General features: G+C 56.9%; 53 protein-coding genes (1 of these 53 only partly in view). 26 read left to right on the top strand and 27 right to left on the bottom strand.

Annotation, left to right across the window (positions count from 1 at the left end; genetic code table 11):
• The 4 genes from cysK to crr all read left to right on the top strand — a co-directional run.
• Window positions 1–214, top strand: partial view of a cysteine synthase A gene (cysK, locus tag I6L58_RS19435; RefSeq protein ID WP_006176601.1) — the 3' portion only. Its footprint begins 758 nt before the window's first position; the window shows 214 of its 972 coding nt (coding positions 759–972); the start codon falls outside the window, past its left edge; it ends in the stop codon at window positions 212–214.
• A 317-nt stretch (window positions 215–531) separates the two neighbouring features.
• A complete protein-coding gene (gene ptsH, locus I6L58_RS19430) occupies window positions 532–789 on the top strand; it encodes a phosphocarrier protein Hpr (RefSeq protein WP_000487600.1) in 258 nt (85 codons plus the stop codon).
• A gap of 44 nt (window positions 790–833) precedes the next feature.
• Window positions 834–2,561, top strand: a complete 1,728-nt coding sequence (gene ptsI, locus I6L58_RS19425; protein WP_006176603.1) for a phosphoenolpyruvate-protein phosphotransferase PtsI — start codon at window positions 834–836, stop codon at window positions 2,559–2,561.
• 39 nt (window positions 2,562–2,600) lie between these two features.
• Window positions 2,601–3,110 (top strand): PTS glucose transporter subunit IIA, encoded by a 510-nt coding sequence (gene crr / locus I6L58_RS19420; RefSeq protein ID WP_003861316.1) that lies wholly within the window; start codon window positions 2,601–2,603, stop codon window positions 3,108–3,110.
• A 44-nt stretch (window positions 3,111–3,154) separates the two neighbouring features.
• Here the strand turns inward: crr and pdxK are convergent, their stop codons facing one another.
• From pdxK to I6L58_RS19370, 10 genes are all read right to left on the bottom strand, one after another.
• Window positions 3,155–3,991: a pyridoxine/pyridoxal/pyridoxamine kinase gene (gene pdxK / locus I6L58_RS19415; RefSeq protein ID WP_088207974.1), complete on the bottom strand. Its 837-nt coding sequence runs from the start codon at window positions 3,989–3,991 to the stop codon at window positions 3,155–3,157.
• Window positions 3,992–3,996: 5 nt separating this feature from the next.
• Window positions 3,997–4,908: a cysteine synthase CysM gene (cysM, locus tag I6L58_RS19410; protein WP_006176605.1), complete on the bottom strand. Its 912-nt coding sequence runs from the start codon at window positions 4,906–4,908 to the stop codon at window positions 3,997–3,999.
• 113 nt (window positions 4,909–5,021) lie between these two features.
• Window positions 5,022–6,116, bottom strand: a complete 1,095-nt coding sequence (gene cysA, locus I6L58_RS19405; protein WP_088207973.1) for a sulfate/thiosulfate ABC transporter ATP-binding protein CysA — start codon at window positions 6,114–6,116, stop codon at window positions 5,022–5,024.
• The gene (gene cysW / locus I6L58_RS19400; protein ID WP_006176607.1) at window positions 6,106–6,981 is read right to left on the bottom strand and encodes a sulfate/thiosulfate ABC transporter permease CysW; all 876 of its coding nucleotides are present in this window, start codon (window positions 6,979–6,981) and stop codon (window positions 6,106–6,108) included. The genes cysA and cysW overlap by 11 nt, the downstream gene beginning before the upstream one ends.
• Complete coding sequence (gene cysT, locus I6L58_RS19395; RefSeq protein ID WP_088207972.1) at window positions 6,981–7,814, bottom strand: sulfate/thiosulfate ABC transporter permease CysT; 834 nt, start codon at window positions 7,812–7,814, stop codon at window positions 6,981–6,983. The genes cysW and cysT overlap by 1 nt, the downstream gene beginning before the upstream one ends.
• Window positions 7,814–8,827, bottom strand: coding sequence for a sulfate ABC transporter substrate-binding protein (locus tag I6L58_RS19390; protein ID WP_088207971.1), 1,014 nt, complete (start codon window positions 8,825–8,827; stop codon window positions 7,814–7,816). The genes cysT and I6L58_RS19390 overlap by 1 nt, the downstream gene beginning before the upstream one ends.
• 175 nt (window positions 8,828–9,002) lie before the next feature.
• Window positions 9,003–9,902, bottom strand: coding sequence for a Dyp-type peroxidase (locus I6L58_RS19385; RefSeq protein ID WP_006176610.1), 900 nt, complete (start codon window positions 9,900–9,902; stop codon window positions 9,003–9,005).
• Window positions 9,903–9,994: 92 nt separating this feature from the next.
• Window positions 9,995–10,570, bottom strand: a complete 576-nt coding sequence (locus tag I6L58_RS19380; protein WP_088207970.1) for an RpoE-regulated lipoprotein — start codon at window positions 10,568–10,570, stop codon at window positions 9,995–9,997.
• 62 nt (window positions 10,571–10,632) lie between these two features.
• On the bottom strand, window positions 10,633–11,082 hold the full coding sequence (locus I6L58_RS19375; RefSeq protein WP_006176612.1) for a DUF2919 domain-containing protein: 450 nt from the start codon (window positions 11,080–11,082) through the stop codon (window positions 10,633–10,635).
• Window positions 11,069–11,494, bottom strand: coding sequence for a GNAT family acetyltransferase (locus I6L58_RS19370; RefSeq protein ID WP_006176613.1), 426 nt, complete (start codon window positions 11,492–11,494; stop codon window positions 11,069–11,071). Before I6L58_RS19370 ends, I6L58_RS19375 begins: the two co-directional genes overlap by 14 nt.
• 212 nt (window positions 11,495–11,706) lie before the next feature.
• Here I6L58_RS19370 and amiA point away from each other — a divergent pair, with 212 nt between their 5' ends.
• Complete coding sequence (gene amiA, locus I6L58_RS19365) at window positions 11,707–12,582, top strand: N-acetylmuramoyl-L-alanine amidase AmiA (RefSeq protein ID WP_006176614.1); 876 nt, start codon at window positions 11,707–11,709, stop codon at window positions 12,580–12,582.
• Complete coding sequence (gene hemF / locus I6L58_RS19360; protein ID WP_006176615.1) at window positions 12,582–13,481, top strand: oxygen-dependent coproporphyrinogen oxidase; 900 nt, start codon at window positions 12,582–12,584, stop codon at window positions 13,479–13,481. The genes amiA and hemF overlap by 1 nt, the downstream gene beginning before the upstream one ends.
• 69 nt (window positions 13,482–13,550) lie before the next feature.
• Here the strand turns inward: hemF and maeB are convergent, their stop codons facing one another.
• Window positions 13,551–15,830, bottom strand: a complete 2,280-nt coding sequence (gene maeB / locus I6L58_RS19355; protein WP_006176616.1) for an NADP-dependent oxaloacetate-decarboxylating malate dehydrogenase — start codon at window positions 15,828–15,830, stop codon at window positions 13,551–13,553.
• A gap of 290 nt (window positions 15,831–16,120) precedes the next feature.
• Between maeB and tal the strand changes: the two genes are divergently transcribed.
• Together tal and tkt are read left to right on the top strand one after the other, a co-directional pair.
• Window positions 16,121–17,071, top strand: a complete 951-nt coding sequence (gene tal, locus I6L58_RS19350; protein WP_006176617.1) for a transaldolase — start codon at window positions 16,121–16,123, stop codon at window positions 17,069–17,071.
• Between the two features lie 19 nt (window positions 17,072–17,090).
• The gene (tkt, locus tag I6L58_RS19345) at window positions 17,091–19,079 is read left to right on the top strand and encodes a transketolase (RefSeq protein WP_088207969.1); all 1,989 of its coding nucleotides are present in this window, start codon (window positions 17,091–17,093) and stop codon (window positions 19,077–19,079) included.
• A gap of 97 nt (window positions 19,080–19,176) precedes the next feature.
• Here tkt and I6L58_RS19340 read toward each other — a convergent pair whose 3' ends face one another.
• The gene (locus I6L58_RS19340) at window positions 19,177–20,214 is read right to left on the bottom strand and encodes a DUF1176 domain-containing protein (RefSeq protein WP_088207968.1); all 1,038 of its coding nucleotides are present in this window, start codon (window positions 20,212–20,214) and stop codon (window positions 19,177–19,179) included.
• 103 nt (window positions 20,215–20,317) lie between these two features.
• The gene (nudK, locus tag I6L58_RS19335) at window positions 20,318–20,914 is read right to left on the bottom strand and encodes a GDP-mannose pyrophosphatase NudK (protein ID WP_088207967.1); all 597 of its coding nucleotides are present in this window, start codon (window positions 20,912–20,914) and stop codon (window positions 20,318–20,320) included.
• A 280-nt stretch (window positions 20,915–21,194) separates the two neighbouring features.
• Between nudK and narQ the strand changes: the two genes are divergently transcribed.
• Window positions 21,195–22,880: a nitrate/nitrite two-component system sensor histidine kinase NarQ gene (gene narQ / locus I6L58_RS19330; protein WP_088207966.1), complete on the top strand. Its 1,686-nt coding sequence runs from the start codon at window positions 21,195–21,197 to the stop codon at window positions 22,878–22,880.
• Between the two features lie 201 nt (window positions 22,881–23,081).
• On the top strand, window positions 23,082–26,195 hold the full coding sequence (gene acrD / locus I6L58_RS19325; protein ID WP_088207965.1) for a multidrug efflux RND transporter permease AcrD: 3,114 nt from the start codon (window positions 23,082–23,084) through the stop codon (window positions 26,193–26,195).
• 119 nt (window positions 26,196–26,314) lie between these two features.
• Here acrD and ypfM read toward each other — a convergent pair whose 3' ends face one another.
• Window positions 26,315–26,374, bottom strand: coding sequence for a protein YpfM (gene ypfM / locus I6L58_RS19320; protein WP_100780840.1), 60 nt, complete (start codon window positions 26,372–26,374; stop codon window positions 26,315–26,317).
• Between the two features lie 387 nt (window positions 26,375–26,761).
• On the opposite strand from ypfM, the gene I6L58_RS19315 reads away from it, so the two are divergent.
• From I6L58_RS19315 to I6L58_RS19305, 3 genes are read left to right on the top strand one after another with little or no spacing between them, the layout of a single operon-like run.
• The gene (locus tag I6L58_RS19315) at window positions 26,762–27,118 is read left to right on the top strand and encodes an ArsC family reductase (RefSeq protein WP_058610280.1); all 357 of its coding nucleotides are present in this window, start codon (window positions 26,762–26,764) and stop codon (window positions 27,116–27,118) included.
• A 3-nt stretch (window positions 27,119–27,121) separates the two neighbouring features.
• Entirely contained in the window at window positions 27,122–28,249 is a 1,128-nt protein-coding gene (gene dapE, locus I6L58_RS19310; RefSeq protein WP_042320379.1) for a succinyl-diaminopimelate desuccinylase, read from the top strand.
• A 25-nt stretch (window positions 28,250–28,274) separates the two neighbouring features.
• Entirely contained in the window at window positions 28,275–28,472 is a 198-nt protein-coding gene (locus tag I6L58_RS19305; protein ID WP_000383991.1) for a YpfN family protein, read from the top strand.
• A 39-nt stretch (window positions 28,473–28,511) separates the two neighbouring features.
• Here the strand turns inward: I6L58_RS19305 and ypfH are convergent, their stop codons facing one another.
• The 6 genes from ypfH to dapA all read right to left on the bottom strand — a co-directional run bounded on the left by ypfH (window position 28,512) and on the right by dapA (window position 35,000).
• Complete coding sequence (gene ypfH, locus I6L58_RS19300; RefSeq protein WP_006176626.1) at window positions 28,512–29,207, bottom strand: esterase; 696 nt, start codon at window positions 29,205–29,207, stop codon at window positions 28,512–28,514.
• Window positions 29,208–29,280: 73 nt separating this feature from the next.
• Window positions 29,281–31,254 carry a tRNA(Met) cytidine acetyltransferase TmcA gene (locus I6L58_RS19295; RefSeq protein ID WP_088207964.1) on the bottom strand — a complete coding sequence of 658 codons (1,974 nt, stop codon included), beginning with the start codon at window positions 31,252–31,254 and terminating at the stop codon, window positions 29,281–29,283.
• A complete protein-coding gene (ypfJ, locus tag I6L58_RS19290; RefSeq protein ID WP_088207963.1) occupies window positions 31,254–32,126 on the bottom strand; it encodes a KPN_02809 family neutral zinc metallopeptidase in 873 nt (290 codons plus the stop codon). Before ypfJ ends, I6L58_RS19295 begins: the two co-directional genes overlap by 1 nt.
• Before the next feature lie 121 nt (window positions 32,127–32,247).
• Entirely contained in the window at window positions 32,248–32,961 is a 714-nt protein-coding gene (gene purC, locus I6L58_RS19285; protein WP_042320387.1) for a phosphoribosylaminoimidazolesuccinocarboxamide synthase, read from the bottom strand.
• Between the two features lie 109 nt (window positions 32,962–33,070).
• Window positions 33,071–34,105 (bottom strand): outer membrane protein assembly factor BamC, encoded by a 1,035-nt coding sequence (gene bamC, locus I6L58_RS19280; RefSeq protein ID WP_006176630.1) that lies wholly within the window; start codon window positions 34,103–34,105, stop codon window positions 33,071–33,073.
• 16 nt (window positions 34,106–34,121) lie between these two features.
• Window positions 34,122–35,000: a 4-hydroxy-tetrahydrodipicolinate synthase gene (dapA, locus tag I6L58_RS19275; RefSeq protein WP_058610283.1), complete on the bottom strand. Its 879-nt coding sequence runs from the start codon at window positions 34,998–35,000 to the stop codon at window positions 34,122–34,124.
• Between the two features lie 145 nt (window positions 35,001–35,145).
• Here dapA and I6L58_RS19270 point away from each other — a divergent pair, with 145 nt between their 5' ends.
• Complete coding sequence (locus tag I6L58_RS19270) at window positions 35,146–35,715, top strand: glycine cleavage system transcriptional repressor (protein ID WP_042320389.1); 570 nt, start codon at window positions 35,146–35,148, stop codon at window positions 35,713–35,715.
• Complete coding sequence (gene bcp / locus I6L58_RS19265) at window positions 35,715–36,185, top strand: thioredoxin-dependent thiol peroxidase (protein WP_088207962.1); 471 nt, start codon at window positions 35,715–35,717, stop codon at window positions 36,183–36,185. Before I6L58_RS19270 ends, bcp begins: the two co-directional genes overlap by 1 nt.
• 84 nt (window positions 36,186–36,269) lie before the next feature.
• On the opposite strand, the gene I6L58_RS19260 is transcribed toward bcp, so the two are convergent.
• A complete protein-coding gene (locus I6L58_RS19260; RefSeq protein WP_006176634.1) occupies window positions 36,270–37,334 on the bottom strand; it encodes an AI-2E family transporter in 1,065 nt (354 codons plus the stop codon).
• 220 nt (window positions 37,335–37,554) lie between these two features.
• Here I6L58_RS19260 and bepA point away from each other — a divergent pair, with 220 nt between their 5' ends.
• A complete protein-coding gene (gene bepA, locus I6L58_RS19255; protein WP_006176635.1) occupies window positions 37,555–39,018 on the top strand; it encodes a beta-barrel assembly-enhancing protease in 1,464 nt (487 codons plus the stop codon).
• A gap of 18 nt (window positions 39,019–39,036) precedes the next feature.
• Window positions 39,037–39,393, top strand: coding sequence for an arsenate reductase (glutaredoxin) (gene arsC / locus I6L58_RS19250; protein ID WP_058610285.1), 357 nt, complete (start codon window positions 39,037–39,039; stop codon window positions 39,391–39,393).
• Here arsC and I6L58_RS19245 read toward each other — a convergent pair.
• Complete coding sequence (locus I6L58_RS19245) at window positions 39,390–40,208, bottom strand: helix-turn-helix domain-containing protein (protein WP_058610286.1); 819 nt, start codon at window positions 40,206–40,208, stop codon at window positions 39,390–39,392. The two genes, arsC and I6L58_RS19245, sit on opposite strands and share 4 nt — an antisense overlap.
• Window positions 40,209–40,355: 147 nt before the next feature.
• Here I6L58_RS19245 and celB point away from each other — a divergent pair, with 147 nt between their 5' ends.
• From celB to I6L58_RS19230, 3 genes are read left to right on the top strand one after another with little or no spacing between them, the layout of a single operon-like run.
• Entirely contained in the window at window positions 40,356–41,675 is a 1,320-nt protein-coding gene (gene celB, locus I6L58_RS19240; RefSeq protein ID WP_058610287.1) for a PTS cellobiose transporter subunit IIC, read from the top strand.
• 3 nt (window positions 41,676–41,678) lie between these two features.
• Entirely contained in the window at window positions 41,679–42,632 is a 954-nt protein-coding gene (locus I6L58_RS19235; protein ID WP_088207961.1) for a N(4)-(beta-N-acetylglucosaminyl)-L-asparaginase, read from the top strand.
• Window positions 42,633–42,634: 2 nt separating this feature from the next.
• Complete coding sequence (locus I6L58_RS19230) at window positions 42,635–44,056, top strand: leucyl aminopeptidase family protein (RefSeq protein WP_088207960.1); 1,422 nt, start codon at window positions 42,635–42,637, stop codon at window positions 44,054–44,056.
• A 37-nt stretch (window positions 44,057–44,093) separates the two neighbouring features.
• On the opposite strand, the gene I6L58_RS19225 is transcribed toward I6L58_RS19230, so the two are convergent.
• The 4 genes from I6L58_RS19225 to I6L58_RS19210 form a co-directional block, all read right to left on the bottom strand.
• Window positions 44,094–44,795, bottom strand: a complete 702-nt coding sequence (locus I6L58_RS19225) for a DnaA inactivator Hda (protein WP_212743972.1) — start codon at window positions 44,793–44,795, stop codon at window positions 44,094–44,096.
• 95 nt (window positions 44,796–44,890) lie between these two features.
• A complete protein-coding gene (uraA, locus tag I6L58_RS19220; protein WP_006176642.1) occupies window positions 44,891–46,180 on the bottom strand; it encodes a uracil permease in 1,290 nt (429 codons plus the stop codon).
• An 84-nt stretch (window positions 46,181–46,264) separates the two neighbouring features.
• A complete protein-coding gene (gene upp, locus I6L58_RS19215) occupies window positions 46,265–46,891 on the bottom strand; it encodes a uracil phosphoribosyltransferase (protein ID WP_006176643.1) in 627 nt (208 codons plus the stop codon).
• Window positions 46,892–47,107: 216 nt separating this feature from the next.
• Entirely contained in the window at window positions 47,108–48,538 is a 1,431-nt protein-coding gene (locus I6L58_RS19210) for a 6-phospho-beta-glucosidase (protein WP_042320399.1), read from the bottom strand.
• Window positions 48,539–48,804: 266 nt separating this feature from the next.
• Between I6L58_RS19210 and purM the strand changes: the two genes are divergently transcribed.
• The 4 genes from purM (at window position 48,805) to ppx (ending at window position 54,287) form a co-directional block, all read left to right on the top strand.
• Window positions 48,805–49,842, top strand: a complete 1,038-nt coding sequence (purM, locus tag I6L58_RS19205) for a phosphoribosylformylglycinamidine cyclo-ligase (protein ID WP_088207958.1) — start codon at window positions 48,805–48,807, stop codon at window positions 49,840–49,842.
• Window positions 49,839–50,480, top strand: a complete 642-nt coding sequence (purN, locus tag I6L58_RS19200; RefSeq protein WP_088207957.1) for a phosphoribosylglycinamide formyltransferase — start codon at window positions 49,839–49,841, stop codon at window positions 50,478–50,480. The genes purM and purN overlap by 4 nt, the downstream gene beginning before the upstream one ends.
• Window positions 50,481–50,684: 204 nt before the next feature.
• Window positions 50,685–52,745 carry a polyphosphate kinase 1 gene (gene ppk1 / locus I6L58_RS19195; RefSeq protein WP_006176648.1) on the top strand — a complete coding sequence of 687 codons (2,061 nt, stop codon included), beginning with the start codon at window positions 50,685–50,687 and terminating at the stop codon, window positions 52,743–52,745.
• A gap of 3 nt (window positions 52,746–52,748) precedes the next feature.
• Window positions 52,749–54,287 carry an exopolyphosphatase gene (ppx, locus tag I6L58_RS19190; RefSeq protein ID WP_088207956.1) on the top strand — a complete coding sequence of 513 codons (1,539 nt, stop codon included), beginning with the start codon at window positions 52,749–52,751 and terminating at the stop codon, window positions 54,285–54,287.
• 4 nt (window positions 54,288–54,291) lie between these two features.
• Here ppx and I6L58_RS19185 read toward each other — a convergent pair whose 3' ends face one another.
• Complete coding sequence (locus I6L58_RS19185) at window positions 54,292–56,535, bottom strand: bifunctional diguanylate cyclase/phosphodiesterase (protein ID WP_088207955.1); 2,244 nt, start codon at window positions 56,533–56,535, stop codon at window positions 54,292–54,294.
• A gap of 326 nt (window positions 56,536–56,861) precedes the next feature.
• Between I6L58_RS19185 and I6L58_RS19180 the strand changes: the two genes are divergently transcribed.
• Together I6L58_RS19180 and I6L58_RS19175 are read left to right on the top strand one after the other, a co-directional pair.
• Window positions 56,862–57,050: a YfgG family protein gene (locus I6L58_RS19180; protein WP_042320405.1), complete on the top strand. Its 189-nt coding sequence runs from the start codon at window positions 56,862–56,864 to the stop codon at window positions 57,048–57,050.
• Window positions 57,051–57,196: 146 nt separating this feature from the next.
• A complete protein-coding gene (locus I6L58_RS19175; RefSeq protein ID WP_006176653.1) occupies window positions 57,197–57,661 on the top strand; it encodes a DUF6130 family protein in 465 nt (154 codons plus the stop codon).
• Window positions 57,662–57,671: the final 10 nt, after the last annotated feature.

The following is a 57,671-nucleotide window of genomic DNA, read 5'->3' as shown; positions in this document are numbered from 1 at the left end:
AGAGGCGATCTCCACCGCACGTCGTCTGATGGACGAAGAAGGCATTCTGGCCGGTATCTCTTCAGGTGCAGCCGTCGCGGCGGCGCTCAAGCTTCAGGAAGATGAAACCTTTACCAATAAGAATATTGTGGTTATCCTGCCTTCCTCGGGTGAGCGTTACTTAAGTACTGCCCTGTTCGCCGATCTCTTTACTGAAAAAGAGCTGCAACAGTAATGCCAGCATGTTAAAAACGCGTAAAAAAGCACCTTTTCGGGTGCTTTTTTGTGGTCTGCTTCAAAGTTTTACCCCTCCTGGCATTGATTCACCCCGTCTGGTCTGGTATTTAAACCAGCAATTATTTTGAAGCGCGAAATTAATCATTCAACGAAATCGCCTTGCTGAATCGATTTTATGATTTGGTTCAAGTCTTGCTTTCACTGCATAATGTTTAATGACGGTAGAAACGTCAGCGCTAACAATACAGGCTAAAGTTAAGTCGCCAGGCTAGACTTTAGTTCCACAACACTAAACCTATAAGTTGGGGAAATACAATGTTCCAGCAAGAAGTTACCATTACCGCTCCGAACGGTCTGCATACCCGCCCTGCTGCTCAGTTTGTTAAAGAAGCGAAAGGCTTCACTTCTGAAATCACTGTGACTTCCAACGGCAAAAGCGCCAGCGCAAAAAGCCTGTTCAAACTGCAAACTCTGGGCCTGACTCAGGGTACCGTTGTGACCATCTCCGCAGAAGGCGAAGATGAGCAGAAAGCAGTTGAGCATCTGGTAAAACTGATGGCTGAGCTCGAGTAAGTTTACGGGTTCTTTTATATATCAGTCACAAGTAAGGTAGGGTTATGATTTCAGGCATTTTAGCATCCCCGGGTATCGCTTTCGGCAAAGCACTGCTGCTGAAAGAAGACGAGATCGTCATCGACCGGAAAAAAATTTCTGCCGACAAGGTTGATCAGGAAGTTGAACGTTTTCTGAGCGGTCGTGCCAAGGCATCTGCGCAACTGGAAGCGATCAAAACTAAAGCTGGTGAAACTTTCGGTGAAGAAAAAGAAGCCATCTTCGAAGGGCACATCATGCTGCTCGAAGATGAGGAGCTGGAGCAGGAAATCATAGCCCTGATTAAAGATAAAGGCATGACGGCTGATGCAGCTGCGCATGAAGTTATCGAAGGTCAGGCAACTGCCCTGGAAGAACTGGATGATGAATACCTGAAAGAGCGTGCGGCGGACGTACGTGACATCGGTAAGCGCCTGCTGCGCAACATCCTGGGTCTGGCCATTATCGATCTGAGCGCGATTCAGGACGAAGTTATCCTGGTTGCCGCCGATCTGACCCCGTCTGAAACCGCACAGCTGAACCTGAACAAGGTGCTGGGTTTCATCACCGATGCGGGTGGACGTACCTCCCACACCTCTATCATGGCGCGTTCTCTGGAACTGCCTGCCATCGTGGGTACCGGTAGCGTCACCTCTCAGGTGAAAAACGACGACTATCTGATTCTGGATGCCGTAAACAATGTGGTTTACGTCAACCCAACCAACGACGTGATCGAGCAGCTGCGCACCGTTCAGGAGCAGGTTGCTACCGAGAAAGCGGAACTCGCTAAGCTGAAAGATCTGCCAGCCATTACGCTGGACGGTCATCAGGTTGAAGTGTGCGCTAACATCGGTACCGTCCGCGACGTCGACGGCGCTGAGCGCAACGGCGCGGAAGGTGTCGGTCTGTATCGTACTGAATTCCTGTTCATGGACCGCGACGCGCTGCCAACCGAAGAAGAGCAGTTCGCTGCTTACAAAGCGGTGGCTGAAGCCTGTGGCTCTCAGGCGGTTATCGTACGTACCATGGACATCGGTGGCGACAAAGAGCTGCCGTACATGAACTTCCCGAAAGAAGAGAACCCGTTCCTGGGCTGGCGTGCGGTTCGTATCGCCATGGATCGTAAAGAGATCCTGCGTGACCAGGTTCGCGCTATCCTGCGTGCCTCTGCGTTCGGTAAGCTGCGCATTATGTTCCCGATGATCATCTCTGTTGAAGAAGTGCGTGCACTGAAAAAAGAGATCGAAATCTACAAACAGGAGCTGCGCGACGAAGGCAAAGCCTTTGACGAGTCAATTGAGATCGGCGTAATGGTGGAAACACCTGCGGCGGCGACCATTGCGCGTCATTTAGCCAAAGAAGTTGATTTCTTTAGTATCGGTACCAATGATTTAACGCAGTACACCCTGGCAGTTGACCGTGGTAATGATATGATTTCACATCTCTACCAGCCAATGTCACCGTCCGTACTGACGCTTATTAAGCAAGTTATTGATGCTTCTCATGCAGAAGGTAAATGGACTGGCATGTGCGGTGAGCTTGCAGGCGACGAACGTGCTACACTTCTGTTGCTGGGTATGGGTCTGGACGAATTCTCTATGAGCGCCATTTCCATCCCTCGCATTAAGAAGATTATCCGTAACACGAACTTCGAAGATGCGAAGGTATTAGCAGAGCAGGCTCTTGCTCAACCGACAACGGACGAGTTAATGACGCTGGTTAACAAGTTCATTGAAGAAAAAACAATCTGCTAATCCACGAGATGCGGCCCAATTACTGCTTAGGAGAAGATCATGGGTTTGTTCGATAAACTGAAATCTCTGGTTTCTGATGACAAGAAAGACTCCGGAACTATTGAGATTGTTGCTCCGCTCTCCGGCGAGATCGTCAACATCGAAGACGTGCCGGATGTAGTGTTTGCTGAGAAAATCGTTGGTGATGGCATTGCTATCAAACCAACTGGCAACAAAATGGTTGCTCCAGTTGACGGCACCATCGGTAAAATTTTTGAAACCAACCATGCGTTCTCTATCGAATCTGATAGCGGTATCGAACTGTTCGTTCACTTCGGTATCGACACCGTTGAACTGAAAGGCGAAGGCTTCAAACGTATCGCAGAAGAAGGCCAGCGCGTTAAAGTTGGCGACCCGGTGATTGAATTCGATCTGCCACTGCTGGAAGAAAAAGCCAAGTCTACCCTGACGCCGGTTGTTATCTCCAACATGGATGAAATCAAAGAACTGATCAAACTGTCTGGCAGCGTGACCGTGGGTGAAACCCCGGTTATCCGCATCAAGAAGTAATTCTTGCCGCACAGAAAAATGGCGCCTTCGGGCGCCATTTTTGTTTATGCAGGAAGAATTAGCTCGTCATAGCCTTTTTCATGCGTGAACATCATCACCTCGGTGACGCGGTCCCCCGCCCTGCGAATCGCGTCTGCAACACTCTTTCCTTCAACGATACCGCTCACCAGTTCAGAGCAGAACAGATCGCCGGTGCCTTTCAGGTCCGTCTTCACGCGCGGGTGCGCGCTCACGGTAACGCCTTCCCGGGTGACCAGCACCACATGGATGTTTTCCGGGGCGTCAGCAACGGGCGCGCTGGTGATGGCTACCCATTTCAGCGTGTCTGAGAGCAAACCCTGAGCCGCCGCGATGGCGCTTTCAGGCGTGCGGCACGGTTTGCCGCTGAGCACCTCGAGTTCAAAGACGTTAGGCGTAATCCCCTGCGCCAGCGGCAGCAGATGCTGACGGTAGGCTTCCGGGATATCGGGCTTCACGTACATGCCGCTGTCGATGTCCCCGATAACCGGGTCAACCAGCACAAGCAGGTCGGGATGCTGAACTTTGATCACTTTCAGCCAGTGAGACAGCAGCGCAATCTGGCTGGCGCTACCCATATAGCCCGTGGTCACGGCTTTCAGCTCGCGCAAAATCTCACGCTCTTCCAGCGCCTTCAGATAGCCGCTAAACCACTCGTCCGGGATCACCCCGCCGTAAAACGTATCGTAATGGGGTGTGTTGCTGAACAGCACCGTTGGCACCGCCGTAACGTTCAGTTGATGGGTCCTGATATTCGGCACCGCAATGCTGTTACCCACGCTGCCGTAAACCACCTGCGACTGCACGGCAACAATGTCGGTTTGCTGCGCCCGGGTTTTATCCCGGAATAAAATCATCTCCATGACGCTTAAATTCCCGCCCCCTGCGAATAACTCTCTTCACCAAAGACGCCGGTAGAAAGATAACGATCCCCGCGATCGCAGATTATCGCCACCACCACCGCGCCCGGATTGTCCTGCGCTACCCGGATCGCACCGGCTACCGCGCCGCCTGAACTGACGCCGCAGAAGATACCTTCACGCACGGCCAGCTCACGCATGGTATTCTCCGCCTCGCGCTGGTGAATATCCAGCACCAGGTCCACCAGCTGCGCATTAAAAATGCCCGGCATGTACTCTGCCGGCCAGCGGCGAATGCCGGGGATGCTGCTTCCCTCTTCCGGCTGCAGGCCGACGATGGTGACCGCTTTTTCCTGCTCACGCAGAAAACGCGACACGCCGGTAATGGTGCCGGTTGTGCCCATGCTGGAGACAAAGTGGCTGATGCGCCCCCCGGTTTGCTGCCAGATTTCTGGCCCGGTGGTGGTGTAGTGAGCGTACGGGTTATCGGGATTGTTGAACTGGTCGAGCAGCTTGCCTTCGCCGCGCCCGGCCATCTCTAACGCCAGGTCGCGCGCCCCTTCCATTCCCTGCTCTTTGGTGACCAGAATCAGCTCTGCGCCGTAGGCACGCATTGCCGCACGGCGCTCCTGGCTCATGTTGTCCGGCATTAAAAGCTTCATCCGGTAGCCTTTGAGCGCGGCAATCATCGCCAGCGCAATGCCCGTGTTGCCGCTGGTTGCCTCAATCAATACGTCGCCGGGCTTAATTTCACCGCGTTTTTCGGCCTCGACTATCATCGACAGCGCTGCCCGATCTTTTACCGATCCAGCGGGGTTATTGCCTTCAAGTTTGACCCAGATTTCGCTGCCATTGTCAGGCCCCAGGCGCTGTAGTTTGACCAGAGGGGTATTGCCGATGGTGTGTTCTAATGTATTCATGATCGCTGTCCAATAAAAAGCCCGGTGGCGCGCAGCGATCCGGGCCTACAGACGTCATATTGTAGGCCGGGTAAGCGCAGCGCCACCCGGCAAAACTACGTAATCCTAACCTATCAGGCCGACTCCGCCAGAGCAATATCCTCGCGCGTCTCAATACGCTCGTTGCCATGATAAATACGGGCATGCTGCAGGCCCACAAACAGGCGTTCACCCCGGTGCGGCGGCACGTCATCACGCATCACCACGGTCAGCGGCTCGGTGTACCAGCCCAGCGGTTGTACCACCAGTTGGGTGTAGTGCCCTTTAGGGCTAGCCTCAAGAACCTGCACCGGCAGCGGTGAATCCAGGCTGGTACGACGGCTGACGTCCACTTCCCACGGACGCAGGAACAGATCCACCGGCCCCTGATGGGCGGAAGTGTAGCCCAGCGGCCAGCGGTGCGCGCCGACGTGGAACTGGCCGCCGCGAATGGTGCCCTGCAGGCGGTTCACTTCCCCCATGAATTCGAGCACGAAGCGGGTGGACGGCTCGCGCCAGAGTTGTTCCGGCTCGTCAACCTGCTCAATGTTCCCCTGACTCATCACCACCACGCGGTCCGCGACTTCCATCGCCTCTTCCTGATCGTGGGTCACGAAGACGCTGGTAAACTTCAGCTCTTCGTGCAGCTGACGCAGCCAGCGGCGTAGCTCTTTTCGCACCTGCGCGTCCAGCGCGCCGAACGGTTCGTCCAGCAGCAGGATCTGCGGCTCAACGGCCAGCGCGCGCGCCAGGGCGACACGCTGTTTCTGACCGCCGGAAAGCTGGGCGGGAAAACGATCCGCCAGATGGGCGAGCTGCACCATCTCCAGCAGTTTGGTCACTTTCGCTTTGATGGCTGCCGCACTGGGACGTTCGCGACGCGGCAGCACGGTCAGGCCAAAGGCGATGTTGTCGAATACGGTCATGTGGCGGAACAGCGCGTAGTGCTGGAACACAAAGCCCACCTTACGGTCGCGGGCATGCAGGCGGCTCACGTCGGTACCGTGGAAGCGGATGTGTCCGCTGGTCTGGTGCTCAAGCCCGGCGATGATGCGCAGCAGCGTGGTTTTACCGGAGCCAGACGGCCCCAGCAGCGCGACCATTTGTCCGGAAGGGATATCCAGCGAGATATCATTCAGCACCTGGGTGCGACCAAAAGACTTCTTAATATTGGCAATCTCAATGCTCATGATTTCCCTCCTGATGCTGACGTTTTTCCTGATTCTCTAAACGCCACTGCACCACACTCTTCAAAAACAGGGTCAAAATCGCCATCAGCGTCAGCAACGCTGCGGCAGTAAAGGAACCGACGGTGTTGTAGTCCTGTTCCAGTAATTCAATCTGTAACGGCAGCGACAGGGTTTCGCCGCGGATCGAGCCGGACACCACCGACACCGCACCAAATTCGCCAATCGCGCGGGCGTTGGTCAGCACCACGCCATAGAGCAGTGCCCAGCGGATATTCGGCAGCGTGACGCGACGAAACATCTGCCAGCCGGAGGCGCCCAGCAGTACCGCCGCTTCGTCTTCATGGCTGCCCTGGCTCAGCATCACCGGAACCAGCTCGCGCACCACAAACGGACAGGTGACAAAAACCGTCACCAGCACCATGCCCGGCCAGGCGAACATGATTTGCAGGTTATGCTCGTCCAGCCAGCCGCCCAGCGGGCCGTTGGAGCCGTAGAACAGCAGGTAAACCAGGCCCGCCACCACTGGCGAAACCGCAAAGGGGATATCCAGCAGGGTCAGCAAAAGCTGACGCCCTGGGAAGTTAAAGCGCGTCACCAGCCAGGCCAGCAGCGTACCGAACACCAGGTTCACCGGCACGGTGATCAGCGCAATCAGCACGGTCAGCCAGATGGCGTGGAGCATATCCGGGTTCGCCAGGTTTTCCAGCGCAGGCATCAGCCCTTTGCTGAACGCCTGTACAAAGATGTAGACCATCGGCACGACGAGAATAAACGCCGACACCAGCACGCCCGTGCCAATCAGAAACCATTTGCCCCAGTTGATACGGGGCGCATCATAGCGCTTCAATTGAGTAACTTCCGCCATCAGTGACCTACCACGCGTCGACCAAAGCGACTTTGCAGAGTGTTAATCGAGAACAGCAGCAGCAGCGACGCGGCGAGGATCACCGAGGCAATCGCACTGGCCGCCGGATAATCAAACTCCTGCAAACGCACAAAAATCATCAGCGAGGTCACTTCCGTTTTCCACGCGATATTCCCGGCGATGAAAATCACCGCGCCGAACTCACCGAGGCTGCGGGTAAACGACAGCGCCACGCCCGCCATCAGCGCCGGAGACAGCTCCGGCAGCACCACCTTGCGAAAGCTCTGCCAGCGCGTAGCGCCCAGCGTTTCTGCCGCCTCTTCATACTCCGGGCCTAACTCTTCCAGCACCGGCTGAACGGTACGCACCACGAACGGGATGCTGGTGAAAGCCATCGCCACTGCGATACCAAGCCAGGTATAGGTCACTTTGATATCAAACTTCGCCAGCCACTCGCCGTAAAACCCGTTGACGGAGAACAGCGACGCCAGCGTTAAGCCTGCAACTGCGGTCGGCAGCGCAAACGGCAGGTCCATCAGCGCATCCAGCAGCGTACGGCCCGGGAAACGGTAGCGGGTTAAAATCCACGCCATCAGCAGGCCGAACACGCCGTTAAAAATGGAGGCCACAAACGCCGACAGCAGCGTGACCTTATAGGCCGCCACCACCTGCGGGTTGGTAATGACCTCCCAGTACTGCGCCCAGCTCATCTGCGCGAGTTGCATGACCAGCGCGCTGAGCGGCAACAGCAAAATCAGGCAGACGAACAGCAGGCTGGTCCCGAGGCTCAGGGTAAAGCCCGGCAGCACGCGTCTTGTTGATCCTGCAAACATTACTTACGCCCCGCCGCCAGCAGTTTGTCTAACTCTCCGCCACTGACAAAGTGCGTCTTCATCACCTCAGGCCACGCGCCAAAATGATCTTCCACGCGGAACAACTCGGTCTGCGGGAATTTATCCTTCAGCGTGTTCATCACGTCCGGGTTATTCACGCGGTAGTAATAATCAGTAATGATGGTCTGCGCCTGCGGGCTGTACAGATAGTTCAGGTAAGCCTTCGCCGCCTTCTCGGTGCCGTTGGCCTTCACGTTTTTATCCACCCACGCCACCGGGAACTCGGCCAGGATGTTGGTTTTCGGGATGACCACCTCGAAGCCCTGCGCCTCGTACTGTTTGCGGATGTTGTTCACTTCCGATTCGAAGCTGATCAGCACGTCACCCAGGCCGCGCTCGGCAAAGGTGGTGGTGGCTCCGCGTCCGCCGGTATCAAACACTTCGACGTTTTTCAGGAACTGGGTCATGAACTGCTCGGTTTTGGCTTTGTCGTTGCCGTCCGCCTTGTCCGCCGCGCCCCACGCGGCCAGATAGGTGTAGCGCGCGTTACCGGAGGTTTTTGGGTTCGGGAAGACAAGCTTCACGTCGGAACGCACGAGATCGTTCCAGTTGTGGATATTTTTCGGGTTGCCCTTGCGCACCAGGAAGCCCATGGTGGAGTAGAACGGCGAACTGTTGTTCGGCAGGCGGCTCTGCCAGTCCGCCGGGATCAGCTTGCCCTTGTCGTGCAGGATCTGTACATCCGTTACCTGGTTATACGTCACCACGTCCGCTTTCAGCCCCTGCAGGATCGCCAGCGCCTGCTTGGACGAACCGGCATGAGACTGCTTAATGGTCAGCTTGTCGCCGTTGTTGTCTTTGGCCCACTGCTGTTCAAACGGCGGGTTAAGGGCGGCAAACAGCTCGCGGGAGACATCATACGAGCTGTTCAGCAGCTCGGTTGCCTGCGCCTGTGCCACCAGCAGTAAACCTGCCAGCGCCAGGGAACCTTTTTTCAGTACAGAAGCGGCCATTACGCACCCTTATAAATGAGATGACTATCTTATGGTCATAATATTTATAACGAGGACGAAAGGAGTAACGGTTTTATATACCGTTTGGTGATTTAGAAGCAGAAAAGAGAATAAGGCTGCGGGGAAAATTGCCGGGTAGCGCTAACGCTTACCCGGCCTGGGTATGGGGAGCAGTTTACAGCGCGAGCAGGCGCTCCACGGACGGCGCAAAGTAGTAGCCGCCGGTTACCGGTTTGGTGAAGCGCAGCATGGCGTCGCGCTTGCCGTCGGTGTCGCCGAACATGCTCAGCAGCTGCTGTTCAATGTTATACAGGCGCGCGCAGTAGGCGCAGAAGTAAAGGCCGTGCGTGCCGCTGGCGGTGCCGTACGGCAGGCTCTGGCGCACAATCTTCAGCCCTTTGCCGTCTTCCTTGAGGTCTACGCGGGTCAGGTGCGAGGTCACAGGCCGGACGTCGCCGTCGATCTCTTCGTTGGCGTCTTTGGTGCGGCCGATCATCATCTCCTGATCGTGCACGCTCATGCGGTTAAGCTGCTTGAGGTTGTGTTCCCAGCGCTGGACGAACACGTAGCTGCCGCCCGCGTCCACGCCGTCTTTGATCACCGCCACTTCGCGACGCGTCTCTTCACCCGCCGGGTTTTCGGTTCCGTCTACGAAGCCGCTCAAATCGCGCTCTTCCACCCAGCGGAAACCGTGCACCTCTTCCTGCACCTTGATGCTGTCGCCAAAGGCCTCCAGCGCCGCCTGGGCCACGGAAAAGTTCAGGTCATGACGCAGGGAAAGGATATGGATCAGCACGTCGTACTGGGTTGCCGGGGCCAGGCCTTTGCCGTAAGGGATGAAATCTTTCAGCTCTTGTGCCCCTTCGCCGCCGCTCAGCTGGCGCCAGACGTTATTGCCAAACGCGACAACCGCGCCAAGGTGGGCATCCGGGAATGTCGCCTGAAACGTCGCCAGTTTATCGATAAAAATTTTGCTGGCCGCACGCAGGGCATCCACGTCCCCGTTGACGTTGGCTTCAATCCAAATCGCCGCGCGGCAATGTTCTGGCAAAATGCCACTCTGAACCTGAGACATCGCTCCTCCTGAAAAAAAGATGCCACGGTAGCGTGGCATTGATGGCGGCTATTATACCTGGATTTCAGCGAGGCGGTTTGTTCAGGCGCAAATTACTGCTTCCAGATAATCTTGCTCACTTTCCAGGTTTTCAGCGTGTCGTCAGACGGCATTAACCCTTCCGGGCCGCTCCACTCGCCGGTGAAGAGATAGCTGATGTGCAGGCTGCCCTCCGCCTTACACTCTACCGCGACGCGGTCGTCCGACGGAACGCTGGCGCAGTGGCCAAAGGCTTTTTGATAAAGATCGCCAAACGGCGTGCCGACCTTGACGCCGCTCGCTGTCGGAATATCCTCGTCCATCACCGCCACGCGATTAACGGTGCCGTTATCGCCGTTGATCACCAGCGCCAGTTTGTCATCCTTCAGGGCTTCAAAATAACGCACGATGGTGCCGTTTTCGGTTTTCATACCGCTGCGCAGGCGGTAGTCGCTGCCCAGCGCGTCCTGAATGGCGTCCTGGTTCAGCGCGGTGGCGGCGGTGATGTTACCCACGCCCTGCTCGGTGACTTCCGTTGAAGAGCCAAACCAGTTCCACGGATAGGCTGCAGACCAGTTAACGGAGGAGAGCGTGGAGCAGCCGGTTAACACCAGCGGCAGAGCGCATAAAAGTAAACGCAGCGATTTCATTAAAACGTCCTTTCTTAGTCAATCAACGCTTGTTGGAGTGCGGCATCGGCAAAAAGTGCCGCTTAATCTTTCTCGGGGGTAAAACAGGCGCGCAGACGCGGGTTGGTCAGCAGCCACAGCAGCGCGACGATATCCGCCACCACCAGCGCAACCCCGATGCCCGACAGCGGCTCGCCGTTAAGCCAGAGCCACGGCTGCCAGCCCAGCAGCACAACCTGCGCAAGGATCAACAGCCCGCGCAGCGCGCTCCAGACGCGCGGGATAACCTGCCGCCGTCCGCTGCACAGAAACGCCAGCACCGCAGGCACGCCGGGCAGCAGTCCGAGCCAGAACGCGTCGTGGTCGGGGTAGAACAGATTCAGCAGCGTGTCGCCCTGCCCGCGCGACGCGCCGGCCATCACAAACAGTACCCAGGTGCGTGCCTGTAACAGCAGCACGCACCAGAACAGAAAGGGCAAACGAAGACGACCCTGGGTGTCGTAATCGGCAGGGTGAAACTCAATACTCTTCATCTTCGATCAAACGCTTACCTAAACTCAGCACGTCGGCATGCTCATAGCCCAGACGCTCATACATGCCCAGCACCACGTCGTTGTCTTCCCGCACCATGATCTGGATCTTTGGACAGCCGCGAGCAATCAGTTTCTTTTCCAGACGATTAAGCAGCGCGTTAGCTATGCCGCGCGCGCGGTATTCCGGATGAACGCCCAGATAATAGGCCGAGCCGCGATGTCCGTCGTAACCGCCCATCACCGTACCGACCACCTCGCCGTTCACTTCCGCAATCAGGAACAGACTGACGTCGTGATTGACCTTACGTTCGATATCCATTTCCGGATCGTTCCACGGACGCAGCAAATCGCAGCGCTCCCAAAGGGTAATCACCTCTTCGAAATCTTCCTGGCGAAAAACGCGTATCTCCATGGTATTAACCGCCTTTTTGGGTTTAAAAACAGTAATTATCGCCCGAACGCCCCGTTTAGCCAATATGCGGGGAAAATCTCGCCAAAATTTGGCATAATGTCACTTTGTCACGTATTGAAATGAAAAGTAAAACAATTCTCAATAAGGACTGTCGTAACGCCAAACGCGATACGATATAACACCAGGACCCCAATTTTTACTATTCAGGCCGCATGAGCACATTCAAACCATTAAAAGCACTCACATCGCGTCGTCAGGTTCTCAAAGCGGGGCTGGCGGCCTTAACGTTAACGGGCATCGCAAAGCAGGCTCAGGCAAAAGACGAGAGCACGCTAAAAACCCATAACGGGCACAGCAAGCCAAAAGCTAAAAAAGCGGGCGCACGACGCCTGGTTATGCTGGATCCGGGTCATGGGGGCATTGATACCGGCGCCATTGGAAGAAACGGTTCGAAAGAAAAACACGTCGTGCTGGCGATTGCAAAAAATGTGCGATCGATTTTACGCAGCAACGGCATTGACGCGCGTCTGACGCGCACCGGCGACACCTTTATTCCCCTGTACGACCGCGTTGAAATCGCCCATCAGCACGGCGCCGATCTGTTTATGTCGATTCACGCCGACGGCTTTACCAACCCATCCGCGGCGGGCGCATCGGTGTTTGCCCTCTCTAACCGTGGGGCCAGTAGCGCCATGGCTAAATACCTCTCCGACCGTGAAAACCGTGCGGACGAAGTGGCCGGGAAGAAAGCGACCGACAAGGATCACCTGCTCCAGCAGGTGCTGTTTGACCTGGTTCAGACGGACACCATTAAAAACAGCCTGACGCTCGGCTCGCATATCCTGAAAAAGATCAAGCCCGTGCATCGGTTGCACAGTAAAGGCACCGAGCAGGCGGCGTTTGTGGTGCTGAAATCGCCGTCGATCCCCTCGGTGCTGGTTGAAACCTCGTTTATCACCAACCCGGAAGAGGAGCGACTGCTCGGTACCACGGCGTTTCGCCAGAAGATCGCCAATGCCATTGCCTCCGGGATCATCAGTTATTTCAACTGGTTTGATAATCAAAAAGCGCACTCCAGGAAACGTTAATGAAACCCAATGCACAGCGGGTGAAATCCTTCCTGATGCAGCTGCAGGATGAGATTTGCCAGAAACTGGCCGCCGAAGACGGCGGTGAATTCCAGGAAGATAGCTGGCAGCGCGACGCGGGCGGCGGTGGCCGAAGCCGCGTGCTGCGTAACGGCGGCGTCTTTGAGCAGGCCGGCGTAAACTTTTCCCACGTTCATGGCGATGCCATGCCCGCCTCCGCAACCGCGCACCGCCCGGAGCTGGCGGGCCGTAGCTTCGAGGCGATGGGCGTATCGCTGGTGGTGCATCCGCATAATCCCTTTGTGCCGACCAGCCACGCCAACGTGCGTTTTTTCATTGCGGAAAAACCGGGGGCCGATCCGGTCTGGTGGTTTGGCGGCGGGTTCGATCTTACGCCCTACTACGGCTTTGAAGAGGACGCCGTGCACTGGCACACCACCGCGCGCGACCTGTGCCTGCCGTTTGGCGAAGACGTCTACCCGACCTACAAAAAGTGGTGCGACGACTATTTCTATCTCAAGCACCGCGATGAGCAGCGCGGCATTGGCGGGCTGTTCTTTGACGATCTCAACACGCCGGATTTTGACACCGCGTTTCGCTTTATGCAGGCGGTAGGCCAGGGCTTTACCGACGCCTACCTGCCCATCGTCGAGCGGCGCAAAAATACCGATTACGGCGTGCGCGAACGGGAGTTCCAGCTCTATCGACGCGGGCGCTACGTGGAGTTCAACCTGGTGTGGGATCGCGGTACGCTGTTTGGCCTGCAAACCGGCGGGCGCACGGAGTCGATCCTGATGTCGATGCCGCCGCTGGTGCGCTGGGAGTACAACTTTGATCCGAAAGAAGGCAGCCCTGAGGCTGCCCTGAAAGCGTTTATTCGGGTTCGGGACTGGGTTTAATGCCGGCGCTTGCCCGGCCTGCATAATCCGTAGGTCGGGTAAGCGAATGCACCACCCGACACCACGCCCTTACAGCGGCTGCGTCTGCGCCTCAACCACCGCCAGCGCCACCATGTTCACAATCCGCCGCACAGAGGCAATCGGTGTTAACACATGCACCGGCTTCGAGATGCCCATCAGCACCGGTCCTACGGTGACCCCTTCAGAGCTGGACACGCGCAGCAGGTTGTAGCTGATCCGCGCCGCTTCGACGTTCGGCATGATCAGCACGTTAGCCGAGCCTTTCAGCGGGCTGTCCGGCATCCGTTCGTTGCGAATGCTCTCCACCAGCGCGGCATCGCCGTGCATCTCACCGTCGATCATCAACTCCGGCGCACGCTCGCGTACCCGCTCCAGCGTCTCGCGCATTTTGCAGGCCGCCGCAGATTTCGAGGAACCAAAGTTCGAATGAGAGAGCAGCGCAACTTTCGGCTCGATACCAAACCGGCGCACGGTTTCCGCCGCCATCACGGTGATTTCCGCCAGCTGCTCCGGCGTCGGATCGTCGTTGACGTAGGTATCCGCAATAAAGGTGTTCCCGCTAGGCAGCAGCAGCGCGTTCATTGCCCCGGCGGTATGCACCCCGTCGCGATAGCCGAAGATCTCCTGCACCACGCTGAAATGCTCATGGTAATCACCGACAGTGCCGCAGATCAGCGCATCCGCTTCGCCACGCTGAACCATGATCGCGCCGATCACCGTGGTGTTGCTGATCACGGCTTTCTGCGCCTGCTCCTGGGTGATCCCGCGACGTTTCATGATCGCGTAGTATTCGTTCCAGTACTCTTTGAAACGCGGATCGGATTCGTTGTTAACGATCTCAAAGTCCACGCCCGGCTTAATCTGTAGCCCCAGCTTCTGGATACGCATCTCGATTACGCTCGGACGGCCAATCAGGATCGGTTTCGCCAGCCCTAAGGTGATCAGCTCCTGCGTCGCGTGCAGCACGCGCGCCTCCTCCCCTTCCGCCAGCACCACGCGCTTCGCGTCGGCGCGCGCCTGGGAGAAGATCGGCTTCATGAACAGGTTGGTTTTGTAAACAAACTCGGTGAGCTTATCGACGTAGGCGTCGAAATCCTGAATCGGACGCGTCGCCACGCCGGAGTCCATCGCCGCTTTGGCCACCGCTGGCGCGATTTTGACAATCAAACGCGGGTCGAACGGTTTAGGAATGATGTAGTCCGGGCCAAAACTCAGATCCTGATCGCCATAGGCTGAGGCAACCACTTCGCTCTGCTCGGCGTGGGCCAGCTCGGCGATGGCGTGAACAGCGGCCAGCTTCATCTCTTCGTTGATTGCCGTCGCACCCACGTCCAGCGCGCCGCGGAAGATGAACGGGAAGCACAGCACGTTGTTCACCTGGTTTGGGTAGTCCGAACGACCGGTACAGATAATAGCGTCTTCACGCACCGCTTTCGCCAGCGGCGGCAGGATTTCCGGCTCCGGGTTCGCCAGCGCCAGGATCATCGGCGCGCGCGCCATCTTCTGCACCATCTCCTGGGTCAGGACTTTCGGTCCGGAGCAGCCCAGGAAGATATCCGCGCCGTCGATCACGTCGTCCAGGGTCCGTTTTCCGTCATCGTCCACCGCATACGCCGCTTTGGTTTCCGCCATGTTTGGCTCGCGGTCTTTATAGATCACGCCTTTGGAGTCGCAGACCACAATGTTGTGTTTCTGCATCCCAAGCGCCACCAGCAGGTTCATACAGGCAATCGCCGCCGCGCCCGCCCCCGAGACCACCATGCGCACGTCAGACAGATTTTTTTCCACCACCCGCAGGCCGTTCAGAATGGCCGCGGTGCTGATAATTGCCGTGCCGTGCTGGTCATCGTGGAACACGGGAATGTTCATGCGCTCGCGCAGCTTTTGCTCGATATAGAAACATTCCGGCGCTTTGATATCTTCCAGGTTGATGCCGCCGAATGTGGGCTCCAGGGCTGCCACCACGTTGATGAATTTGTCCGGGTCCAGCTCGTCCACTTCGATATCAAACACGTCGATACCGGCAAATTTCTTGAACAGTACGCCCTTCCCTTCCATCACCGGCTTACCCGCCAGCGCACCGATATTGCCTAATCCCAGCACCGCCGTGCCGTTGGAGATTACCGCCACCAGATTTCCGCGCGCGGTGTATTTGTAGGCTGCCAGCGGGTCTTTTTCAATTTCAAGACACGGCGCGGCAACGCCCGGCGAGTAGGCCAGCGCCAGATCGCGCTGGGTCGCCAGCGGCTTGGTAGGGGAAACCTGGATTTTGCCCGGAACCGGGAATTCATGAAAATCGAGAGCACTTTGTTTTAACTGATCATCCATCTTGTTATTCCTTCACGTATCGATCAAAAAGGGTGATGTTTACGATCCTGATGCACACCCTGGAGTGCCGCATAGTATCGCCGCAGGTGGCCGACTAAACTTTGAAGGCTGCCAAACTCTCACCATTGCAGAGCAAAAATTGTTATCAATTTATAACAGTGATGTTACCCGTCTCAGAAAGCAATGCCTCCCCCGTCTGCTATGCTTTTTTGTTAAGTCGATCATGATTTTCGCAGAAGTGTGAACAAACACACTCGACTAACTCTTTTATTTCCAAGGAGTAATTATTTATGAACCAGCTAGACGGCATCAAACAATTCACCACCGTAGTCGCGGACAGCGGCGATATCGAGTCTATCCGCAGCTATCAGCCGGAAGATGCGACCACCAACCCCTCGCTGTTGCTCAAAGCGGCAGGGCTTGAACATTTCAGTCATCTGATTGATGACGCCATCGCCTATGGCAAACAGCGTGGGAAAACCCAGGAGCAGCAGGTCGCCGAAGCCAGCGACAAGCTGGCGGTCAATATCGGTGCGGAAATTCTGAAAAGCATACCGGGACGCGTGTCGACCGAAGTGGACGCCCGCCTTTCCTTCGACCAGGAAAAAAGCATCAACAAAGCCCGCCGCCTGGTAGAGCTTTATCAGGAGCAGGGAATTGATAAATCGCGCATTCTGATCAAGCTCGCTTCAACCTGGGAAGGCATTCGCGCCGCCGAGGTGCTGGAAAAAGAGGGGATCCACTGCAACCTGACGTTACTGTTCTCCTTTGCTCAGGCACGTGCCTGCGCCGAGGCGGGCGTGTTCCTTGTCTCACCGTTCGTCGGGCGTATCTACGACTGGTATCAGGCAAAACAGCCGATGGACCCGTACGTGGTGGAAGAAGACCCCGGCGTGAAGTCGGTCCGCAATATCTATGACTATTACAAACAGCACCGCTACGAGACCATCGTGATGGGGGCCAGCTTCCGCCGCACCGAGCAGATCCTCGCCCTGGCAGGCTGTGACCGCCTGACCATCTCTCCTGACCTGCTGAAAAAGCTGCAGCAGAGCGACGAGACGGTGATCCGTAAACTGGTGCCGACCTCAACCGTGCTGCCAAAACCGAAAGCGATGACGGAGGCGGAGTTCCGCTGGGAGCACAACCAGGACGCAATGGCCGTCGATAAACTGGCGGAAGGCATTCGCCTGTTCGCCGTCGACCAGCGCAAACTTGAAGATCTTCTTGCCGCCAAACTTTAACCTTGCCATGGAGTGAACTATGTCCCGTAAAGAGCTCGCTAATGCCATTCGCGCCCTCAGCATGGATGCCGTGCAGAAAGCCAATTCCGGCCACCCTGGCGCCCCGATGGGCATGGCAGATATTGCCGAAGTGCTGTGGAACGACTTCCTGAAGCACAACCCGACCGATCCCACCTGGTACGATCGTGACCGTTTTATTCTCTCAAACGGCCATGCCTCCATGCTGCTCTATAGCCTGCTGCACCTCTCCGGCTACGATCTGCCGCTTGAGGAGATCAAAAACTTCCGCCAGCTGCATTCGAAAACGCCGGGCCACCCGGAGATTGGCTACACGCCGGGCGTAGAGACCACCACCGGGCCGCTCGGTCAGGGTCTGGCGAACGCCGTCGGTCTGGCGATTGCCGAGCGCACGCTGGGCGCGCAGTTTAACCAGCCGGGCCATGACATCGTTGACCACTACACCTATGTATTTATGGGCGACGGCTGTCTGATGGAGGGGATCTCGCACGAGGTCTGCTCGCTGGCGGGCACGCTGGGGCTGGGCAAGCTGATTGGCTTCTACGATCACAACGGTATCTCGATTGACGGGGAAACCGAAGGCTGGTTTACCGACGACACGGCCAAACGCTTCGAGGCCTACCACTGGCACGTGGTGCATGAAATCGACGGTCACGATCCTGAGGCGGTGAAAAAAGCGATTCAGGAAGCGCAGAGCGTGAAGGACAAACCGTCCCTGATTATCTGCCGGACCACCATCGGCTTCGGCTCACCGAACAAAGCGGGCAAGGAAGAGTCGCACGGCGCGGCGCTGGGCGAAGAAGAGGTGGCGCTGACCCGTCAGAAACTGGGCTGGAAATACCCGGCGTTCGAGATCCCAAAAGAGATCTACAAAGCCTGGGACGCGCGTGAAGCGGGTGAACACGCGCAGCACGCCTGGAACGAGAAGTTCGCCGCCTACAAAAAGGCGCATCCGGCGCTGGCCGCCGAGTTTTCCCGCCGCATGAGCGGGGGTCTGCCGGAGGACTGGGAAGCGAAAACCCAGGCGCTGATTGAAGAGTTGCAGTCCAATCCGGCAAAAATTGCCACCCGTAAGGCATCGCAAAACACCCTCAATGCCATCGGCCCGATCCTCCCGGAACTGCTCGGCGGCTCGGCGGACCTGGCACCAAGTAACCTGACCATCTGGTCTGGCTCTAAATCCCTGAAGGAGGACGTGGCCGGGAACTACATTCACTACGGCGTGCGTGAATTCGGGATGACGGCCATTGCCAACGGTATCGCCCATCACGGCGGCTTTGTGCCTTATACCGCCACCTTCCTGATGTTTGTTGAATATGCCCGCAACGCGGCGCGTATGGCGGCGCTGATGAAGGCGCGGCAGATCATGGTCTATACCCACGACTCCATCGGTCTGGGGGAAGACGGACCGACGCACCAGGCAGTTGAACAGCTGGCGAGCCTGCGCCTGACGCCAAACTTCAGCACCTGGCGTCCGTGCGATCAGGTAGAGGCCGCGGTCGGCTGGAAGCTGGCGGTTGAACGCCACAGCGGGCCGACGGCGCTGATCCTGTCGCGTCAGAATCTGGCGCAGATTGAGCGTACGCCGGAGCAGGTGAAAAATATCGCCCGCGGCGGCTACATTCTGAAAGACAGCGGCGGCAAGCCGGACGTGATTTTGATTGCTACCGGTTCTGAGATTGAAATCACCGTTAAGGCAGCGGAGAAGTTGACCGCCGAAGGTCACGCGGTGCGCGTGGTCTCCCTGCCCTCTACCGATATTTTTGACGCACAGGATGAGGCTTACCGTGAATCGGTCCTGCCTTCAAACGTTGCGGCACGCGTGGCGGTGGAAGCGGGGATCGCCGACTACTGGTACAAGTATGTCGGGCTGAAAGGCGCGATTGTCGGGATGCGCGGCTACGGCGAATCGGCCCCGGCCGACAAGCTGTTCCCGTATTTCGGCTTTACCGTCGAGAACGTGGTGGAGAAGGCGCTAAGCGTGCTGTAGTGCGGTTTTCGTTGCCGGGTGGCGGCTACGCCTTACCCGGCCTACGATGTGGTGGCTTTGCAGGCCGGGTAAGCGACAGCGCCATATGGCCAAAAAACTACCGCGTGATCCACAGCGTGGGCCAGGCATCTGGCCCATTCCAGCCATCGCAGCTTGGCTCTTCCGCATAGCGCACCAGGCGAAAGCGCTGGCCGTCAAAACGCCAGCGCGTCTGGATGCCGCAATCCCCGATACCGCGTCCTAATGCGAGGGTCGTTAACTCCCGGTTTTTCTCATCGAAGCTGGCATTCATCAGCTCCATCTCACTGCTCTGGCTTGACGGCGTAAACGGCAATCGCAGCCTGACGGAACGGGCCGCGAACGGCTTTTTGCGTGATACCAGCCATGCCAGATCGACGGTGTTGTACGCCCCCGCCTCACAGCTGACGATCAGCAGCGCTTTGTCATCCGTTAACGCCGTGACGCGGACCTCGCGACGGCTGGGATCCAGCGAGCACTGGCTGTTATTCATCCGCCAGGTGCCATAGTCCAGCAGATCGTTTAGCTCTGCGTGAGTAAGCGGCGTGGGCGTCGGATTGACTGTCGCCACCTTTTTGAGGGCTGGCGCAGGAGGAACGCTCAGCGGCGGATCGTCCCCTTTTTTAATCCAGGCGGTTTCGCTGCCGACACGCTTTTGTTGAGCGTCGATAAACAGCAGCGCGGCTTTAAGGCCGTCCAGAGAGGCAATCTGCCTGCCGCCGCGCAGCGTCAACGTATGCCCTTCCTGAATATGCTTTAAAAAGGCAGAGATGGTCGCCGCATCGTCGGTTTTCAGGTGCCAGGGCGTAAGCTGCCAGCGCTGCGGGTCAAGCTTCACTGGCGCGTTGTCGAGCAGTAATCGCGGCGCGATGTCTGGCTCTTTCACCGAAGGCGAAGAAAACCCGCCGAGATCGATGCGCAGCGTGGCATCGGTTTTGGCCCCGGCGCTGCGGCTCAGCGTCATGACCAGTCCATGATGCTCGCCGGTATTGCGCGCCACGCAAAAATTCTGGTTATTGCAGGTGACCTGCCAGTCGGAGAAGGACTGCTGAGCAGGCGCAGCCCACACCAGCGGCGCGGACAATACGCAAAGAAGGAACAGAAAGAAAAGGCGCATGAATGGCACAACCCCGGAAACGAAAACGCAAAACTGGGCGGTATCTTCGTGGCACAACCGGGCTTGCTCAATCAGATTTATCGGATAGATTTATCCGAAAGCCTCACTCCTGACGTTCGAAAGAGGGGGTCATGAGGCCGGATGTTTGTAAATATTGTAACAATATCACCGCCTTACCGTCCCTGATCTCACCGTTTTTCACCATGTTAAGGGCTTCTGTAAAGGGGATCTCCAGCACGTCGATATCTTCATCTTCCACGCCGCCGCCCGGGTTGACCCGCTGCGCGTCGTGGTATTCGGCGATAAAGAAATGAACGATCTCCGTCACGCCGCCCGGCGACATAAACAGCTCAAAGACCTTTTTAACCTCGCCCACCTCGAAGCCTGTCTCTTCAATCGCCTCTTTGCGAATACAGACTTCCGGCTCATCGTCGTCCAGCAGGCCTGCACAGGTTTCAATCAGCCGCCCGTCCGGGTTGCCGTTCACCCACGTCGCGACGCGAAACTGGCGGATCAGCACCACGCTCTGTTTTTCGCGGTTATAGAGCAGAATAGTTGCGCCGTTGCCACGATCGTAGACCTCGCGTTTATGGCGGATCACCTCGCCGTTTTTACGCGTTAAATCGTAGGTGATGTTACGCAGGACAAAGTAATTTTCAGAGAGGATTTTGTCTTTGATAACGTCTATTTTCAGGGTCATACAGGCTCCACGGCTAAATGAGTGTGGGTATACTACGCCGCGAAATCCGCTTTGTCGCCCGTCGACGCGCGTGTGTTTTAAGCGTTTTACGCTGCGCCGTTGCAAAATCACCGCGTCGGCGAGCAGACGCAGCCGCTAATTTCGTGTAAACAATACCCCTACTCTTTATATAAAAAATCGCTTTACCCACAGCGGGGCTTGCGGACAGGGTTCACATCCCCGGAAGCCGGGCTATGTCCAGTGACCCTGTGGCAGATTAATTTTTTCAGGAAGCCGTTTTGTGACCGTTAAACGCCCCGTCTCCCGAAGCCTGGCTCGGGCTTTCTTTTCGATTATTATGCTGTCCGTGCTCACCAGCGCCATTGCGCTGCTGACGCTTGCCAGCAGCCAGCGCGACGCCGAGGCGATCAATATCGCCGGGTCGCTACGCATGCAGAGCTACCGGTTGGGCTACGAGATGCAGCGCACCAGCCCTTCGCTGGCGGAACACCGGGCGGTGTGGCAACAGACCCTCAGCGCGCCCGCGCTGCAAAAAATCAGCCGCTGGTACGTGCCGGACGACGTGAAGCAGCGTTATCATCAGTTACATCTCGCCTGGCAGGAGATGGACAAACGCATCGCCAGCGGGGACACCGCGTGGTACCAGAGCCACATCGAAGATTTTGTGGGCCGTATTGATGCCTTTGTGCTGGCGCTTCAGCACTACACCGAGCATAAAATTCAGCTGGTTATCCTGATGTCGCTGGCAGGCGGCCTCGGCATTTTGCTGCTGGCGATGACGACCCTGCGGCGGATCCGGCGTCAGGTCGTTCTGCCGCTCAAAAACCTGGTGGCGGCAAGCGAGCGCATCGAGCAACGCGCGTTTGATACCCCGGCTCCCGACACCCATCTGCCCAACGAACTGGGCCAGCTCTCCCGCGCCTTCAACCATATGTCAGGCGAACTGCACACGCTGTATCGCTCGCTTGAACACTCCGTCGCCGAAAAAACCCGGCACCTGAACGAAGCGCATCAGCAGCTGGAAATGCTCTTCACCTGCTCTCAGGCGCTCAACACCGGGCAGATAGACAGCCACTGCTTCAGGCATATTTTGCAGATTGTGCATGACTACACGCAGATGAATTATCTGGAGCTTCGCACCAGCGACGACTGGCGGCTGGCGGAGGGCACCGAGTCTGACACCGTCCAGATGCAGAGCCTGCCGGTGCTGATGCAGGATACGCTGTATGGTGAACTCCGCTGGCAGAGCGACACCGCGAACGTGTCCCTGCCCCTGATGAAAAGCGTCGCAACGATGCTGGGGCGTGGGCTTTACTTCAATCAGGGGCAAAAGCACTTTCAGCAGTTGCTGCTGATGGAAGAGCGCGCGACCATCGCCCGCGAACTGCATGACTCGCTGGCGCAGGTGCTCTCTTACCTGCGGATCCAGCTTACGCTACTCAAACATGCTGTGCCGGAGGAGAACGCGCCCGCGCAGACCATCATTGCCGACTTTTCCCGCGAGCTCAACAACGCCTGGCAGCAGCTGCGTGAGCTGCTCACCACCTTCCGCCTGACGCTGAACCATGCCAACCTCCCCGCCGCGCTGCAGGAGTCGCTCGACGGCCTACAAAGCCAGACCCAGGCGAAGCTAACGCTCGACTGCCGCCTCTCTTCGCTGGCGCTGGATGCCCAGAAGCAGGTTCACCTGCTGCAAATTGTGCGCGAGGCGGTGCTGAATGCCATCAAGCACGCCGAGGCGAGCGAGATCACCGTAAGCTGCATTACCGCTGCGGATGGCACCCACACGGTGACGATCCGCGACAACGGCATCGGTATTGGGGAGGCCAGTGAACCACCGGGGCACTACGGCCTGAATATCATGCGCGAACGCGCAGGGCGGCTTGGGGGCACGCTAAGCTTCTCTCAGCCGCCAAATGGCGGCACGCAGGTCAGCGTAAGGTTCAGTACGCCTGCGGGTAAATAACGGTAAAGTCACGCGTTATGCCAACGCGTCGTCCTGAAGATGCAGGATACTTTCCGTCGCGCCCGCGTGGGGGCGCGCCGTAAACGCGCATGATAATTTACATTATCTCCTTTATTTCTCCACGTTTGGCTCTGCTCTTGCCGCTACAGTGATGCGGGCAATTTACAATAATGACGTGCAGCAAAACGAGGTCACTTTTTCATGGCGAATTTTTTCATCGATCGCCCCATTTTTGCCTGGGTACTTGCCATCCTGTTGTGTCTGACAGGTGTCCTGGCGATTACGTCGCTTCCCGTTGAGCAATATCCCGAACTGGCGCCGCCTAACGTGCGCATCACGGCTAACTATCCCGGTGCCTCGGCGCAGACGCTTGAGAATACCGTGACGCAGGTAATCGAGCAGAATATGACTGGCCTCGACAACCTGATGTATATGTCTTCCCAGAGTAGCGCCACCGGTCAGGCAACCGTGACGCTCAGCTTTACGGCGGGTACTGACCCGGACGAAGCGGTGCAGCAGGTGCAAAACCAGCTCCAGTCGGCCCTGCGCAAGCTGCCTCAGGCCGTGCAAAACCAGGGCGTGACCGTGCGTAAAACCGGTGACACCAACATTTTGACCATAGCCTTTGTCTCCACCGACGGCTCGATGGATAAGCAGGATATTGCCGACTACGTTGCCAGTAACATTCAGGATCCGCTGAGCCGGATTAACGGCGTGGGGGATATCGACGCCTACGGTTCGCAGTACTCTATGCGCATCTGGCTTGACCCGAATAAGTTAACCAGCGTCCAGATGACCGCTAAAGATGTCACCGACGCCATCGAATCCCAGAATGCGCAAATCGCGGTGGGACAGCTCGGCGGCACGCCGTCGGTGGATAATCAGGCGCTGAATGCCACCATTAATTCGCAGTCGTTGCTGCAAACGCCGGAGCAGTTCCGCAATATCACCCTGCGGGTCAATCAGGACGGTTCTGAAGTGCGCCTGGGCGATGTCGCCACGGTTGAAATGGGGGCGGAGAAGTATGATTACCTGAGCCGCTTTAATGGTAAGCCGGCGTCAGGTCTGGGGGTAAAACTGGCTTCAGGCGCTAACGAGATGGCAACCGCTGAACTCGTACTCAACCGCCTGGACGAACTGTCGCACTTCTTCCCGCACGGCCTGGAGTACAAAGTCGCCTACGAGACCACCTCATTTGTGAAGGCGTCCATTGAGGACGTGGTGAAAACCCTCCTCGAAGCCATCGCGCTGGTGTTCCTGGTGATGTACCTGTTCTTACAGAACTTCCGCGCCACGCTTATCCCCACCATTGCCGTGCCGGTGGTCCTGCTCGGCACCTTCGCGGTGCTCTACGCCTTCGGATACAGTATCAACACGCTGACCATGTTCGCCATGGTGCTGGCCATCGGCCTGCTGGTGGATGATGCCATCGTGGTGGTGGAGAACGTTGAGCGCATCATGAGCGAAGAAGGACTTTCGCCGCGCCAGGCAACGCGCAAATCGATGGGGCAGATTCAGGGCGCGCTGGTGGGTATCGCGATGGTGCTGTCGGCGGTGTTTATCCCGATGGCCTTCTTTGGCGGCACCACCGGCGCGATTTACCGCCAGTTCTCTATCACCATCGTCTCTGCCATGGTGCTGTCGGTGCTGGTGGCGATGATCCTCACCCCTGCCCTCTGCTGTACCCTTCTTAAGCCGCTGCATAAAGGTGAACAACACGGCCAGAAAGGCTTTTTCGGCTGGTTTAACCGCATGTTTAACCGCAACGCAGCGCGCTATGAAGCGGGCGTGGGGAAGGTCCTCCACCGCAGCGTGCGCTGGATGGTGGTGTATGTCCTGCTGCTGGGCGGCATGGTTTTCCTGTTCCTGCGTTTGCCCACCTCCTTCCTGCCGCTGGAAGACAGAGGGATGTTTATCACCTCGGTCCAGCTCCCGAGCGGCTCAACCCAGCAGCAGACGCTGAAAGTGGTGCAGAAGGTGGAGAATTACTTCCACACCCAGGAGAAGGATAACGTGGTTTCCGTCTTCTCCACCGTGGGTTCCGGCCCAGGCGGTAACGGGCAGAACGTGGCGCGTATGTTCATACGTCTGAAAGACTGGGAACAGCGCGACAGTAAGACCGGCTCCTCCTTCGCCATTATCGAACGGGCAACGAAGGCGTTTAGCCACATCAAAGAGGCGCGCGTCTTCGCCAGCAGCCCTCCCGCCATCAGCGGAATGGGTAGCTCGGCAGGGTTTGATATGGAGCTGCAGGATCACGCCGGCGCGGGGCACGACGCGCTCATGGCTGCCCGCGATAAGCTTCTGGATCTGGCTGGCAAAGATCCGCAGCTCACGCGCGTTCGTCACAATGGCCTGGATGACAGCCCGCAGCTGCAGGTGGATATCGATCAGCGCAAAGCGCAGGCGCTTGGCGTCTCTATCGACGATATCAACGATACGCTGCAAACCGCCTGGGGCTCGAGCTATGTGAACGACTTTATGGATCGCGGCCGTGTGAAAAAGGTCTACGTCCAGTCGGCCGCCAAATACCGCATGCTGCCGGATGATATCAACCGCTGGTACGTGCGAAATAACGCGGGCGGTATGGTGCCGTTCTCGGCGTTTGCTACCTCCCGCTGGGAAACCGGTTCGCCTCGTCTTGAGCGTTACAACGGCTACTCGGCCCTGGAAATTGTCGGTGAAGCGGCGCCGGGGGTGAGTACCGGTACGGCGATGGACGTTATGGAAAAACTGGTGCAGCAGTTGCCGGCCGGTTTTGGCCTTGAGTGGACGGCCATGTCTTACCAGGAGCGCCTCTCCGGTGCGCAGGCACCTGCCCTGTACGCGCTGTCGCTGCTGGTGGTGTTCCTCTGTCTTGCCGCCCTGTATGAAAGCTGGTCGGTGCCGTTCTCGGTCATGCTGGTGGTGCCGCTAGGGGTGATTGGCGCTCTGCTCGCCACCTGGATGCGCGGCCTGGAGAATGACGTTTACTTCCAGGTCGGGCTGCTCACCGTGATTGGCCTGTCGGCGAAAAACGCCATTCTGATCGTCGAGTTTGCCAACGAGATGAACGCTAAGGGGCACGACCTGATGGCCGCCACGCTCCACGCCTGCCGCCAGCGCCTGCGACCGATCCTGATGACCTCTCTGGCGTTTGTCTTTGGCGTGCTGCCAATGGCGACCAGTTCAGGGGCTGGCTCCAGCAGCCAGCACGCGGTAGGGACTGGCGTCATGGGCGGTATGATTTCGGCGACGATCCTGGCTATCTATTTCGTCCCGCTGTTCTTTGTGCTGGTCCGTCGCCGTTTCCCGCTGAAGGAACGCCCTGAATAAGCGGGCAACGCGTGACGGGTATAAAAAAGGCGGCTTGGTTAGCCGCCTTTTTACTGTGTGATAGATTCACACTATGGTTATTTTACTTATTTAAGTGCTCTTGCAATTCTTACTGAATATCATTTACGAAGCATGTCTTCGATAAAGTCTTTCCAGTTCCCCAGTTCACGTTCAATCATAACAACCTCTCTTATTATTATGCGTATTCTACGAAAAACCATCATCATTGTGAAGATAATTTAGCCAATCACTGCGATTGCACCCCGCGCATACCCGGTGTTCAGGGTAACTATGCGCCGGGGCGAGTAAATTTTATGTGACGTGCAGCAATATTTCGAAATAACTCAGCGAACCGGTGAATTTTTATTAATGTAGTCACGCAGTTCACTATTTTGAGTGAATGGACAACTATGCTTAAATGATGAAATAATATTCAGCATACAGATGTACGTTGAATTATGAAGAATAACGAATTAAGCGATTTACTAAGCGTGCTATATTTCACTTAAGGATATATCTTCGAAATAATTGAACATTTCATCATCATTAGAGCAAAAGGATTCAACATGGTTGTGATGTACGGCATTAAAAACTGCGACACCATCAAAAAAGCCCGCCGCTGGCTGGAGGCCAGGAACATTGAGTACCGCTTCCATGACTACCGCGCCGATGGCCTTGATGCAGAATTTCTGCATACCGCCATCAACGAGCTGGGGTGGGAAGCGCTGCTGAACACCCGCGGTACCACCTGGCGAAAACTCGATGAATCACTGCGAGCCAGCATCACCGACGCCGACAGCGCGGCCAGGCTGATGCTTGAAATGCCAGCAATTATCAAACGCCCATTGCTCTGCAAGCCAGGTCAGCCTATGCTGCTGGGTTTCAGTGAAACCTTATATTCAGACTTTTTTGTTGAGGTGTAGTCTATGTCATGCCCGGTCATTGAGCTGACTCAGCAGCTTATTCGCCGTCCTTCCCTAAGCCCGGACGATGCAGGTTGTCAGGCATTAATGATTGAACGCCTGCGGGCCATCGGGTTTACCGTTGAAACGATGGACTTCGGCGACACGCAGAACTTCTGGGCATGGCGCGGCGAAGGCGAAACGCTGGCGTTTGCCGGGCATACCGATGTGGTTCCTGCGGGCGACGCAGACCGCTGGATCAACCCGCCGTTCGAGCCGACTATCCGCGACGGCATGCTGTTTGGCCGCGGTGCGGCGGACATGAAAGGTTCGCTGGCGGCCATGGTCGTGGCGGCCGAGCGCTTCGTGGCGCAGCATCCAGACCATAAAAACCGTCTCGCGTTTCTGATCACCTCCGATGAAGAAGCCAGCGCGCACAATGGCACGGTTAAAGTGGTTGAGGCGCTGATGGCGCGCAACGAACGCCTGGACTACTGCCTGGTGGGCGAACCGTCCAGTACCGAGGTCGTCGGCGATGTGGTAAAAAACGGGCGTCGCGGGTCGCTGACCTGTAACCTGACGATCCACGGCGTGCAGGGGCACGTGGCCTATCCGCATCTCGCCGATAACCCGGTTCACCGTGCGGCCCCGATGCTCAATGAGCTGGTGGGTATTGAGTGGGACAAAGGCAACGAATACTTCCCGCCGACCAGTATGCAGATTGCAAATATCAAGGCCGGGACGGGCAGTAACAACGTCATCCCGGGCGATTGTTTCGTTCAGTTCAACTTCCGCTTCAGCACTGAACTGACCGACGAAATGATCAAAGCGCGCGTGATGGCGCTGCTGGAGAAGTATGAATTGCGCTATACCGTGGACTGGTGGCTGTCCGGCCAGCCGTTCCTGACGCAGCGTGGTAAACTGGTGGATGCGGTGGTGAATGCCATCGCGCACTATAATGAAATTAAGCCACAGCTGCTGACAACGGGCGGCACCTCCGACGGACGCTTTATTGCCCGCATGGGGGCACAGGTAGTCGAACTGGGTCCAGTTAACGCGACCATTCATAAAATCAATGAGTGCGTCAACGCGGCAGATTTACAACTGCTGGCCCGTATGTATCAACGTATTATGGAGCAGCTCGTCGCCTGACGGTTGCTCTGAGAAGGAATAGCGAATGGATTGGCTTTCAAAGTACTGGTGGATCCTGGTACTGGTGTTTTTAGTGGGCGTGCTGCTTAACGTGATTAAAGATCTGAAGCGCGTTGATCACAAAAAATTCCTCGCCAACAAACCGGATCTCCCGCCGCATCGTGACTTTAACGACAAGTGGGACGATGAAGACGACTGGCCGAAGAAAGACCAGAAGAAGTAATTGTGATTCCCCTCACCCTGTAAGGGAGAGGGGAAATAATTACATAAACTCGACAATATCATCATCATTCGGCTTAGCGCCGCTGAGCGCTTCGTCGAAGTAGTGCTTCGGCACGGTGTAACGCAAATGGTCGAGCGCAAACTGCATGCTACGATCGTCAATCGCATGCCCCAGATCCTCGACGATATCCAGCGTGACATCCCCGCCTTCACGAATGAGCGCCTCCTGGGCAGCCACCGCGTGAGCCAGATCGATTACCCTGTCTTCACCACCGTGGATCAGGTGAATAGTAGTGTGCGTAGTGGCCCGCTGCGGCAACGTCGCAAAGCGTCCGTTAAAAGCAATGACGCGCGAAACCAGACCCGGCTGCGCCTTCACGCTCTCAAGCGACATAATCGACCCCTGTGAGAAGCCTATCAGCGCGGTTGCGTTAGCCCCCACGCCGCTCTGCTGCTGCCAGTAGCGCACGATTTCGATAAAAGCAGGCATGACGGCATCAATGCGTGCCTGACGGTTTTCTTCGGTCACGCCCTGCACGGAGAACCACTGCCGGCCATCCGGGCCGCATGGCTCCACGCCACCAATGCTGACAATCAGCGCGTCCGGGAATATCGGTGCGAACCAGCTGCCAATCTGCCCCATGTTGACGGCATTATCGCCAACGCCATGAAACAGCAGCAGTAACTGTTTAGCCGGTTTGTCCGGGCTTTGAACAACAAAATGGTCATGTTTCATGGCGAGCTCCTTAAATGATAAGCAGGATTTTACGCCTCTCGGGGGTAATGACCATGCCACTTTACTGAAGAAGTCATTGAAAAAATTGCCATTGCAAAACGCGCTCTCTCAGTTGCTGACAGCGCGCCCGATCGAGCGATTCCAGCGCCAGGGCGGCGTCACTACGCAGGCGCGCCAGCAATGCTTTACGCCCGGAAAGAGAGAGTTCGGCGCTGAGTGCGGCCTCCTCTTTTCGTGCCTCAATTTTTCCGCGCAGCGCCGCCAGCGGCGCATCCACCGCGAGCAGCAGACGCGTTAAGGCCGCCACCGAGGTCGAAAACGGGCGATGAGCAAAGGCAAACCCTGCCAGCTCCAGCCAGTCATCACTGTTAAGGGTAGACTCCCAGCGATCGGGCACGGGGATCTTTTCTTCATTCCACGCCGAAAGAACGCGCGCATCGCGGCACAGTCGTTGGTGTTCCTGCTCGCACAGCCGGTGCCCTGGCTCAGTTAGCGGTCGCATCGCCATCGCCGTGTAGCAGCCGCTGCTGGCCTCCCGGTAGCTACCCATGCGCACCAGCATAAAGCCGCACTGCCGCCAGAAGCGCCACAGCTCGTCGGTATAGCCAAAACTGACGGAGAGGTAATCCTGCCCCCCGGCAGTGCGGATCAGCGCCTGGCCGATCCCCTCCCGCTGACGATGGGGATGCACGGCTATGCGGGTCACGCGTCGCCCGCTAAGCGTTGCGGCTAGCGGCGACCCGCCGTGCGCCGCCAGAGACTGGGCCACAAGATTTCCGCGTGGACGGCGATATCCCGCCCACACCGCGCGGCTCAATTCAGGGGATAACCCGCCCTCCTCCACCAGCCAGAGCGCCCCGACAATAGCGCCGCCCGCTTGCGCGACGGCAAAATGCTGACCAGGGGCATCCATCATTCGGCGTAAATCGAGCGGCGACGTACGGTAGTGTGCGGCACACAGCAGCTCGTAAACGCCCGCCACGCGCGCCGGATGACGCTCCCAGTCCTGCGGTTCAAGCGAGCCTAAGGTCACGTCGCCTGCGGGACGCTGGTCGATAAGCGCATCGTCAAACAGCAGGGCGCTATCAACAACCCGCTCAAGCGGACACCCGGCCGCCCAGCGGATCGGGCTGGAAAGCGTGTAACGCTGCAACGCGCTAAACCGTGCGCAGAATTTCAGCAAAAAGCCCCTGCCGGTGCCTTCATAGCCCTGCACCGTCGTGGTTAGCACAACCCGTGGGAAACGGTTAACCAGCTGTTCAAGCAGCGGGCCGGGGATGGCAGCCGCCTCGTCAACGATCAGCCAGTCCGCCTGCACGTCGCTTGCCAGGATGGCGTCCGGAGCCATGAAGTGAAAGCGCTCTCCGGCGAAGCGCGCGATCACGTCGGTCGCGCCTTTTGCCGGCGCGGTGACGATAGCGCAGCCCGCCACACGCGTAAGCAACATCCCCGCGAGTGCCGATTTCCCGCGCCCGCGCGGGGCGGTGATGGCCACAACGCCAGGCTCCATCGCCAGCAGCGCCGCCAGAATAGCGGCCTGCTCGCGCTGCGGCTCGCCGCGGGCGGGCTGCCAGTCAGGCATGTCAGGGAAGGATGGAAGGGATAACGCCTTTTCTTGCTGCCAGATAATCGCGTCGGGATCGGCGGCGATTATCCGGCAAAAATGGTGAACGAAGTGCGGCGTGGCGATCGGGTCGGGTCGGTCGCTCCAGCGTACGGAATCCGCGTCCGGCGTATCAGCCCACCGGGACAGGGGCGGAACCAGCAGCACCAGCAGGCTTCCGGCACGCAGCGTTCCGGCAAGCGCGGCAAAAGCGGAGACGTCAAACCCAACGCGGGCATCAAAGACGGCATGCAGAAACTCGCGCCCCAGCAGCCCGCTCATGGCCTTTGAGGGATGTTCATCAAGCCACGGCCAGTCGCCGGGGAGGGTATCGCGCAGGGCGACTGCCTGCGCAAGCGCCCACTGCGGCTCCCCGCTGAGCACCACCAGCCGACGATGGCCTGTGCGCCCGAGCAGGGTTATCAGATTTTCAAACGCCAGCATTACATGGCTTTACCGAAGGTATCACACTGCGCCGGGTCGCCACTGTCGAAACCCCGTTTGAACCAGGTGTAGCGCTGTTCAGAGGTCCCGTGCGTAAAGCTGTCCGGCACCACGCGGCCCTGGCTCTGCTGCTGCAGACGATCGTCGCCAATGGCTTCAGCCGCGTTCAGCGCCTCTTCCAGGTCCCCCGCTTCGAGCACGCCCTGCTTCTGCATGCTGTTACCCCACACGCCGGCAAAGCAGTCCGCCTGCAGCTCCATGCGCACCGACAGGTGATTTACTTCCGTCTGAGAGGCATTCTGCTGCATCTGGCGCACTTTAGGTTCGATACCGAGCAGCTTCTGGACATGGTGTCCGACTTCATGCGCAATTACGTAGCCCTGGGCAAAATCGCCGTCAGCGCCGAGCTTGCGTTTCATGTCGTCGTAAAAAGAGAGATCGATATAGACGGTACTGTCAGCCGGACAGTAGAACGGGCCCATCACCGACTGCCCGGTACCGCAGCCGGTACGCGTCGCACCGCGGTACATCACCAGTTTCGGCGGCTGATAGGTTTTCCCCATCTTCTCGAACTGCTGACTCCAGGTGTCTTCGGTCGTGGCGAGGATCACGGAGGTAAATTTCGCCGCTTCATCTTCATTCGGGCTGATGGAGCGCGACGATTGTTGCTGCTGCTGAAGAGGTTCTCCGGTCAGCATCCCGGTTAAATCGACACCGTAATAGCCCGCAACCAGCACCACGATCAGCAGAATAATCCCACCCTTTCCACTGGGTAACCGGAAGCCAGGACCGCCCATAGACGGGCCGCCGCCGCCGCTACTGCTGCGCCTGTCTTCTACATTGTCACTTTCACGACGCCCTTGCCAGCGCATAAACACCTCGAAAATATCCTATTATTCATAGCTATGATCGTAGGCGGTTAATGGCAAGATTACCATAGGAAACAAAGGTAAGACGCCAAAGGATGCAAACATCCTTTGGCAACAGAGAGGATCAGTCGAGCTTAACGCCTAAACGGTGAGCAACCGCTTCGTAGGCTTCAATCAGACCGCCCAGGCTCTGACGGAAACGGTCTTTATCCATTTTATCCAGCGTCTCTTTGTCCCACAGGCGGCTGCCGTCCGGGGAGAACTCATCGCCCAGCACCACTTCGCCTTTGAACAGACCGAACTCCAGCTTGAAATCAACAAGGATCAGGCCCGCGTCGTCGAACAGTTTTTTCAGCACGTCGTTGGCTTTGTAGGTCAACTCCTGCATGCGCGCCAGGTTCTCTTTACTGACCCAGCCAAAGGTTTCGCAGTAAGATTCGTTAACCATCGGATCGTGCATGGCGTCGTTTTTCAGGAACAGATCGAACAGCGGCGGATTCAGCTCGATACCTTCTTCAATGCCAAGACGCTTCACCAGTGAGCCAGCGGCGCGGTTACGCACCACGCATTCCACCGGGACCATATCGAGTTTCTTCACCAGACATTCCGTATCGGACAACAACGCTTCCATCTGGGTCGGAATACCCGCTTCGGCCAGTTTGGTCATAATGAAGTGGTTGAACTTGTTGTTCACCATGCCTTTACGATCGAACTGCTCAATGCGCGCGCCATCCCCTGCTGACGTATCATTGCGGAACTCGAGCACCAACAGATCGGGGTTTTCCGTGCTGTATACGGTCTTCGCTTTGCCACGATACAACTCAGCTTGCTTCTGCATCTTCATTACTCCTGGTGTGATAAGTTGAGTTCAAAACTGGAAATATTATGCCACGCACACGTTTGCGTAGCACGAAAATAAAAAGGGCTGGATTAACCAGCCCTCATTTTTATTTGCTGAATGCAGCCTGGAAGACCGCGACCAGCGCATCGTTCTGCGACTGGGTCAGCGTGTGGCCTTTCGGATCGATAAACTGCAGGCTACTGCGGTTATCGAGGTCACCGACCTGAATTTTATAATCGCCGGAGGCCAACTGTGGATCGCGTGCGCCCAGTTCCTGCCATGCGCTATCGGACAGCGGTTTATAGGTTGCCGTCATGCTACCCGTTGAACGCGTGCTGTCAGAAACCTTCATGCCCATTTTTTCCAGCGTCGCTGGCAGGCGCTGCCAGGTCTGGTTAAATGGCGCACGAACGACCAGCATTGGCAGACCGGTCTCATCAGCGGCGCTCTGCACGTCGAAGGTGGTCCCGTTACTGCTCCGCGCTGCGTTAGCCGCATCCGTCGCGTTTTTATCCAGACCGGCGGCAATCACGTTCAGCATTTCGGTGCTGTAGCGCTGCATGGAAGCCGGATCGGCCACCGCTTTACCCGCCTGCTCCAGGTTCAGCAGCTTAACGGTGACCGCCTGCTGATAACCCTGAGGCTTAACGGAGACTTGATAACGACCACGGTACTGCTGATCTTCATCCAGACGGTTCCAGTTAATCCAGTCGGTGGTTAACGTCTGGCTGGCGTCGTCACGTTTGTCGATGGTGTAATTCTTCGCCTGAATGACGCTCACCACCTGCGGCCACAGGGTGCTGTTGCGGCCGCTTTCAACCAACAGCGATGCGGTATCACCGGTAAACTGGGTACGCGCGCCGCTCACCAGCGCCAGAGGCTGTGCCGGTGGACGAATATCAAGCGCTTTACCCACCTGACCGCTACCGTTGGTCACGGGAATATTGTAATCACCGTTTTGAATCGGCAGGATCATGCCAGCAGGTGCGTGAAGTTCAGCAAGCGGTGTCGCATCCAGATAGGATTCATCACCGCTCACCTGGCGCTTGTAGCGCGAGTCTGAACTACAGGCAGCGAGCAGCATCACAAGCGAAACACTCGCAACCTTCGCCAGGCGCGACTTCTGTACTGAATAAGCCATCAAATCTCCCTAAACTTTACAGCAAACCAGCATGCTTGAGCGCGCCAGCGACGATATCGCGACCGTGGTCGGTAATCGGTGTCATTGGCAGACGCAGCGTGTCGGTTGCTACAAGTCCCAACTCCTTACAGGCCCATTTCACTGGGATCGGATTGGGTTCGACAAATAATTTATTGTGCAACGGCATCAGACGCTGATTAATCACGCGAGCGTCATCAAAATGACCGGCCGCCGCCAGCTTGCACATTTCCGCCATATCGCGCGCCGCAACGTTTGCCGTTACGGAAATCACGCCATGGCCTCCGAGCTGCATAAAGTCCAGCGCGCTCGCGTCATCACCACTCAACAGGATAAAGTCGTCTGAAACCAGCTCTTTGATCTGATGAACGCGGCTTAAGTTCCCCGTTGCCTCTTTAATCCCGATAATATTTTTTACTTTCGAGAGGCGACCAACGGTTTCCGGCAGCATATCGCAACCGGTGCGGGACGGCACATTATACAGAATTTGTGGCAAGTCAGTATGTTCAGCGATGGCTTTGAAATGCTGGAACAAACCTTCCTGGGTAGGACGGTTGTAGTAAGGGGTAACCGTCAGACAGCCGACAATGCCGCTGTCGTTGAAACGTTGAGTCAGGCTGATAGCTTCTGCGGTGGCATTCGCACCCGTTCCCGCGATGACGGGAATGCGTCCGTCAGCCAGCTCAAGGGTCAGCATCACCACATCGCCGTGCTCTTCGTGGCTCAACGTGGCAGATTCACCGGTAGTCCCTACCGAAACGATCGCCGAGGTTCCGTTGGCGACATGGTAATCAATCAGCTTCTTCATGCTTGACCGGCAGACATTACCTTTTTCATCCATCGGTGTAACAAGCGCGACAATACTTCCCGTGAACATGGGCCATCCTCTGTGCGAACAAGAGCCTCAATGTTACGTTTGGAACTGTAATAAAAGCAAGCGACCTGAGGCTCTCAGGCGGTTGTATGCATGTTTTTTTTATGCTTTCCTTAGGAAGACTTAACCAAGCAAAGGAAGAACAGGTTTGACAACCTCATCACAACATTACCTGGTTATCACTGCGCTGGGTGCTGACAGGCCGGGTATTGTGAACACCATCACCCGCCACGTAAGCAGCTGCGGCTGTAATATCGAAGACAGCCGCCTGGCTATGCTTGGCGAAGAGTTCACGTTTATTATGCTGCTGTCCGGGACATGGAACGCCATTACGCTTATTGAATCTACCCTGCCCCTGAAAGGCGCGGAGCTGGATCTGCTGATCGTCATGAAGCGTACCACCGCGCGCCCACGCCCGGCGCTGCCTTCCACCGTCTGGGTACAGGTTGAAGTTCCTGATTCTCCGCATTTGATTGAGCGTTTCACCGCGCTGTTTGACAGCCATCAGATGAATATTGCCGAGCTGGTTTCCCGTATACAGCCGGGAGACAATAGCGAGACCCCCACACTGTTTATTCAAATCACGGCGCACAGTCCTGCCTCGCAGGATGCCTCAAATATTGAGCAAGCCTTCAAAGCCCTCTGTACAGAATTACGCGCGCAGGGCAGTATAAGCGTCGTTAATTATTCTCAGCATGAACAAGACGGAGTCGAGTAATGAACCCACTGAAAGCCGGTGATATCGCACCGAAATTTAGCTTGCCGGATCAAGACGGCGAGCAAGTAAATTTAACCGACTTCCAGGGACAGCGTGTTCTGGTCTATTTCTACCCGAAAGCCATGACTCCGGGCTGTACCGTACAGGCCTGTGGTTTGCGCGACAACATGGATGACCTGAAAAAAGCCGGTGTAGAAGTGCTGGGTATCAGCACCGATAAGCCCGAAAAGCTGTCACGGTTTGCGGAAAAAGAGCTGCTGAACTTTACGCTGCTTTCCGACGAGGACCACCAGGTCTGCGAACAGTTTGGCATCTGGGGCGAGAAGACTTTTATGGGCAAAACCTACGACGGTATTCACCGCATCAGCTTCCTGATTGACGCTGACGGGAAAGTTGAGCATGTGTTCGATGATTTCAAAACCAGCAACCACCATGACGTGGTGTTGAACTGGCTAAAAGAAAACGCGTGATACTTTTGTGCCGGGTGGCGCTGCGCTTACCCGGCCTACATTCGCGTGCAGGTCGGGTAAGGTGAAGCCGCCACCCGGCAAAATCTACTTCTCTTCCACCGCCGGTACATCCGGCCATGCGTGAACCACTGCTTTAATCAGCGTCGCCAGCGGAATCGCAAAGAACACGCCCCAGAATCCCCACAGCCCACCGAAGATCACCACCGAAAGAATGATGACCAGCGGGTGCAGATTCACCGCTTCAGAGAACAGCACCGGCACCAGCAGGTTGCCGTCCAGCCCCTGAATAATCAGATACACCGCGAAACAGCTCCAGAACTCGGTCCCCAGACCAAACTGGAACAGCGCCACGCCCACCACCGGGATTGTCACGACAAAGGCACCGATATAGGGAATGAGCACCGAGAAGCCCACCAGCACCGCCAGCAGCAATGAATAATTGAGGCCGAAAATCACGAAGCCAATCCAGGTCGCGACGCCGACCACAATCATCTCCAGCACTTTGCCGCGAATATAGTTGGTGATCTGCTGGTTCATCTCCTCCCAGACCTGCCCGGCCAGACCGCGGTTGCGCGGCAGCACCCGGCGCACGGCGTTCAGCATCTGCTCTTTATCTTTCACCAGGAAGAAGACCATCAGCGGCACCAGCACCAGATAGACCGCCAGCGTCAGCAGCCCCACCAGCGAAGCCAGAGAGTATTTTACCACCGAATCGCCCATCGTCATGATGCGGGCGCGCATGTTTTCTGCCATCGCGTCGATAATCCCGGCGTCCATCAGCGCGGGATAGCGGCGCGGCAGCGTAGCGGCAAAATCAGAGAGCTTATTGAGCATGCCGGGCATATCGCGGATAAGATAGATCCCCTGCTGCCAGGCAACCGGCATCACCACAAACGCCATTAACAGCAGAATGCCAACGAACAGCACCAGCACGATGCTGGTCGCCCAGCGGCGGGAACAACCGATATTTTCCAGACGGGCCGTCGGCCACTCCAGCAGATACGCCAGAACTATCGCCACCAGCAAAGGCGCCAGCAGGCCGCTAAAGAAGAACAGGATGCCGAATCCCGCAACCAGAATAACCAGCAAAGCGATGGCCTCCGGGTCACTGAACCGACGCCGGTACCACTGCATTAACATTTCGAGCATACAACCCTTCCCTGAATCGGATGGCGGGACTGAGACGGTGAATTGTATCTAACTGTCACAAAAAAGACTTTCCTTTTTGTATCACTGTAATCATTCGCAAAAGCCTGAGGAATGGGATTTTCTTCATGCCTTAACACGGCTACACTCGCATGGCAGTGGAGATGAACGATATACCGCTTCATCGGTCAAATTAGCACATCCAACATACAGGACAGTGGTTATGTTCAGGCAGTTGAGAAAAACACTGGTTGCGACACTTATCGCCGCGTTGACGGTGGGTCAGGCAGCGCCTGCTTTCGCTGACTCGGCCGATACCTTGCCGGATATGGGTACCACCGCAGGAAGCACGCTCTCCATCGGTCAGGAGATGCAAATGGGTGATTACTATGTCCGCCAGCTGCGCGGCAGCGCGCCGTTGATCAACGATCCGCTGCTGGTGCAATACATTAACGGCCTGGGGATGCGCCTCGTCGCGCACGCCAACTCGGTGAAGACCCCCTTCCACTTCTATTTGATCAATAACGACGAAATCAACGCCTTTGCCTTCTTCGGGGGCAACGTGGTGCTGCATTCGGCGTTATTCCGCTACTCCGATAACGAAAGCCAGCTGGCTTCGGTCATGGCGCACGAAATTTCGCACGTCACCCAGCGCCACCTGGCCCGCGCGATGGAAGACCAGAAGCGCAACGCCCCGCTCACCTGGGTGGGCGCGCTCGGCTCCATCCTGCTGGCGATGGCCAGCCCGCAGGCGGGGATGGCCGCCCTGACCGGCACCCTGGCGGGCACGCGTCAGGGCATGATCAGCTTTACCCAGCAAAACGAACAGGAAGCGGACCGCATCGGTATTCAGGTGCTGCAGCGCGCGGGCTTTGACCCGCAGGCGATGCCGAGCTTCCTGGAGAAACTGCTCGACCAGGCGCGCTACTCGTCGCGTCCACCCGAAATTCTGCTGACGCACCCGCTGCCGGAAAGCCGCCTGTCGGATGCGCGCAACCGCGCCAACCAGATGCGCCCGGTGGTTGTGCAGTCTTCGCAGGATTTCTACATGGCGAAGGTCAGAACCCTGGGGATGTACAACTCCGGGCGTAACCAGCTCACCAGCGACCTGCTGGATGCCCTGGCAAAAGGCAACGTGCGCGAGAAAAATGCGGCCCGGTACGGTCAGGCGCTGCAGGCGATGGAAGCCAGCAAGTACGATGAGGCGCGTAAAGCCCTCCAGCCACTGCTGGCCGCCGACCCCAACAACCCGTGGTACCTCGACCTTGCGACCGATATCGATCTGGGGCAGAAAAAAGCGACCGATGCCATTAACCGTCTGAAAGGGGCGAAAGAGGTGGGGACCAACCCGGTACTGCAGCTTAATCTGGCGAACGCTTACTTACAGGGTGGGCAGGCCCGCGAGGCGGCGGCGATCCTGAACCGCTACACCTTTAATAACAAAGACGATCAAAACGGCTGGGATCTGCTGGCGCAAGCGGAAGCGCAGCTCGGCAACCGCGATCAGGAGCTGGCGGCGCGCGCCGAAGGCTTTGCGCTGGTGGGCCGTCTCGATCAGGCCATTTCAATGCTCAGCAGCGCCAGTTCGCAGGTTAAGCTCGGCAGCCTGCAGCAGGCGCGCTACGATGCGCGTATCGATCAGCTGCGCGGATTGCAGCAGCGCTTCAAGCCGTACGAAAAGATGTAACAAAGGAGAATGCACGTTATGACAGACGCGGTAAAAATCTACCACAATCCCCGCTGCTCCAAGAGCCGCGATACCCTCAGCCTGCTGAAGTCTAACGGCGTTGACCCGGAGATCGTATTGTATCTGGATACGCCGCCGGACGCGCAGACGATCCGCCAGCTGCTGCGTATGCTGGATATGGGCAGCGCGCGCGAACTGATGCGTCAGAAAGACGATCTGTATAAATCACTCGGTCTGGATAACACCCGTCTCTCTGAAGATGAGCTTGTCCAGGCGATGATGGACAATCCGAAGCTGATCGAACGCCCCATCGTCGTGGCAAACGGCAAGGCGCGTATCGGACGCCCGCCGGAACAGGTGCTTGAGATCCTCTAATCCTTACGCCGCAGCGCTTCAAGAAACGCCTGCGGCGTGCAGTCCCCCAGCCTTTTCTGCGCTTTCCCCTGGTTGTAAAACGCGCACAGCTGAATGAGTAACTCTCCGGCTGGCTCGACGCTCACGCGCGGAATAATCTCACGTAACGGCACCGTAACCTGAACGGCACTGCGTGTTTGCGCATGCGCTTTTACGGTGACCTCCTGTCCGGGCAGCGACACGTCAAAACCAAAAGTCTCAACACATTGGATATCGGCCGGGCATGCCGCCAGCAGCGCCTGCGTCCAGTGAGCGAGCAGTTGGGGCGACAGTCCCGCATAGAGCCGGGCATGACACCAGCCGCTCACCGGTTCGCGCGCCCACAGCAGATGCTGCTCACCGCCATCGTCCATATGCAGCGACAGCGGCTGATGATAAAGCATAAGCTTATCCGGCATGATGCCTGCCTTCAGGGCCTTTTTGCCCTGCAGCGCCGCGCCCTTTTGTCTGGCAGACCCGAGATAGCGGTTTAACGTCGCCCGCGAAACCGCAATCCCCAGCCCCTCATTCACCAGCAGCAGTAGCTCATCGAGCGGTGCACTGGTGGCATCGCGCAGCACATTCACCAGCGCAACCTGTTCCTGTCTCAATGCTTTGTGTACCACTTTTGGCGTTGTATGGTTATCGGCAACCTGCTCGCGATTGCGCCAGCGCCTGACGGTGGTAACCGAAATTCCCAGCTCCTGCGCCAGCTCTCTGTCGCTTTTCGTCGACTGCTGGAGGTAGCGGCGAACCCGTGGTGTGGTCGTGGCATTGGCGTGCAGTTTAATTTCCATCGCAACATTCCATGAAACTAATCTTGTGAGATTTATTGTGCGTCAGCGAATGCTTTGTGACCGATTTCACCTTTCGCTCGCCGCGATTCACTGATAATCACCAGACATAACATAAACAACGCCACTCAATCTTGTACGGAGTTCACAATGAACAATGTTCTGGGATTTCTTGAAGCAAAACTGATGCCGCTGGCAGCCAAAACGGCACAGCAGCGTCATCTCGGTGCCATACGCGGGGCCTACGTTTCGTTCATGCCATTTATCATCGTCGGCTCCATCCTGCTGGTTATCTCATCCTTTCCGAATCAGGCCTATCAGCACTTTATGTCCCGGGCCTTCGGCGAAAGCTGGAGCGCCATTATCGAGATCCCGTTTAACGCGGTGTTTTCGACCATGTCGCTGTTTATTAGCTTCCTCGTGGCGTTTCGCCTGGCGGAACATTACGGCGAAGATCGCATCTCCTGCGGGATTCTGGCGCTGGTGGCATTTCTGATCCTCACGCCGTTTATCAAGCTGGCGGAAAACGGCGGGATCACCGTTATGCCGGTGGAGTGGATTGGCAGTAAAGGGCTGTTCGTGGCGATGATTGGCTCGCTGCTGTGGACGGAGCTGTTCTGCTGGCTGAAGCGCAAAAAGCTGGTCATCAAAATGCCGGACGGCGTGCCGCCTGCGGTGCAGGAGTCTTTCGCCGCACTGATCCCTGCCCTGCTGGTGATGATCCTGGTGCTGGTTATCCGCATCATCTTCGAAAACACCCACTACAACACCATTCACCAGTTCATCTATGAGGTGGTTGCCACGCCGGTTCGCCACTACGGCACCTCCTATTTCGGCGCGCTGATGACGGTATTCAGCATCACGATCCTGTGGTCGGTGGGGATTAACTCCGGTTCGATGATCAACGGCATCATTCGCCCGCTATGGATGGAGAACCAGACCGACAATATCGCCGCCATTCAGGCCGGGACAACGCCGCCGCACATTATCACCGAACAGTTTTTTGACATGATCTGGATGGGCGGCGCGGGTGCCACGCTGTCGCTGGTGATTGCGATGCTGATTTTCGCCCGCAGTAAAAACATGCGTGAAGTAGCGCGCTTAGGCGCAGGGGCTTCGGTGTTCAACATCAACGAACCGATCCTGTTTGGCCTGCCGGTGATCATGAACCCGATCATGCTCATCCCGTTCAACCTGGTGCCGCTGGTGCTGGTCACCGTGCAGTATGTCGCGATGAAAATTGGCGCGGTGGCCGTCACCACCGGGGTGTTTATCCCCTGGACCCTGCCCCCGGTCATCAGCGGTTTTATCGTTACTGGCCATCTGAGCGGCAGCGTGATGCAACTCATCAACCTGCTGATTGGCGCCATGCTGTACCTGCCTTTCATGCGAATCGTGGACAAACAGTACCGCGCAGCGGAACTGACCACGGCTACGCAAACCGACACCACCCTTGCAAAACAGGAGTAAAGCATGTGGGGAATTATTGCAACCTGGCGCATGGCGCTTGAGGGCGTAACGGAGTCTGCGTCCGCGCTGGCTGCGGGAAAACCGGTCGCCGACGCGGTGGTGGATGCCGTCGCCACCGTCGAGGACTTCCCGTTTTATAAATCCGTGGGTTACGGTGGCCTGCCAACCGAAAACGGCGAGGTGGAACTCGACGCGGCCTACATGGATGGCGACACGCTGGCTTTCGGTGCCGTGGGCAATCTGGTGGATATTGCCAACCCGGTGCGCGTGGCTCATGCGCTTAGCCGCCAGCGCTATAACAGCCTGCTGGTCGGCCAGGGCGCGCGCGAGTGGGCGCTGAGCCTGGGCTTTAGCGACAAAACCATGCTCACGGACCGCGCGATGCAGCATTACCGCAAGCGCTGCCGTGAAACGCTGGATAAAGGTCTCAGCCCATACGACGGGCACGACACCGTCGGGATTATCGGCCTCGATAAGCAGGGATCGATGAGCGTGGCCACCTCCACCAGCGGCCTGTTTATGAAAAAACGCGGCCGCCTGGGCGACTCCCCCATTATCGGCTCGGGTTTTTACTGCGACAGCGAAACCGGTGCCGCCACCGCCACGGGCGTGGGCGAAGACCTGATGAAAGGCTGCACCAGCTACGAAATTGTTCGCCGCATGGCGCAGGGCATGACGCCGCAGCAGGCGGCAGACTCGGTGGTGTTTGAACTGGAAGACAAGCTGATGTCGCGCTTTGGCCGCGTGGGAGATCTCTCGGTGGTGTGTATGAACAACAAAGGGGAATTCGGCGCGGCGACCAACATCAAAACCTTCTCGTTTGTGGTCGCCACCGCCCATCAACCGCTAACCGTATTTCGCACCGAACGCCTGCGCGAGAAAACGCATTATCAGGCCGTAGACGAGGCGTGGATGCAGGCCTACGCCGAGCGCATTCGCGCGCCGATTGAGGACTAACGATGATTACCTGGGATCTTATTACCACACCTGAAAGCGCGACACCGCGCAGCCATCTGATTGCCCGAAGCAACAGCACGTGGCTACCGGATACCGCGCTGATAGCCGATATGCAGGCGCAAAAGACTGTTGCGGATACGCGATTTGGCTGCGCTCCGTTTGCCCGCATCACCCTTTTACCGGACGCGCTCTGGCACGACAGCCTGACCGAAGGCTTGCTGACCGCGCTCAGGCCGCTGCTGGCCTCGCCCGCCAGCGCCGATGTGGTGCTGGACGTCACGGATATCGATGAGGTTGTCCTGGCCCAGGTGCTGCGTTTTCTCTTTAACCAGGCGCACACGCTTGCCGACCTGCATCTGAAGAAAACGGACGACACGGCGGTGCGGGTTCGCCACATTACCGCGCTGTGTCTGGCGCAACAGCAGGAAAAGCTGGAGGTGATTTTCCGCGAGCAGCAGGCGATTGCCCGCGGTATGGTCGCCGCCCGGCGGCTGGCGGATATGCCAGCCGATCGTTGTACACCGCAGTTTGTCGTCGAAGAGGCGCAGCGGCTGTGCGCCGCCTTCCCCGCGCTGCGCTGTGAAGTGCTTGATGAAAACGCGATCGTTGAGCAGGGTCTGGGGCTGCTGCATGCCGTCGGCAAAGGCGCGACCTGCCCGCCGCGCCTGCTTGCCATCCACTATGAGGGCGCGTCGGAAGGCCCGGTGCGCTGCTATGTGGGCAAAGGCGTTACATTCGATACGGGTGGCCTGTGGCTGAAGGAAGGCGCGGGCATGTACACCATGAAGTATGACATGTGCGGGGCGGCAAACGTGCTTGGCCTGATGCTCACCGCCGCCGAACTGGCGCTGCCCGTGCGCATGATGGGCGTGCTGGCGCTGGCAGAAAACGCCATCGGGCCGAACGCCATGCAGCCAGGCAGCGTAGCCCGCGCCTGTAACGGCATGACGGTTGAAATCAACAACACCGATGCCGAAGGCCGGCTGGTACTGGCGGACGCCATTGCCTGGGCCAGCCAGCGTCATCCGCAGGCGCGCTACATCATCGATATGGCGACCTTAACGGGCGCGGTGGTGAAGGCACTCGGCTATGAACTGAGCGGGCTGATGACCCAGGATGAACCGCTGCGCGAAGCGCTGACTCAGGCGGGAAAACGGTGCGCAGACGAAGTCTGGTCGCTGCCGCTGGACGCGAGGCTGAAAAAGCAGACCGACAGCGCGATAGCCGATCTCTGCAATACGCCGACCAACAACGCGGCAATCAGCGCCTCGGCAGCCTGGCTGCTGCACCACTTCTGCCCGCCGACCATTCCGTGGGCGCATCTGGATATCAGCGGAACGGCGTTATGGCGTGAGGGTGGACGGAGCGTGGCGTCTGGAAGACCGATTCCGCTGCTGGTAGAGCACCTGATGGGGGATCTTTAAGCCCGGTGGCGCTGCGCTTACCGGGCCGGCAAAAAACTCAAAGCTTGAGTATATCTTTCACAAACGGAATGGTCAGCTTACGCTGGGCGGTAATAGAGGCGCGATCGAGCTGATCCAGGGTATCGAAAAGAGTGCGCATCTCACGATCGAGTCGCTTCAGGAGGAAGCGACCGACGTCTTCCGGCAGCTCAAAGCCGCGCAGCCGTGAACGGAGCTGTAGCGCCTGAAGTTTATCTTCATCAGACAGCGGCTGCAGCTTGTAGATTTGCCCCCAGTCCAGGCGGGATGCCAGATCCGGCAGCCCCAGGTTAAGCTGGCGCGGCGGCCTGTCGCCGGTAATCAGCAGCCGGGTTTTGCCCGACTCGAGTATGCGGTTATAAAGATTGAAGATCGCCATTTCCCACGGCTCATCCCCCGCCACGCACTCGATATTATCGATGCAGACTAACGAGAGATGTTCCATTCCCTCCAGCACTTCAGGCACAAACCAGGTGCGTTTATCCAGCGGCACATAGCCTACTGCATCACCTCGCGCAGAAAGCTCCGCACAGGCGGCGTGCAACAGATGGCTGCGCCCCGCGCCTTCGCGTGACCAGATATAGATGTATCCGCTGTGATCCTGACGCAGCACGTTTTGCAGTGCAGCCAGTAAAGAGGGGTTATCACCCGGCCAGAAACTCGCGAAAGTTTCGTCGTCAGGGAGATAGAGTGGCAGAGAGAGCTGTGCCGGTCCGTTCAGAAATACCTCAACCAGATATCACATAAAATCGGCAACGAGTTTATCACGGAACCCGCAAGGAGAGAACCGGGCGGATCGCCCACCCGGTTTAACGATCAATGAGACGTTTTCTCGCCCTCATCCGCATCCAGGACTTCTTCTTCCGGACGAACGATGGAGATCAGCTTGAAGATCAGGCTCAGGGCAATCCCGACGATGGTCGCCAGCGCCATGCCTTTCAGCTCTGCCGCACCAATGTGTACCGTCGCGCCGCTCACGCCAATAATCAGGATCACGGAGGTGAGGATCAGGTTTTGCGCTTTGTTGTAGTCCACTTTGGATTCAATCAGCACGCGAATACCGGACGCACCGATCACCCCGTACAGCAGCAGAGAAACGCCGCCCATCACCGGCTCCGGGATGGCCTGAATCGACGCAGCCAGTTTGCCCACGCAGGAGAGCAGAATAGCAATGATTGCGGCACCGCCAATAACCCACGTACTGTAGACGCGCGTGATGGCCATTACGCCGATATTCTCGCCGTAGGTGGTGTTCGGCGTTGAGCCGAAGAAGCCGGAGATAATGGTCGAGAGACCGTTGGCAAACATCGACCGGTGCAGACCCGGGTCGCGGATCAGGTCGCGCTTCACGATGTTCGCCGTGACCACCAGGTGACCTACGTGTTCCGCGATAACCACCAGCGCGGCTGGCAGAATCGTCAAAATCGCAAACCATTCGAAGCGTGGGGTATAGAAGGTAGGCAGTGCGAACCAGTGCGCGTTAGCAATCAGGTCGGTATTGACGATACCCATGGCGAAGGAGAGCGCGTAGCCTGCCAGCACGCCAATCAGGATCGGGATAATCGCCAGAAAACCGCGGAACAACACGGAGCCAAACACCGTAACGCCCAGCGTCACCAGCGAGATGATAATGGCTTTCGAGTTCGGTGACTGGCCGTCGGCAGGCAGCAGCCCCGCCATGTTTGCCGCCACTCGCGCCAGCTCAAGGCCAATGACGGCAACGATTGCGCCCATCGCCGCAGGCGGGAACATCACATCCAGCCAGCCCGTACCGGCTTTCTTGACGATGAAAGAGACCAGACAGAACAGCACGCCGCACATGATAAAACCGCCGAGCGCCACCTCATAGCCCAACGGCAACAGCAGCAGCACCGGGGAGATAAAGGCAAAGCTCGACCCCAGATACGCCGGGATCTTCCCCTTACAGATGAAGAGATACAGCAGCGTTCCCACGCCGTTGAAAAGCAGCACGGTGGCCGGGTTAATATGAAAAATCATAGGCACCAGCACGGTTGCGCCAAACATGGCGAACAGATGCTGCAAACTAAGCGGGATAGTCTGTAAAAGCGGCGGTCTTTCACTCACCCCGATAGTACGGCGCGTCATAGTGTTTTCCTCTGAACAGTGTTGTGGGTGTTTTTATTCAAAAAAAAGCCGACTATCAAAGTCGGCTTTTTTATCGTTATTCGATTATTTGGTACCAAAGATTTTGTCGCCGGCATCGCCAAGCCCCGGGATGATGTACCCGTGCTCGTTAAGCCCCTGGTCGATTGAGGCGGTGTACAGCTCAACGTCCGGGTGGGCTTTTTCCAGCGCCGCGATACCTTCCGGCGCGGCAACCAGTACCAGCACCTTAATGCTGCTGCAGCCTGCTTTTTTCAGCAGGTCGATGGTGGCGATCATGGAACCGCCGGTCGCCAGCATAGGGTCAACCACCAGCGCCATACGCTCGTCAATGTTAGAGACCAGCTTCTGGAAGTACGGAACCGGCTCCAGCGTCTCTTCATCGCGGTAGACACCCACTACGCTGATACGCGCGCTTGGGACGTGCTCCAGCACGCCTTCCATCATGCCCAGACCGGCACGCAGGATCGGCACAACGGTAATTTTTTTGCCTTTGATTTGCTCAACCTGTACCGGACCGTTCCAGCCTTCGATGGTCACTTTTTCCGTTTCCAGGTCAGAGGTCGCTTCGTAGGTCAGCAGGCTGCCCACTTCAGAAGCCAGTTCGCGAAAACGCTTCGTGCTGATGTCATGCTCACGCATCAGGCCCAACTTGTGTTTAACGAGCGGGTGTTTCACTTCCACAATCTTCATTCTCTTTCTCCTCTGAGGCGGCATCCGCAAAAAAATCGCGGGATTATACCGCTTTTTTCGGATTGTGCCATACCCATCTTGCTTGACATATATCAATCAAAAACAAAAAAGCCGGAGGCAAGCTCCGGCTTTAGTGCGAGGTGCTGCCCGGTGGCGCTACGCTTACGCGGGCCTACGTGTAGTGTAGGTCGGGTAAGCGTTAGCGCCACCCGGCTGTTAAAGGTTATCGCCGTTGCTGGCAATCACCTGCTTATACCAGTCGAACGATTTTTTCTTGCTGCGGTTCAGCGTGCCGTTCCCTTCATTATCTTTATCCACAAAGATAAAGCCGTAGCGTTTTTTCATCTCGCCGGTACCGGCAGAAACCAGGTCGATACAGCCCCACGGGGTATAGCCCATCAGATCAACGCCATCTTCCACCACCGCTTTTTTCATCTCGCTGATGTGCGCGGCCAGATAATCGATGCGGTACTGGTCGTTTACCGTGCCGTCGCTCTCCTGCACGTCGATTGCGCCAAAGCCGTTCTCAACAATAAACAGCGGCAGCTGATAGTGATCCCAGAACCAGTTCAGGGAGTAGCGCAGGCCCACCGGGTCAATCTGCCAGCCCCAGTCGGATTTCTGCACGTACGGGTTGGAGACCAGGCTTTTGCTCTCGTCGTAATCCAGCTGTGGGTTGTCTGCCGTCGCCTTGGTCGCGAAGGACATGTAATAGCTGAAACCGATGTAATCCACGCAGCCCTGTTTGAGCGCGATGTTGTCTTCCTCAGTGATATCCAGCGCGAAGCCACGACGTGCAAAATAGTTGAGCAGGTGCTGCGGATACGCGCCGCGCACATGCACATCGGTGAACCAGTAACGACGATGCATGGCATTCATCGCCATCATCATGTCGTCCGGCGCGCAGGTCAGCGGATAGATCGGGCACATCGCAATCATGCAGCCGATGTGCAGCGACGGGTTAATCTCGCGCCCGGCTTTCACCGCCAGGGCACTCGCCACCAGCTCGTAGTGGGCGGCCTGGAACATGACCGGCTCGCGGTCTTCGCCCGGCTCATACTTCAGCCCGGAGTTGGTAAACGGCGCAAAATCCTCGTGGAAGTTTGCCTGGTTGTTGATCTCGTTAAAGGTCATCCAGTACTTCACTTTATGCTGATAACGCTCGAAAACGACCTTCGCGAAGCGGACAAAGAAGTCGATCAGCTTACGGTTGCGCCAGCCGCCGTATTCGGTGACCAGGTGGAAAGGCATCTCGAAGTGAGAAAGGGTGATAACCGGTTCGATACCGTACTTCAGGCACTCGTCGAACAGGTCGTCGTAGAATTTCAGGCCCGCCTCGTTTGGCTCCAGCTCGTCCCCTTTCGGGAAGATGCGCGTCCAGGCGATAGAGGTACGGAAGCATTTAAATCCCATCTCGGCAAAGAGTTTGATGTCTTCTTTATAGCGATGGTAGAAATCGATGGCTTCATGGTTAGGGTAGTTCTTCCCCTGCAGGACGCCGTTGGTGATTTCACGCGGGACACCGTGCGCGCCTGCGGTCATGACGTCAGCGACGCTAACCCCTTTACCGCCCTCTTTCCAGCCGCCCTCAAGCTGGTGTGCCGCCACGGCCCCACCCCACAGAAAACCTTCTTTAAATCCTGGCATTCTCTTTCCCTCATTCTGCGTTATCTTCTGCAAAAACAATTACAGAAACCGGTTTCACTCTGATGATGTGCAAAGGGATAACGGGTTGCAAGCAGTTAACCGAAACCGGTTTCATTTTCGTGAACAGAGTCAAGTTTGACGCTGCTGGCGGGCCGCAGGGAAAAAAAGATCCTCGCGCCGAGAATAGGCTCGCAAACGTTTGCCTGGACTGTTAGAATTGCGCCGATTTTTCTTACTAGCTATGCAATCGCGTGGGGACTTGAGCCGTGACCAACAAAACTTCTCTCAGCTACAAAGATGCCGGTGTTGATATTGACGCAGGTAATGCGCTGGTTGACCGAATCAAAGGTGTGGTGAAAAAAACCCGCCGCCCTGAAGTGATGGGTGGACTGGGTGGATTCGGCGCACTGTGCGCGCTGCCGCAAAAATATCGTGAACCTGTTCTGGTCTCGGGTACGGATGGCGTGGGCACAAAACTGCGCCTGGCGATGGATCTTAAGCGTCACGACACGATCGGTATCGATCTGGTGGCGATGTGCGTTAACGACCTGGTGGTACAGGGCGCAGAGCCGCTGTTCTTCCTCGACTACTATGCCACCGGCAAGCTGGACGTAGATACCGCAGCCAGCGTAATTAACGGGATTGCCGAAGGCTGCCTGCAGTCAGGCTGCGCGCTGGTAGGTGGCGAAACCGCCGAAATGCCAGGGATGTATCACGGCGAAGATTATGACGTCGCAGGCTTCTGCGTCGGCGTGGTAGAAAAATCAGAAATCATCGACGGCAGCAAAGTGGCTGACGGCGATGTGCTGGTGGCGCTGGCCTCCAGCGGCCCGCACTCTAACGGCTACTCCCTGGTGCGTAAAATCCTCGAAGTGAGCGGTTGTGACCCGCTGACCACCGAGGTTGACGGCAAACCGCTGGCCGATCACCTGCTGGCTCCGACCCGCATCTACGTGAAAAACGTGCTGGAACTTATTGAGAACGTAGACGTTCACGCCATCGCCCACCTGACCGGCGGCGGTTTCTGGGAAAACATTCCGCGCGTGCTGCCGGATAATACCCAGGCGGTGATCGACGAATCCTCCTGGCAGTGGCCGTCCGTGTTTAACTGGCTGAAGACCGCAGGCAACGTCAGTTCTCATGAAATGTACCGCACCTTTAACTGCGGCGTAGGGATGGTTATCGCCCTGCCTGCAAGCGAAGCGGATAACGCGGTTAAGCTTCTGAATGAGAAAGGTGAAAACGCCTGGAAAATCGGTATTATCAAAGCATCCGATTCCGAACAGCGTGTGGTCATTGAATGAAAAACATTGTGGTGCTCATTTCCGGTAACGGAAGCAATTTGCAGGCGATAATTGATGCCTGCAAACAGAAGAAAATCAATGGCACCATTCGGGCAGTATTCAGCAACAAGGCCGACGCATTCGGCCTTGAGCGGGCGCGGGAAGCGAATATTCCCGCGCATGCGCTGGAAGCCAGCCAGTTTTCCGGGCGGGAAGCCTTCGACCGCGAACTGGTGCAGGAAATTGACGCCTATGCGCCAGATGTTGTGGTACTGGCCGGTTACATGCGCATTCTGAGCCCGGCGTTTGTTTCGCACTACGCCGGGCGTCTGCTCAATATTCACCCTTCCCTGCTGCCGAAATATCCCGGTTTACACACCCACCGTCAGGTGCTGGAGAACGGCGATGAGGAGCATGGCACGTCCGTACACTTCGTCACCGACGAGCTGGACGGCGGCCCGGTGATCCTGCAGGCGAAGGTCCCGGTCTTTGAGGGCGATAACGAAGATGATGTGACCGAACGCGTGCAGACGCAGGAGCACGCCATCTACCCGCTGGTGGTAAGCTGGTTTGTCGACGGGCGTCTGGTGATGCGCGACGGCGCCGCCTGGCTGGACGGCGTGATGTTACCCCCGCAGGGCTATGCGGCAAAAGAGTAGTTTGTTATGTCGGGTGGCGCTACGCTTACCCGACCTACAGAGTGCATTACCCGATACTTCCTTCTCCAACCCTCTAAAATCCCCAACAAAAAAAATAACTGTCATACTTTTCTGGCACTGTTGGACATATCGTGGAAATGCTCGCCATAATAAGGACGAGACGGATTTACCACGTCCTGTGAATGAACTGGAGTGTGAGCTGTAATGGGTCAGGAAAAGTTATACATTGAGAAAGAGCTGAGTTGGTTAGCCTTCAACGAGCGCGTGCTTCAGGAAGCGGCGGATAAAAGTAACCCGCTGATTGAGCGTATGCGTTTCCTGGGTATTTATTCCAATAACCTGGATGAATTTTATAAAGTCCGCTTTGCCGAGCTTAAACGCCGCATCATCATCAGTGAAGAACAGGGTTTAAACTCGCACTCGCGCCATCTGCTTGGCAAAATACAGTCTCGCGTGATGAAAGCCGATCAGGAATTTGATGGCCTTTACAACGAGCTGCTGCTGGAAATGGCCCGCAATCAAATTTTCCTGATCAACGAACGCCAGCTTTCCGTCAACCAGCAGAGCTGGCTTCGTCACTATTTCAAACATTATCTGCGCCAGCACATCACCCCGATTCTGATCAATCGCGAAACGGATCTGGTGCAGTTCCTGAAAGACGATTACACCTATCTGGCGGTGGAGATCATTCGTGGCGACAACATCAGCTACGCGCTGCTGGAAATTCCGTCCGACAAAGTGCCGCGCTTTGTCAACCTGCCGCCGGAAACCCCGCGCCGCCGCAAGCCGATGATCCTGCTGGACAACATCCTGCGCTACTGTCTGGATGATATCTTCAAAGGCTTCTTCGATTACGATGCGTTAAACGCCTACTCGATGAAGATGACCCGTGACGCCGAATATGACCTGGTGCACGAGATGGAAGCCAGCCTGATGGAGCTGATGTCTTCAAGCCTGAAGCAGCGTCTGACGGCCGAGCCGGTGCGCTTTGTCTATCAGCGCGATATGCCGGACGCGATGGTCGAAATGCTGCGCGATAAGCTGACCATCTCCCGCTACGACTCCATTATCCCCGGCGGGCGTTATCACAACTTTAAAGACTTTATTGGCTTCCCGAACGTCGGCAAGGCCAATCTGGTGAATAAACCGCTGCCCCGCCTGCGCCACATCTGGTTCGATAAGTTCCGCAACGGGTTTGACGCCATTCGCGAGCGCGACGTGCTGCTGTACTACCCGTACCACACCTTCGAGCATGTGCTGGAGTTGCTGCGTCAGGCGTCGTTTGACCCGAACGTGCTGGCGATCAAAATCAACATCTACCGCGTGGCGAAAGATTCCCGCATCATCGACGCGATGATCCACGCCGCGCACAACGGCAAGAAAGTGACCGTGGTGGTGGAACTGCAGGCGCGTTTCGACGAAGAAGCAAATATCCACTGGGCGCGCCGCCTGACCGAAGCGGGCGTGCACGTAATTTTCTCCGCGCCGGGACTGAAAATTCACGCCAAGCTATTCCTTATCTCCCGTAAAGAGGGAGACGACGTGGTGCGTTATGCTCACATCGGTACCGGAAACTTTAACGAGAAAACCGCGCGAATTTATACCGACTACTCGCTGCTGACCGCCGATGCGCGCATCACCAACGAGGTGCGCCGGGTGTTCAACTTTATTGAGAACCCGTACCGTCCGGTGAGCTTCGACTATCTGCTGGTTTCACCGCAGAACTCGCGCCGCCTGCTGTACGATATGATCGATAAAGAGATCGCCAACGCGCAGAAAGGGCTGTCGTCCGGCATTACGCTGAAGCTCAACAACCTGGTCGATAAAGGCCTGGTGGATCGTCTTTACGCCGCCTCCGGTTCAGGCGTGCCGGTGAACCTGCTGATCCGCGGCATGTGTTCTCTGATCCCGGAGCTGGAAGGTATCAGCGATAATATTCGCGTCATCAGCATCGTTGACCGCTATCTGGAACACGATCGGGTCTATATTTTCGATAACGCAGGCGATAAGCAGGTGTATCTCTCCTCTGCGGACTGGATGACGCGCAATATTGATTATCGAATTGAAGTTGCGGCCCCGCTGCTTGACCCACGTCTGAAGCAGCAGATCCTCGACATCATCGAGATTTTGTTTAGCGATACGGTGAAAGCACGCTATATCGATAAAGAACTGAGTAACCGCTATGTTCCGCGCGGCAACCGCCGTAAAGTGCGGTCCCAACTGGCGATTTACGACTATATCAAATCACTCGAGCAACCCGATTAACCTATGCCGATAAATGATAAGACACCACGCCCGCAGGAGTTCGCTGCGGTCGATCTTGGTTCTAACAGTTTCCACATGGTCATCGCCCGTGAGGTGGATGGCGCGATGCAGATCATTGGCCGTCTGAAGCAGCGCGTGCACCTGGCCGACGGTCTGGATGCAAACAGCATGCTGAGCGAAGAAGCCATGGAGCGTGGCTTAAACTGCCTGTCGCTGTTTGCCGAACGTCTGCAGGGCTTCTCGCCCTCCAGCGTCTGCATCGTGGGCACACACACCCTGCGCCAGGCGCTGAATGCGCCGGAGTTTCTTAAACGTGCGGAAAAGGTCATCCCCTATCCGATTGAGATCATCTCGGGTAACGAGGAAGCGCGCCTGATTTTCATGGGCGTGGAGCACACGCAGCCGGAAAAAGGCCGCAAGCTGGTGATTGATATCGGCGGGGGTTCCACGGAACTGGTGATTGGTGAAGACTTCGAGCCGCGTCTGGTGGAGAGCCGCCGCATGGGCTGCGTCAGCTTCGCGCAGATGTACTTCCCGGGCGGAACCATCACCCGCGAGAATTTCCAGCGCGCGCGCATGGCTGCGGTACAAAAACTGGAAAATCTGGCCTGGCAGTACCGTATTCAGGGCTGGAACGTGGCGCTGGGTGCCTCGGGTTCGATCAAGGCCGCACATGAGGTGCTGCTGGCGCTGGGCGAAAAAGACGGTTTTATTACCCCTGAACGTCTGGTGATGCTGACCGAAGAGGTGCTCAAATATAAAAGCTTTGACGCCTTAAGCCTGCCGGGGCTGTCCGACGATCGTCAAGCCGTGTTCGTGCCTGGCCTCGCCATTCTGTGCGGCGTGTTTGATGCGCTGGCGATCAAAGAGCTGCGTCTCTCGGACGGCGCGCTGCGTGAGGGCGTGCTGTATGAAATGGAAGGCCGCTTCCGTCATCAGGACATTCGCAGCCGTACCGCGCAAAGCCTGGCGAACCAGTACAACATCGACCGTGAGCAGGCAAAGCGCGTGCTGGAAACCACGGTTCAGATGTACGAGCAGTGGCACGAGCAGAATCCTAAGCTGGCACATCCGCAGCTGGAAGCGCTGCTGAAATGGGCTGCCATGCTGCATGAGGTGGGGCTGAACATAAACCACAGCGGCATGCACCGTCATTCGGCGTACATTCTGCAAAACAGCGATCTGCCGGGCTTTAACCAGGAGCAGCAGAGCATGATGGCGACGCTGGTGCGCTATCACCGCAAAGCGATCAAACTCGACGATCTGCCGCGCTTTACGTTGTTCAAGAAAAAGCAGTTTCTGCCGCTTATTCAGCTCCTGCGACTTGGCGTGTTGCTTAACAACCAGCGTCAGGCCACCACGACCCCGCCGACGTTAAAGCTCAAAACGGACGATCATCACTGGACGCTGAGCTTCCCGCACGGCTGGTTTAGCCAGAACGCGCTGGTACTGCTAGATCTGGAAAAAGAGCAGCAATACTGGGAAGCGGTCACCGGCTGGCTGTTGAAGATTGAAGAAGAGAGCGCCGAGGCCGCAGCATAGCGGCCTACGCGGTTGCGGGCAGCGCCTCAGCGTCCAGTAAAGACGCCATCTCAACCGGCTTACCAATCAGGTAACCTTGCACATAATCGATACCTAGCGCGTGAACCGCGCTACGTATCTCTTCTGTCTCGACGTACTCCGCCACTACCAGCATTTTCTTCATGCGCGCCAGGTGGCAAATCGAGGCCACAATCTGGTAATCCAGACTGTTGCTGACGATATTGCGAATAAAACTGCCATCGATTTTGAGGATATCAGCATCCACGCTTTTCAGGCGGGCATAGCTGGCATATCCGGTGCCGAAATCATCGATCGCAATGCGCACTCCCATGGCCTGCAGCTGGCTGAGCGTCTGCGTCGCCTGCTCTGATCCGTTACCGAAACATCCGCACTCGGTGATCTCGACGATCAGCTGCCAGGCCTCCACGCCATACTTCGTCAGAAGCTGCTTCACTTCCTGAGGGAACTGCGTGCGACACGCGGTAGACGGCGCAAGGTTGATCGCAAAACGCTGGGCGGGTAGCCTGTCGCGATAATCCGCTAAAAATTGCAGCGTCCGCTCCAGCACCCATAAGTCCACGCGAGACGACAGACCAAACTCCTGGGCAACCGGCAGGAAGCGATCGGGAGAGATCAGCTCGCCCTGCTCGTCCAACATCCGCAGCAACACTTCATCATAGTGATCCCCGCGTAAGCCCCTGACCCGCTGCACCATCAGGGTGAACTTATCCTCTTCCAGCGCCCGCTGAAGCAGGTTCATCATCGCGACCTTCTCTTTCAGGTTACGCTGCAGGTGCATAGCCCCGCGCTGCTGAAGGCTTTCAGGATGATGGCTTGAAAGCGACAGATTGGCGATGATGCTGAGCTCCCCCAGCAGCAGATAAAGATGATTAACCGGAGAACGCACGTAGCAGTAGCTTATGCCCACCTGCGGCTGGAGCGGCATACCATCCCAGATGAAGCGGAACAGTTTGATACGCTCATCCAGCGCGACGATGCGTTCCTGGTGAGATTCGGTGCCCATACGAATCGCCAGATCGTAGCCGGTCAGCGTATAGACACACTCCCCCGGCAGCAGAGCGTGGTTAATCCACGCGGCCAGCTGCTGTTTGTACTGGATCCGCAACAGCACCCCGTAGTTATGCCCGAGTACCTCCAGTTCAGGAATGCGCAATAAACAGAGCGCGGACCAGGGCGATTTACTCAGCGCGCGGGACAGCGCCCGCAGGTTTGGCATGTGAACCACCGGGTCGAGAAGCGCCAGCCTGCGGGAACGAATATTGATGGCCCGCTGGCGGGTGGCCAGCATGGACATGTAAATCACCACAAAAGAGGAGACCAGATAGCTGGACGAGGTAATAGCCAGCTGGATGTCATACCCCTGGTTTACGGGAATATAGCGATAGAAATAGTGGATCGACACCAGCAGGACCGGGGTCCAAATCACCGACATCAGCTTATAGCCAAAGCGCATTGCGCCCCAGAGCATCACCGGCATCAGCAGCGACAGCGTGTAGTTGGTGCTGAAAATGGTGCTGTTCTCATTCATGGGCATTAGCAGCAGCGAAAGTAATCCGCCCAGCAGCGCAGCCCACAACACAAACTCAGCCACCATCACTTTACCGTCAATTTGCGCGCGGCTTTGCGATATGTACCCTCTGAGGTAATGCGGATTGCGTATGATACGAATCAGCAAAAAGCTGAACGGAACCGCGGTCAGCCCGCTCACCAGAAGCGCCTGATAGTTGATCAACGTGCGAATATTCAGCGGGTTAAGACCCGCCATGCTCTGGCGGCTTTCATACACCCCGAGATAGACCGCAAACTGGAAGAACAGCAGAAACAGCGTGGAGGGGCAGAACACCTGCCAGAACAGGCGCTGGGCCATCAGATACACGTTGCCATAGGAAACCCGGTTGCGTTTCGGCGCAAACACGCGGTATCCCCCCCAACTCAGCACGACCGGGACTAAAAAATGGAGCACGCTCGCCCAGGTTTCAAACAGGCTAACGGCGGGATAGTAGCGATAAAACAGGGACAGAACGATGCCCGGCAGCGCGGCCAGGTCAAAAATCACCATCATCGCCAGAAAGAACGAGAGGGGAAAATAGTAAAGCACAACAACGCTTTCGTTCAGCTGCGTATAAGTGTTAAACATGCTGAGCAGCGGCAGCAAAACGGGAGGCAAAACGAGGGGAAGCGCCCACCAGCGGTCTTTATTGTGCTTCAGAAAGGAGATAATTTTCATAGATGCCCGGTTAAACCCTGTGTTCTCCTGAGGGTAAATAAAGACAGGCATCCAACCTGACGTGTCAGTCACACTGTGAAAACCTGTGCATCACAATGGAGGAAGGATTTTAGTGATCAGTGGCAGGAAACCGTTGATGTAAATCAAATAAAATTATTTGTAGAAAGGTTTCTTACGATTTTTATGCTTGCTTACCGGGGTAATGAGTTGATTAGCAACAAATAATGCTGAACTGACTATTTTTTACACATTCCGGAATTGACCCTTGCTTCCCGCTGTGCCTTAATAGCCGTATCGCCCAAACGGGTAAACCCAGGAAAAACAACGTGAGTCAGGCCCCGCGTATGCACAAACGACACCGATTTAACACCCGCATGACCCGCGTCATACTGCTTATCAGTTTCCTGTTTTTCTTTGGCCGCTTTGTTTATTCCTCCATTGGCGCCTGGTATCACCATCAGGACAAAATTCAGACCCAGCAATCCAGCCTCACCGTCGAAACGCCCGAACGCTGACGTCCGCCTTAACAGGTAAGACACTGTATCGCAGTGTATCCGGCTTGCCATGCTGACAAACCGGTACAAAAACCCGCCTGCAGCACATATACCTGATACATCAAAATGGTCTTCTGTCTCTGTCGTCATTATGAGGAGAGACAGAGATGATTCGTCGCTATTTAATCCCCTTCATTGCGCTGGTCACCGCCAGTAGCGCCATAGCCGCTCCGTTAGATGGCCTGAGCGCCGCCGACGTTAATGGCCCGGCAGCCGTAGCGCCACTTGAAAAACCTCAGCCACCCGCCAGGCTAATTGTCGATCCGCCGCTCGCGGGGCCACTGAGCAAGGGGGCCGTGTTTATTCAGTACCGCGCCGAAAACCTGCGCATTGAGCCCGTCTTTGGCCCGGAGGCGCTGAACGTCACGCCACGTATCGGCCATATCCACGTCATCGTCGACGATGCCCCCTGGCACTGGGCAGATGCCAGCGGTGAACCGGTGATCCTCGTGGGCCTGCCAGCCGGCAAGCACAAGGTCACCCTTATTCTGGCCGACCCTACGCACAAACCCATCGATCACAAAACCGTTGAATTCACCGTGCCGCCGCACGCCCCGGTTCATCACTTTTAAGGAGCCTGAA

Origin of the sequence: Enterobacter cancerogenus (genome assembly GCF_019047785.1) — a bacterium.
Lineage (GTDB): Bacteria > Pseudomonadota > Gammaproteobacteria > Enterobacterales > Enterobacteriaceae > Enterobacter > Enterobacter cancerogenus.
The sequence above is the reverse complement of the archived record's forward strand: the minus strand, read 5'-3'. Positions and strand labels throughout refer to the sequence as shown.

What these genes read in the sequence shown, in the direction of transcription:
- ptsH (WP_000487600.1), top strand. Translation starts at nt 532, where the DNA reads ATGTTCCAGCAAGAAGTTACCATTACCGCTCCGAACGGTCTGCATACC.
- ptsI (WP_006176603.1), top strand. Translation starts at nt 834, where the DNA reads ATGATTTCAGGCATTTTAGCATCCCCGGGTATCGCTTTCGGCAAAGCA.
- crr (WP_003861316.1), top strand. Translation starts at nt 2,601, where the DNA reads ATGGGTTTGTTCGATAAACTGAAATCTCTGGTTTCTGATGACAAGAAA.
- pdxK (WP_088207974.1), bottom strand. Translation starts at nt 3,991, where the DNA reads ATGGAGATGATTTTATTCCGGGATAAAACCCGGGCGCAGCAAACCGAC.
- cysM (WP_006176605.1), bottom strand. Translation starts at nt 4,908, where the DNA reads ATGAATACATTAGAACACACCATCGGCAATACCCCTCTGGTCAAACTA.
- cysA (WP_088207973.1), bottom strand. Translation starts at nt 6,116, where the DNA reads ATGAGCATTGAGATTGCCAATATTAAGAAGTCTTTTGGTCGCACCCAG.
- cysW (WP_006176607.1), bottom strand. Translation starts at nt 6,981, where the DNA reads ATGGCGGAAGTTACTCAATTGAAGCGCTATGATGCGCCCCGTATCAAC.
- cysT (WP_088207972.1), bottom strand. Translation starts at nt 7,814, where the DNA reads ATGTTTGCAGGATCAACAAGACGCGTGCTGCCGGGCTTTACCCTGAGC.
- I6L58_RS19390 (WP_088207971.1), bottom strand. Translation starts at nt 8,827, where the DNA reads ATGGCCGCTTCTGTACTGAAAAAAGGTTCCCTGGCGCTGGCAGGTTTA.
- I6L58_RS19385 (WP_006176610.1), bottom strand. Translation starts at nt 9,902, where the DNA reads ATGTCTCAGGTTCAGAGTGGCATTTTGCCAGAACATTGCCGCGCGGCG.
- I6L58_RS19380 (WP_088207970.1), bottom strand. Translation starts at nt 10,570, where the DNA reads ATGAAATCGCTGCGTTTACTTTTATGCGCTCTGCCGCTGGTGTTAACC.
- I6L58_RS19375 (WP_006176612.1), bottom strand. Translation starts at nt 11,082, where the DNA reads ATGAAGAGTATTGAGTTTCACCCTGCCGATTACGACACCCAGGGTCGT.
- I6L58_RS19370 (WP_006176613.1), bottom strand. Translation starts at nt 11,494, where the DNA reads ATGGAGATACGCGTTTTTCGCCAGGAAGATTTCGAAGAGGTGATTACC.
- amiA (WP_006176614.1), top strand. Translation starts at nt 11,707, where the DNA reads ATGAGCACATTCAAACCATTAAAAGCACTCACATCGCGTCGTCAGGTT.
- hemF (WP_006176615.1), top strand. Translation starts at nt 12,582, where the DNA reads ATGAAACCCAATGCACAGCGGGTGAAATCCTTCCTGATGCAGCTGCAG.
- maeB (WP_006176616.1), bottom strand. Translation starts at nt 15,830, where the DNA reads ATGGATGATCAGTTAAAACAAAGTGCTCTCGATTTTCATGAATTCCCG.
- tal (WP_006176617.1), top strand. Translation starts at nt 16,121, where the DNA reads ATGAACCAGCTAGACGGCATCAAACAATTCACCACCGTAGTCGCGGAC.
- tkt (WP_088207969.1), top strand. Translation starts at nt 17,091, where the DNA reads ATGTCCCGTAAAGAGCTCGCTAATGCCATTCGCGCCCTCAGCATGGAT.
- I6L58_RS19340 (WP_088207968.1), bottom strand. Translation starts at nt 20,214, where the DNA reads ATGCGCCTTTTCTTTCTGTTCCTTCTTTGCGTATTGTCCGCGCCGCTG.
- nudK (WP_088207967.1), bottom strand. Translation starts at nt 20,914, where the DNA reads ATGACCCTGAAAATAGACGTTATCAAAGACAAAATCCTCTCTGAAAAT.
- acrD (WP_088207965.1), top strand. Translation starts at nt 23,082, where the DNA reads ATGGCGAATTTTTTCATCGATCGCCCCATTTTTGCCTGGGTACTTGCC.
- I6L58_RS19315 (WP_058610280.1), top strand. Translation starts at nt 26,762, where the DNA reads ATGGTTGTGATGTACGGCATTAAAAACTGCGACACCATCAAAAAAGCC.
- dapE (WP_042320379.1), top strand. Translation starts at nt 27,122, where the DNA reads ATGTCATGCCCGGTCATTGAGCTGACTCAGCAGCTTATTCGCCGTCCT.
- I6L58_RS19305 (WP_000383991.1), top strand. Translation starts at nt 28,275, where the DNA reads ATGGATTGGCTTTCAAAGTACTGGTGGATCCTGGTACTGGTGTTTTTA.
- ypfH (WP_006176626.1), bottom strand. Translation starts at nt 29,207, where the DNA reads ATGAAACATGACCATTTTGTTGTTCAAAGCCCGGACAAACCGGCTAAA.
- I6L58_RS19295 (WP_088207964.1), bottom strand. Translation starts at nt 31,254, where the DNA reads ATGCTGGCGTTTGAAAATCTGATAACCCTGCTCGGGCGCACAGGCCAT.
- ypfJ (WP_088207963.1), bottom strand. Translation starts at nt 32,126, where the DNA reads ATGCGCTGGCAAGGGCGTCGTGAAAGTGACAATGTAGAAGACAGGCGC.
- purC (WP_042320387.1), bottom strand. Translation starts at nt 32,961, where the DNA reads ATGCAGAAGCAAGCTGAGTTGTATCGTGGCAAAGCGAAGACCGTATAC.
- bamC (WP_006176630.1), bottom strand. Translation starts at nt 34,105, where the DNA reads ATGGCTTATTCAGTACAGAAGTCGCGCCTGGCGAAGGTTGCGAGTGTT.
- dapA (WP_058610283.1), bottom strand. Translation starts at nt 35,000, where the DNA reads ATGTTCACGGGAAGTATTGTCGCGCTTGTTACACCGATGGATGAAAAA.
- bcp (WP_088207962.1), top strand. Translation starts at nt 35,715, where the DNA reads ATGAACCCACTGAAAGCCGGTGATATCGCACCGAAATTTAGCTTGCCG.
- I6L58_RS19260 (WP_006176634.1), bottom strand. Translation starts at nt 37,334, where the DNA reads ATGCTCGAAATGTTAATGCAGTGGTACCGGCGTCGGTTCAGTGACCCG.
- bepA (WP_006176635.1), top strand. Translation starts at nt 37,555, where the DNA reads ATGTTCAGGCAGTTGAGAAAAACACTGGTTGCGACACTTATCGCCGCG.
- arsC (WP_058610285.1), top strand. Translation starts at nt 39,037, where the DNA reads ATGACAGACGCGGTAAAAATCTACCACAATCCCCGCTGCTCCAAGAGC.
- I6L58_RS19245 (WP_058610286.1), bottom strand. Translation starts at nt 40,208, where the DNA reads ATGGAAATTAAACTGCACGCCAATGCCACGACCACACCACGGGTTCGC.
- celB (WP_058610287.1), top strand. Translation starts at nt 40,356, where the DNA reads ATGAACAATGTTCTGGGATTTCTTGAAGCAAAACTGATGCCGCTGGCA.
- I6L58_RS19235 (WP_088207961.1), top strand. Translation starts at nt 41,679, where the DNA reads ATGTGGGGAATTATTGCAACCTGGCGCATGGCGCTTGAGGGCGTAACG.
- I6L58_RS19230 (WP_088207960.1), top strand. Translation starts at nt 42,635, where the DNA reads ATGATTACCTGGGATCTTATTACCACACCTGAAAGCGCGACACCGCGC.
- uraA (WP_006176642.1), bottom strand. Translation starts at nt 46,180, where the DNA reads ATGACGCGCCGTACTATCGGGGTGAGTGAAAGACCGCCGCTTTTACAG.
- upp (WP_006176643.1), bottom strand. Translation starts at nt 46,891, where the DNA reads ATGAAGATTGTGGAAGTGAAACACCCGCTCGTTAAACACAAGTTGGGC.
- I6L58_RS19210 (WP_042320399.1), bottom strand. Translation starts at nt 48,538, where the DNA reads ATGCCAGGATTTAAAGAAGGTTTTCTGTGGGGTGGGGCCGTGGCGGCA.
- purN (WP_088207957.1), top strand. Translation starts at nt 49,839, where the DNA reads ATGAAAAACATTGTGGTGCTCATTTCCGGTAACGGAAGCAATTTGCAG.
- ppk1 (WP_006176648.1), top strand. Translation starts at nt 50,685, where the DNA reads ATGGGTCAGGAAAAGTTATACATTGAGAAAGAGCTGAGTTGGTTAGCC.
- ppx (WP_088207956.1), top strand. Translation starts at nt 52,749, where the DNA reads ATGCCGATAAATGATAAGACACCACGCCCGCAGGAGTTCGCTGCGGTC.
- I6L58_RS19185 (WP_088207955.1), bottom strand. Translation starts at nt 56,535, where the DNA reads ATGAAAATTATCTCCTTTCTGAAGCACAATAAAGACCGCTGGTGGGCG.
- I6L58_RS19175 (WP_006176653.1), top strand. Translation starts at nt 57,197, where the DNA reads ATGATTCGTCGCTATTTAATCCCCTTCATTGCGCTGGTCACCGCCAGT.